The organism is Pseudomonas sp. C1C7, from assembly GCF_013359595.1.
Taxonomy (GTDB): Bacteria; Pseudomonadota; Gammaproteobacteria; order Pseudomonadales; family Pseudomonadaceae; genus Aquipseudomonas.
Window position 1 is genome coordinate 1 of sequence record NZ_JABFMP010000038.1, and the last position, 57,321, is coordinate 57,321.

The following is a 57,321-nucleotide window of genomic DNA, read 5'->3' on the forward strand; positions in this document are numbered from 1 at the left end:
GGCCTGCCAGACGGCAGGCCGTTACCGGCCCGCACACAAAAAATCTGACAGTCCCGCCGAAGGCTGCGATCTTTTGATCTTCACTCCAGCATCTTCCCCAGCAACCAACTCCCCGCCGGCCCCGGCGGATTGAGCCGCGACCACAGCGCATCCACATACACCGTCTTCGGCCACCCGCGCACCTCAAGCTCCTGCAACGTCCCCGGCCCAAACCGCTCCACCAGCCAGCGCGGCAGCGGCGCCCAGCCGAATCCGCCCTGAGCCATTTCCAGCAGCATCAGGTAACTCGGCGCCGACCAGACCCGGCCCCTGGCGCGGCTTTCATAGGGATTGACGATGGTCGCCAGGCGCAATTCCCGGTGCTGTTGCAACACGTCCTGATCGATATCGGCCGTCGCCGCCAACGGATGTGCAGGCGAGACGAACAGGGCGATTTCCGTGCGCTCGTCCACCGTCGAGTTCACCAGATCCGGCGGATAACTCTCCTGCATCTCGGCAAACGCCACATTCGCCCGACCGCTCTGCACCAATGCCACCAGGTCATCGCATTCAGCGATCAGGCACTCCAACTCCAGGTCCGGATAACGCTGCTCGAACGCACTGAGCGCCGCTTCGAAGCGGTCGGACTGATAGGTATCGGACAACGCCACCGTCAGCTTCGCCTCGACCCCTTGGGACAGCTGGCTGGCCGTCATTTCCAGACGACTGGTGGCGGCAAGGATCTCTTCGGCCCGTTGCAGCATCACGTGCCCGGCGGGGGTGAGGGTGGGTTTGCGGCTGCTGCGGTCGAACAGCGTCAGGTTCAGATCGATCTCAAGGCTCGCCACCGCCGCGCTGACGGTGGACTGACTGCGGCCCAATTTGCGCGCCGCCGCGGAAAACGAGCCCTGGGTCGCCGCTTGGACGAACGCCTGCAACACTTCCTGGGAAGCCATGAACTATCGCCTTGATCGATGGTTATTGGTTATGAAGTATCGGTGTGATGTCGGACCATGGCAACCATACCCACTTGAGGGAGTCGGTCATGACTGCCAACAAATCCATCACTGAACGTATTTTCCAGGCCATCGGTTTCGAACTGCTCGCGATCCTGATCTGTACCCCGTTGCTGGCGTGGATCATGGACAAGCCGATGCTCGACATGGGCGTGGTGACCATCGCCATGGCCGCGCTGGCGCTGGCGTGGAACGTCGTGTTCAACGGCTACTTCGACCGTGTGCTCAAGCGCTTTTCCATCACCCACAACGCCTGGACGCGGGTGGTGCATGCGCTGCTGTTCGAGGGAGGCTTGGTGGCGCTGGGCGTGCCGCTGATTGCTTGGTGGCTGAACATCAGCCTGTGGCAGGCGTTCTTGCTGGATATCGGCGTGTTGCTGTTTTTTCTGCCGTACACCTACATCTACCACTTGGCGTACGACGTGATGCGGGCTCGGATGGTGATGCGCAGCGCATAACCCCCTCTCTCTGCAGGAGCTGCCGCAGGCTGCGATCTTTTGATCTTAATAATCCTGCCACTTGCGAAACGCCCAACGCCCCGCCAGCACCGTAAAGGTCGCCACCAGCGCCACCAGAATCCAGAACCCTTCCGGATCCTGCGCCAGCGGCACGCCGCCCACGTTCATGCCGAAGAAGCCGGCAATGATGTTGATCGGCAGCGCCAGCACCGTGACCACCGTCAGGGTGAACAGGGTGCGGTTACTTTGCTCATTGACGTTGGCGGCGATTTCTTCCTGGAGCAATTTGATCCGCTCACCGAGGGCCGTCAGGTCGTTGATGATCAGCGCGAACTCTTCGGTGGATTTGCGCAACTCCTTGACGTCGTCCTTTTGCAGCCACGGTGGCGGCCGGTTGAGCAGGCGCAGCAGCGAACCCGGCTCCAGTGCCAGCAGGCGTTGCAGGCGCACCAACACCCGACGGTTGGCGCCCAGCTCGGCGCGGTTGGTCGACAGGCGCGAAGACAGCAATTCGTCCTCCACCTGATCGACGCTCAGGCTGGTCTTGCGCACGATCTGGGTCAGCACTTCGCCCTGGTCGCGTAGCAGGTGCACCAGCAATTCCAGCGGCGAGCGAAAGCGCTCGCCAGCCTTCACCGACGAACGCAACTTGTCCACCGAATGCAGCGGTTGCAGGCGCGCGCTGATGATCAGCTTGCTGCGCACGCACACCCACAGCGTCGAGACATCCGACGAGACCATGCTGCTGAGGTTGAACACCACGTCGTTGACCACCGCCAGCAGCGCCGAATCCACATGCTCGATCCGCGTCGAGCGCGAACCTTCGTGCAGGGCTTCGAAAAACTCGTCGGGCAATTCCAGATGGCTCTTCATCCAGCGCTCGCACGCAGCGTGGGCGAGGTTCAGGTGCAGCCAGAGAAAGTCTTCGCTTTCCTCAGGTTGTTGCAAGCACCGCAAGGCCTCGGCCGAATCGATTTCCCGCCCGCGCTCACCGGGGCGAAAACTGAAACCGTACAACAGGCCGAACAGATCCGGATCGCGATGAATTTGATCGAAGCTGTGGTTCATGAGGGCTCGCAAGGGAGGATGCCTGCCGCTGATTTTCGGGTTCACGTAAGCCAGATCATCGCAAGGCTTGATGACGGTTTTGTGACGAGAAAGTGAATGCAAACGATTGCCATACCGGTCGTCAGGATAGGCTCAAGAACCGCTCTGGCACGCCGATTACGCGAAGGTTACATTGCGCGCCCACGGCCTTTGGCCGACGTCGCAGACACGGATGTCCGGACACTTTTCACGCCTTCACCGGGCGTGTCTCATTCCCGCCATGAGTACATTCCGATGTTTTTGCAAAAGTCCTTGAGAGCGCAAATTCTCGCCCTGTTGAGCGGCAGCCTGATCGCGATGCTGTTGATCGCCCTGGCCTGTTTTCACTTTCTGTCCAACGGCGTGCAGAGCTACGCCAGGCTGATCGAAGGGCCGCTGCACACCTCACAATTGATCGATGAAGCCAACCTGCAATTCAAGGTGCAGGTGCAAGAGTGGAAAAACGTCCTGTTGCGCGGTAAGCAACCGGCGGACCTGGATAAGTACTGGAAGCAGTTCGAGGAGCGTCAGGCCGATGTGCAGCGCATCCTCGGTGAACTGGCGGGGCAGAAGGGGATCGAGCTGTCGCTCAAGACCCGCATCGAGCGCCTGCGTGACGAACATCGCCAGTTGGGCGACGCCTATCGCAGGGGTCGCGATGCCTACGTGGCCGCCGGTGGCGATCCGACGGCGGGCGACACGGCGGTCAAGGGCGTGGACCGCGCCGCCAGCGAGCAGATGAGCGAGCTGGTCAGCGAGTTGCGCAAGCAGGGCGCTGAACAATCGACGCTGATCAGCGCCAGTGCCGACCGCACCGTGCTGCTGGGGATCATCGTGATGCTGGTGTCGGGGCTGTTGATCGGCCTGTTGAGCCTGTGGCTGGTCAACCGCAACCTGGTCGAGCCGATCCGCCGTCTGATCGAATACGTGGCGCAGCTGAGCCAGGGCAAGTTTGCCGATCGCGTCAGCAGCAACCGTCAGGACGAACTGGGCAAACTGGCGATGGCCGCCAACACCTTGCGCGATTTCCTCGCCGAAACCTTCAATCGCCTGCAGCGCAGCGCGTCGAATCTGGACAGCGCCAGCGGCGAGTTGAACGCCATCGCCACGGTCATGGCCAACGGCACCAGCGAGCAGTTCAACCGCACCGATCAGGTGGCCACGGCGATGAACGAAATGTCCGCCACCGCGCAGGAAGTCGCCCGTCATGCCGCCGATGCCGCGCGTGCCGCCGACGATGCCGATCAGTCGGCGCAGCAGGGCGAAAAAGTCATGCAGGGCACCATCCACATCATCACCCGCATGAGCGGTGAAATCGCCAACACCGCCGCAGTGATTCGCCAGCTGGAAACCGACAGCGGGCGCATCGGCAAAGTGCTTGAAGTGATTCGTGGCATCGCCGAGCAGACCAACCTGCTGGCACTCAACGCCGCCATCGAAGCGGCCCGTGCCGGTGAAGCCGGGCGCGGTTTTGCGGTGGTGGCCGATGAAGTGCGCAGCCTGGCCCAGCGCACGGCGGCGTCGATCATCGAGATCAACCAGATCATCCAGACCGTGCAGACCGGCGCGGTGGACGCCGCCCAGGCGATCGAAAGCGGCCAGTCGCGCAGCGAGGAAAGCGTGCAGCAGGTGACCGAAGCCGGCGCCATGCTCGAGCGCATCACCCTGGCCGTCGAAGCCATCCGCGACATGAACCGCCAGATCGCTACCGCCGCCGAGGAGCAGACCTCGGTGGCCGAAGACATCTCGCGCAACCTCACCGAGATCACCAGCATCGCCAGCACCAACCTGGACAACGTGCAGCGCACGGAAGCGGCGAGCAACAACCTGCATGGCCTGTCAGGGGAACTGAACGAGGTGACGGCGCGCTTGAGCGCCTGATGAAAACCGCTGTGTACCGACTTGCTTACCGAGTCGGTACACAGTCGATCTCAAATGCGCGCCGCGCGTGTCGATGATCCGGTGAACCTGAACCCATAGCGGAGCACCACCATGGTCAGCATCACCAACATCAGCATCCCACAAACTACGTTGAGCACATCGACCAGCGTCGCCAGCAGCACCGACACCGAAGACACTACTGCAACGACTGCCGCCGCTGCTTCCGGTGCCTCCACCGACAGCACCAAGGCCGGCCCGGCAGGCGGTGCGCCGGCATCGGGTGACAGCAGCTCCAGCAGCGAAGAATCCGATGCGGTGAAAGAGCTGCGCAAGCAGATCGCCGAGCTGCAAAAGCAGATGCAGGAACAACAGCAGCAACTGCAAGCGGCCCAGGCCAAGCGCGAAGATGAGTCGGCCAAGACCGCTGAAGTCGCCGCGATACAGTCGCAGATCTCGGCCACTGCCGCGTCGTTGCAGAGCGCTGCGGCGGCGTTGTTGCAGGCGTTGCAGGACACCGGTTCCAGCACGTCGGGATCGATGGTCAGTACCACGGCCTGATTGGTTTTTCAGACGCGTAAAAAAGCCGCACGATTTCAAAGTCGTGCGGCTTTTTTACGCGTCGATGAACACGCTTTTTGTAGCAGCTGGCGAAGCCTGCGTCCGGCTGCGTAGCAGTCGTAAAGTCAGTGCGCGCGGTGTATCAGGTAGACACCGCATACCGGTTTTACGACTGCTTCGCAGCCGAACGCAGGCTTCGCCAGCTGCTACAAGGGATCGTGTCAGTCCTTTTTGTTTTTCAGGACTTCACCGGTGGCAGCGTTCAGTTCGACTTCCCATTTAACACCTTGGGCATCGGTGAGTTCGGTTTCGTACTCATAGCGATCGGTGTGCTTGTCCAGGTCGCTGTCGGTGATGGTCGAGTTCGGGTGCAGCTTCATAATGATCTGGTTCAACTCTTCCAGTGGCTTGATCGTGCCGGCCTTGACCAGTTGAGGGATCTGGTCGACAGGCACATCGGCGGCCTGGGCAAAACCGGCGCCGAGGGTCAGGGTTGCAGCGGCGAACAGGGCGGTCAAAGTCTTCATGAGCGTCTTTCCTTGGTGATTTGTTTAGGTGAGATCAGATTAGCTCGCGTAACTTAATCCACCCTTAAATCCGTCCTCTGTAGGCGCTGCCGCAGGCTGCGGTCTTTTGATCTTGATTTTTAAAATCAAAAGATCGCAGCCTCGTTTCACTCGACAGCTCCTACACAGAAGGGTGCGGTCATTGTGTGCGAGCCTGCTCGCGATGCAGTCACCGCGGTCCCGGATCAGTAACCGTTGTTCTGCAACACCTGCCCCACACTCGCCGCAGCCGGCCGCTTGTAGAACTTCAACAACTCCGCCGCGCGGTTGGTGAAGATCCCGTCGACCCCGGCGTCCATCACCTTCTGATAATCCACCGCATCATCCACGGTATAGACATGCACCAGCATCCCCTGGTCATGGGTGTACTGGTTCATCCACGGCTGCACCAGATCCGCATAGCTCTGATCGCCCCCCTTGGTCAGCGCCGCCGATGGCCCGGTACCGATCGCGCCCTGCGCCTTGGCGTAATCCACCCAACGATGGAATTCCGCCTTGTCCTTGGGCTGCTGTTTGGCGTAGTAAGCCGCCTTGTCCTTCTCGCCGGACTCGGCAAAGGCAACCTTCGACGCCGGCTCGATATTGCCTTCGCCAACCCACAGCAACAGGATCTTCGGCACCTTCGGCATTTCCTTTTGCAGCAGCTCCAGGCTGCTCTTCTCGAAGGTCTGCAACACCACCTTGCCTTTGCCTTGACCGACCGCCAGTTCGCTCTTGCCCAGCTTGGAACCTGCCGGGCTCAGCCAGCCACGGTCCTGGAGTTTCATCTTCAGATCATGCTCGATCCCGGGAAACTGCTTCGGCTCCTTGGTCTCGATGTACAGCCCCGGCTGGTGCAGCGGATTGCCCTGGGCGATGTCGATGATTTCATCGAGGGTCAGGATCTTCAGCCCCGCAAACGAAGGCCGCGCGCGATCGGGGTAGGCAGTGTTGAACCAGCTCCCGGCGTCCAGGGTTTTCAGCTCGGCCATGGTGAAGGCATTGGCCGGGCTGTCCTTGCGCTCGGGGAATTTGGTGGCGACGTCGGTGGTGCGTTGCAGGTTGTTGTCGTGCAGGGCGAAGAGCACGCCGTCCTTGCTGCGTTGCAGGTCGAGCTCCAGGTAATCGGCGCCCAGGTCGCGGGCGGTTTTGTAAGCGGCGGCGGTGGACTCCGGCGCATCGAAGGACGCGCCCCGGTGGGCGATCACCGCCGGGTTGGGAATGCCCAGGCGCGTGGCCAGAGCGGCGGGGCTGGGCGCGGTGGCGGCCTGGGCTTGAAACTGAGTCAGGCCGAGCAACAGGCTCAGCAGCAAAGTGCTTTTGGTGAAGGTTGCAGGCATGGTCGAGATCCTTTCGCGAAGCGTTCAAAGACGTCCCTTTTAACAACTGAGCGTGTCGGGCGCTATCGCGAAACCGACATAAAGCTGATGTTGATCACAGCTTTCGTGCGTTCGTTTGCCGTAATCTGGTCCCCGGACATTTCCCCGGCAGAGGGAAAAGCCGCTGACTTTGCGTGTTAACCGAAGATCACTTTTTCGGGAGGTTGACCATGCGCATCACTTCCCAACTCATCTGCCAGGCCGCCGACCAGCTCCAGGGTTTTGTGGGCCTTAATCGCAAGACCGGGCACTACATCGTGCGTTTCAGTGAGGATTCGTTCGGGATGGATGTGGCCGATGACGGCATCATTGCGGCCAGTGAATTTGTCTGGGGCGCCGGGCCCGATTCCACCATGACCCTCAAGCGGGCGTTGATTCAGTTGTTGCTGGATCAGAACATCGATGAGCGGATCAACATCACCGAGCCGTTGCGGGTGTACATGAATCGGCGGGAAGTGCCGGAGATTTCCGCGGTTCGTCAGCTAGTGCAAGGCTGAAAGTTTGCGGTGATGCTGCTGGCCTCTTCGCGAGCAGGCCCGCTCCACAGTTGACCGAGTTGTTCTGTCGAGCGCGGTCCACTGTGTGAGCGGGCTTGCTCGCGAAAACGGCCTCAAGACCACTAAAAAACCTACAGACTGAACTCGTAAGCCCGCTCAACCCGACACACCCGGGTATGACACCGCGCATACCAGGTCAACCGCCCGCGCTCGCGAATCGCACTGTGCTCCGGATGATGCTTCCACGCCAGAATCGCCGCCTCACTGTCCCAATACGACACCGTAATCCCCAACCCATCCTCCCCCCGCGCCGACTCCACCCCCAGAATCCCCGGCTGCTCTCGCGCCAGCTCCACCATCCTCGCGGCAGCTTCGGCATACCCCTGATCCCCCTCGGTGCGCAGCGAGGTAAAGATCACCGCGTAGTAAGGCGCTGGCGGCGTATTGGCCATCATGATCTGCGCTCCGCACAAGCCTCGACCAGCGCCCGAACCAACGGCGGCAGCGTACCCTCGAGCGCCGCACGCTCCGGCTGGAACAGCGTGGCAACAAAAAACGGATGCCCCTTGAGTTCCACCGCGCGCAACTCCTGCTCGGAATCGTGCCCCACAGCCTGTAGGTCATCTCCCAGCAACGCCTGCTCAAACGCCGGATTCACGCCGTATCGACAGCGATATCCTTCACGAATCTCGGACGTTTCATACGCCCTCTGGATCAACGAACCTTCCCGTAACCGAATGCCATCCACCGCTTCCACCAACGAACAGGTGAGCGGCGCAATCACCACCCGTTCGGCATCGGGCGTCGTCTCGCCATGCTCGGCATCCGCCCAGCCCAACACATTGCGCGCATATTCCAACACCGCATGCTGAAACCCACCGCAGGTCCCCAGAAAAGGCCGCCTCTGTTCACGGGCAAAGCGAATCGCCCGTAACGCGCCGTCCATGCTGCGATAGGGGCTGGCCGGCACGCACCAGAATCCATCGTATTCATCGAGCGCGGTGTCTGCATGAATGCTGTCGGTGCCCAGCCACTCTCCCTGCACTTTGCGGCCACTGTGTTCAGCGGCCAGGCCGAGGGCCACGGGGATAGCCTGGTGGGCGGTGACTTGCGGATCGTAGTCGCCGATCAGCGCGATACGAATGACGCGATTTTCCATGAGAGACCTCTGCGCTTGTTGATTGCCGAGGCCCACTATAAATTGGCGTTGACGCACTCAATATGGGCGATTTCCCAAGTGATCAATGCACCGACGCACTATCGGCTGGACTACCCCGACCTCGCCCTGATCCTCGCGCTTGTGCGTGGCGGGTCTCTGGCCCGGGCCTCACAGCTGATGAAAGTGGATGTGTCGACGGTCTTTCGCGCCGTGCGCCGGCTGGAAGGCGCCCTGGGCCAGCAACTGTTCGAAAAGAGCCGTGCCGGTTACCTGCCGACCACCTTGGCGCAGGCCTTGGCCGAGCAGGCGGAGCGGGCCGAACAGGCACTGGAAGCGGCGCGCATTGGTGTGGAGCAGGGCGGTGAAGTCATCAGCGGCACCGTGCGCCTGACCTGTACCGATTCGGTCCTGCAAGGCTTGCTGTTGCCGGCGCTGGCGCAGTTCATGCCCAACTATCCGGCGCTGACCATCGAACTCAGCACGTCCAACGATTTCGCCAACCTCAGCCGCCGCGATGCCGACATCGCCCTGCGTCTGACCCGCACGCCGCCGGAACATCTGGTGGGGCGGCGTCTGGCGGACATTTCCTATCGGGTGTGTGCCAGCAAGGGTTATCTGCAATCGGTCGACGCCACGGACCTGGCCGCATTGACCTGGATCGCCCCGGATGACTTTCTTCCTGATCATCCGACCGTGGCCTGGCGTCGTCAGGCGTTGCCGGGCGTGATGCCGGGTTATCGCTGCAACAGCATGCTCTCGGTGACTGAACTGGTGCGGGCGGGATTGGGCGTGGCGGCGCTGCCGGACTTCCTGATCGGCGAGGATTTGCAGGCGCTCAGCGATCCGCTGGACGGGTACGACACCGCGCTGTGGCTGCTGACCCGCCCGGATTGCCGCGCCTTGCGTTCGGTGGTGACGCTGTTCGACGAACTGGGGCGGGCGTTGAAGTTGCCCTGAGGCTATTTGAGCTCATCCTTGCGCACGAAATGCTGATGCATCTCCGAGGTCAGGCTTTCGATGCGCTCGGTCAGTTCCTTGGTCATTTGCGTCAGGAGGGTGTTCTGCTCAAGCAGTTGCAGCAACTGCGCGGTGTTCTGCGCCGCTTGCACCTGACGCTGACTGTTGATGACCGCCAACTCTTCGCGGTGTTTCGCATCGGCTTCCGACTGGGCCTTGTCCCGCGCCGCCTGACGGGTCTGGGCCAGCAAGATCAGCGGCGCGGCATAGGCCGATTGCAGGCTGAATGCCAGATTCAGGAGGATGAACGGATAGACGTCGAAGTGAGTGACGCCGAACAGGTTCAGGCACACCCACACCACCACGACAATGGTCTGCGCGCCGAGGAAGGTCGGGGTGCCGAAGAACCGGGCGAAGGCTTCGGCCCGCAGGGCAAATTTGTCGGTGCCGAAGGTGGGGCCCAGGTGGGCATGGGGATGAAGGAAACGCAGGTGATCGACAGGGGCGTTGTCGTTGGGTTCGTGGCTCATGATGATCTCTGAAGGTCGCGGGGGACTGAGATTCACTATAGTCCGACGCCAGTTTCATCCTGAAACACATTGGCCGCGCTGGATTTTCAGTGACCCGCGCGGCCAATCATCTTCGAAACCATGTCATTTATTGCACTTGATAACAGGCCAGGAACATATCCAGCGCCGACTCCACCACCGTCTCCCGCTCCGGCGCCGACAACCCTGGCATGCCCATGGAAATCTGCGGCCAGAAGGCGAAGGACTTGAGCAGGCCGTGGATCTGCTGGGCGGCGAAATCGGGGGCGACCGGCTTGAGCCTTCCATCGGCCTGGGCGGCGCGAATCCATGCGGTCAGGCTTTCTTCGTGCTCACCCATGCGCGCCACCATGCTCTGCGCTCGCTCGGGGGAGTGAATGGCCGCGCCGATGGCCACCCGCGCCAGGTTCAGGAAGTTTTCATCGCCCAGCATCTGCAGTTTGGCCAGCAACAGCGGACGCATCTGTTTACGTAGCGGCTGATCGGGGTGGTAGGGCGGTTCCTGTTCAGCTTTGATGCGAGCCCATAACTGATTGAGGATCTCGGCGAACAACTCTTCCTTGCTGGGGAAATGGTTGTACACCGTGCGCTTCGACACGCCGGCGGTGGCGGCGATCCTGTCCATGCTGGTGATGTCGAAACCGTTGGTACGGAATTCGGCGATCGCGGCCTGAATGATCGCTTCGCGTTTACGGTCGGTGAGGCGCTGTGGAGCTGTCATAAATACGCTTCGGCAGGGTTTTTCGGAAAATTACACTCAGCAGTTTACTTGTCGGCGGCTTTGATGCAACCTTGAAAGTACACTGTGTAGTGTAATGTTTTGTTAATCCTGCACAGAAAAAATAGAGCGTTCGGCTGATGCGTGCGTGCCTTGGCCATTTACAGTCCCTAACGGAAAGTCGCCAGACTTGCGGCTTTTCTGGAGTCATTCAGTCATGGCCCATCCCAATTCCCCAGCGGACATCGCTGCCACACCTGAAGCTTCCCGTCACACAGAAGGGCAATACCGCAACCACGCGCCGGTCAAGCGCGAAGGCTTTCGCAAAACCCTGCGCATCATGTGGAACGTGATTTTCCACAAACCCAGCGACACCCGTCCCAGCGCGCCGGTGCCGGTGCAGCCCCTGACCCAGGCCGCGCTGATCGCCGCGCCGAACCACAGCGTCTATCGCCTCGGTCATTCCACGGTGCTGCTCAAACTGCGCGACAAGTTCTGGATCACCGACCCGGTGTTCGCCGAGCGCGCCTCGCCCGTGCAATGGGCCGGTCCCAAGCGCTTTCACCAGCCGCCCATCAGCCTTGAGCAATTGCCGCCTATCGAAGCGGTGATCCTTTCCCACGATCACTACGACCACCTGGACCATCAGGCGGTGCTGCGACTTGCCGACAAGACTAAATACTTCCTGACGCCGCTGGGTGTGGGCGACACCCTGATCAAATGGGGAATCGACGCCAGCAAGGTGCGGCAACTGGATTGGTGGCAGGGCACCGACGTCGATGGCCTGCGTTTTGTCGCCACGCCGTCGCAACACTTTTCCGGCCGTGGCCTGTTCGATGGCAACAGCACCCTCTGGGCTTCGTGGGTGATGATCGACGGCGACACGCGGATCTTCTTCAGCGGCGACAGCGGCTACTTCGACGGCTTCAAGCGCATCGGCGAACAGTACGGCCCGTTCGACCTGACCCTGATGGAAACCGGCGCCTACAACGTCGATTGGCCACACGTGCACATGCAGCCTGAGCAAACCCTGCAGGCTCACATCGACCTCAAAGGCCGCTGGCTCTTGCCGATCCACAACGGCACGTTCGATCTGTCGATGCATGCCTGGTACGAGCCTTTCGACCGCATCCTCGCCCTGGCCTGGGAGCGCAGCGTGTCGATCACCACGCCGCAAATGGGCGAGGCTTTCAACCTGATGCACCCACGGCGGGGCGAGGCCTGGTGGCTGGCGGTTGAGCAGCATGTTTATGAGGATCAACAGAGCGTCGGCTAAGGCGACTACAGACTGGGCTGAGCATTCGTACGAGCGGTTGCGGGCGGGGATGACGGACAATTCCCGCCGCTTCGGTAGGCTGAAAACCGGGTGAAATCACTCGCCCGTTATCAGTCATCAAGGATGTTCACATGGACGTAAAGTTGAATGGCCGCATGAAGCGGCTGACCGGAGTTGCGCTGCTGTCGATGCTCATGAATACAGCGACCGCCGCCCCTGAAACCAGGCTCGAGTATTTGAGCGTCGATGAAATCAATCAGTGGATGGATCGCGGTCAACTGACCTCCGCCACACTGGTGCAGCACCTGCTTGAGCGCGTGGAAAAACTGGACAGGAACGGTCCGAAGATCAACGCGGTGATCGAACTCAATCCCGATGCCCTGGCCATGGCCGAGGCAATGGACCAGGAGCGAAAGGGCGGTTACATCCGTGGACCGCTGCATGGCATCCCGGTATTGCTCAAGGACAACATCGACACCTCCGATGAGATGCAGACCAGCGCCGGTTCACTGGCCATGGTCGGGCAACCCGCCGCGCAGGACGCCTTCATCGTGCAACGCCTCAGGGCGGCCGGCGCGGTGATTCTCGGTAAAACCAATCTCAGCGAGTGGGCCAATTTTCGTGACCCGGCCATTCCCAGCGGTTGGAGCGGGCGCGGTGGGCAAACCAAAAATCCGCATCTGTTGAGCGGTGATCCCTGCGGTTCCAGTTCGGGCTCAGCTGCGGCAGTCGCAGCAGGTTTTGCGCCTTTGACCGTCGGCACCGAAACCGCCGGCTCGATCATCTGCCCGGCGTCTTTCAACGGCGTGGTGGGCATCAAACCCACGGTCGGCCTGTTGAGCCGCAGCGGCATCATCCCTGTCACCCAGAAGCTCGACACACCCGGCCCCATGGCACGCACCGTGCGCGACGCAGCCTTGTTGTTGAATGCCATGGCGGTAGACGATCCCGCCGACCCGATACAAAAGCCCCGTGAACTCAAAGGCGTGGATTACACCGCCCTGTTGCGCCCAGGCTCACTGGTTGGCAAACGCATCGGCTACCCCGCCAAATTCGACCGCGGCAACCTGCCGCTGCTGATCGACCCTCAATTCTCCAAAGCCCTGGAACTCATGCAGTCCGCCGGCGCGACCTTGATCCCCGTGGACCTGACCGACCCACGCTCCGAGCGCGTAGACGAGGCGTTCTTCATGGGCATCAAACGCGACCTGCCTCGTTACCTCGCGACTCGAATGTGTATACCTGCCCAGACGATGGAAGACCTTTTGCTGTTCAACGCCGCCAACACCGAAGGCCGTGGGCAAAGCACATTGCTCGCCGCGAAGGAGGTCGTATTTGACGAGAAAACCTACAACCAGCTTTGGCGGAAAATCCAGGGTGAAAATGCGGCGGCCATCGATGAATTGCTGACCACCCATCAACTGGACGCCCTCGTCTCCGACGTCGGTTCCGCTGCCATGAACGTCGTGCCGCTGGCAGGCTACCCCGGCATCATGGTGCCTTCGGGAATCGACGAAGAAGGCGTGCCCACCTCGATCTTCTTCTTCGGTCCTAGGTGGAGTGAGGCCCGGTTGCTGGCATTGGCGTATGGGTATGAACAGCTGGCCAATGCGCGACGGACACCTGCCTTCAAACCCTGACTTCTCAACTGAACACCACCTCAATCCGGCCCCCTTTTCTTGATCGGGGGGCCGACTTGACGACGATCTGCGTCAATCGATGAACCACCTCACTCAACCATCGCAAAATCCGCCCGCGCCATCGGATTCGGCGTCGAGCCCTTCACATTCATCCCACGTCCCGGCGCAAACCCGGGGAAGAACACCAACCCTTCCGCCTCAAACCGATACGCCAACGTCAGCCGCGTAACATCCAGCACTTCACGCTTGGCCTCGAACCGCTCGATGGCCTCCACCGAAACCCCGGCTTCCCGGGACAGCTCTTCCACACTCCAGCCCAGCATCGCTCGGGCTTGGGCGCAGTGGGTGGGGGTGAATTGGAAAAGGGCGATACGTTCCAGGGTGATTTTCATCGCTTGAGAGGCCATGGTGTTCTCCGGGCTCGGGGGTGTCGGAAAAAATATACTGTGTTTTTGTACAGTTGTTTTGAGTCCGGAGCAAATTGATTTTTCAGATCACGCCCTCTCACCAGACGGACGGTAAGCGCCCGCAGCCACCGAAAAAAGTCATTCACACCTGTCACAAATGACAGTAGACGCTGTCTTGCGGATGAGGGACGCTGAACAGGCAGGCCCCTCGGGACGGAAGACGATGCGCAAAACTGCCTGGCTGATCCTCATGACGCTCCTGGCGAGCGAGCTGGTTCTGGCGCAAGGAAACGCAGAGCAGACGTCGGCGTCCGCCAAAGTCCACTTCATCGAAAACCTGCTCAAGCAAATGACGCCGGAAGAAAAAATCGGCCAGTTGCGGCTGAACTGCATCGGGGTGCAATCCCCGCGCGAACAACTGCTGCAAGAGGCGGCCAAATCCCAAGTCGGTGGCATCTTCTACGCGGTGGGTCGCGCGGACTTGCGCGAATTTCAGGACGCCGCCATGCGCAGCCGCCTGAAGATCCCGCTGTTTTTTGCCTACGACGTTATCCACGGCCACCGTACGATTTTTCCGATCGGCATCGGCCTGGCTTCCACCTGGGACACCGACGCCATCGCCCTCGCTGGCCGCACCGCCGCGCAAGAGGCCAGCGACGACGGCCTGGACATGGTGTTTTCGCCCATGGTCGACATTACCCGTGACCCGCGCTGGGGTCGGGCATCCGAAGGCTGGGGCGAAGACGCCTGGCTCTCCGGGCGCTACACCGCAACCATGGTCGAGGCGTTGCAGGGCAGCAACCTGAGTGTGGCCGGCAACGTCATGGCCAGCGCCAAACACTTCGCGCTGTACGGCGCCGCCGAGGGCGGGCGGGACTACAACTCGGTCGATATGAGCCTGCCGCGCATGTATCAGGACTACCTGCCGCCGTATCGCGCGGCGGTGCGGGCCGGCGTCGGCGCCATGATGCTGACCTACATCGCCATCAACGGCATCCCGGCCACCTCTAACACCTGGCTGATCCGCGATCTGCTGCGCCAGCAATGGCGCTTCAAAGGCTTGATCATCAGCGACTTCAACGCCGTGGCCGATCTGGTCAGCCATGGCGTGGCCAGCACCGGGCGCGAGGCGGCGATGCTGGCGATCAAGGCCGGGCTCAACATGAGTATGTCCGACACACTGTTCCGCGACGAACTGCCCGGCCTGTTGCAATCCGGCGCGGTCTCGCAGGAAGAGGTCGACTCTGCTGTCAGAGAAGTCCTCGGCGCCAAGTACGACATGGGCCTGTTCGCCGATCCCTACCTGCGCATCGGCACGGCCAGCGGCGACCCCGAAGACATCCTCGCCGAAAGCCGACTGCACCGCGCCGAAGCCCGGGACGTCGCGCGAAAAAGCCTCGTGCTACTGAAAAACCAGTGCAACGTCCTGCCCCTCGACAAATCCACGACGATCGCCGTCGTCGGGCCGCTGGCCAAAAGCCGGCTCGACATGCTGGGCAACTGGAGTTCCATCGCGACCTCGTCGCAGGCGGTGTCGGTGTACGACGGCATCGCCAACGCCCTCGGCGGCCCCGACCACCTGCTGTACGCACGAGGCGCGGACGTCACCGACGACCCACGAATCCTCGGCTACCTCAACGCCCCCGGCGCCAACCCCGCCGACGTGGAAGTCGACCCGCGCTCACCCACCAGCATGCTGCAGGAAGCCGTGGACATCGCACGCCGGGCCGACGTGGTCGTGGCCGTCGTGGGCGAGTCGCGCGGCATGTCCTACGAAGGCGCCAGTCGCTCAAGCCTCGGCCTGCCGGGTTACCAGGCGCGATTGGTCCAGGCGCTCAAGGCCACCGGTAAACCGTTAGTACTGGTCTTGATGAACGGCCGCCCGCTGTCCATCGGCAAGGAACACGACATGGCCGACGCTGTGCTCGAAACCTGGTACAGCGGCACCGAAGGCGGCAACGCCATCGCCGACGTCCTGTTCGGCGACTACAACCCGTCCGGCAAGCTGCCCATCACTTTCCCACGCTCGGTGGGGCAGGTTCCTACGTACTACAACCACCTGAACACCAACCGCCCCATCCGACTCGATGAACCACGAGCGCAAGACTCACGCTATTTCGATGAAGAAAACGGCCCGCTCTATCCATTCGGCTTCGGCCTGAGCTACACCCAATTCAGCGTCTCGCCCATCACCCTGACCCGACGCAGCCTCAAGCGCGGCGAAGTCCTGGGCGCCAGCGTCGCGGTGAAAAACACCGGCCCCCGCGCCGGCGCCACCGTGGTCCAGCTCTACATCCGCGACATCAGCGCCACCATCAGCCGCCCCGTCAAAGAGCTCAAGCGCTATCGAAAAATCATGCTGCAACCGGGGGAAGAAAAGACCGTGTACTTCAACCTGAGCGAACAGGACCTCAAGTTCTACAACGCAAAACTGGAATACGCGGCGGAGGCGGGAGCGTTCAGCGTGATGATCGGCCTGGACTCGCGGGACGTGAGAGAAGAACGGTTCGAATTTTTCTAAAAGCCACTACCGTCCCTGTAGCAGCTGGCGAAGCCTGCGTCCGGCTGCGAAGCAGTCGCAAAACCTGATGACGAGGTTCACCTGACACACCGCACCAACCGACTTCACGACTGCTTCGCAGCCGGGCGCAGGCTTCGCCAGCTGCTACAGGGACCTGCTCAGTCGACGAACCCGGTTACCCCTCCAACCCCGGCGCCTCCCGCACAATAAAGTGATCCAGGTTCTCAATATCGGCACTGAACACCCCGAACGTCTGCTCTGGGTTTTTCTTGCTCGGCACCTGCTTCAACGCCGGCGTCACGCCATAAAAGAAGCAATACAACTCGGCCTCACTCTCGATGGCATGCTTGATCTCCTCCAGAAACGCCTTGCGCTTGCGGTAGCCCTCGATCAGCTTCTTGCTCAGGTAAACATTGACCGAATACGGCTTCTTCTCGAACCACGCTTTCCTCTCGAAATCGATGCGAAAGCTCTGGGTGTAATCCTTGATCTCCTTGATCCGGCCCCAGTAAACCAACCCCTTGTTGTCCTGCAGATACTCGATCTTCTTGAAGAACGAGGCGTAACTGGCCGTGTGCTCACCGATCTTCAACGGCATGCGCTTGAGCAGCTCCTTGTCCTCGAAATTGGAAACAAAACACTCCACAGGATGGGCAAACACACTGGTCTTGTCCGGCGCCGATTCGCGGCTCGGGTGCTCCGTGTTGTCAGCCACAGAAGCAGCCTTCGGTGCCTCTGAAACATCCTGCGCCACCCCCGCAGGGCTCGGCGGCTTGCGCACATACTGACGCCGAGTCAGCAACAACTCCGACGGAAAATGCTCCTCACGCCCGTCATCCGTTTCCCCCTCCACCCCCGACGCCGGTGCCTTGAGACTGACATAAGGACAATCCGCCACATGCCGCGTACTGGGCGTGTTCTTGAAGTGCGGGGTGCGAACGTAATTCACGTTCTTGGCGTTAAACGTCGTCAGCACATTCGCCACATCGAACGCCGAACGACAGGCGTCGTTGGGGCACTGGAAGTGTTCCTTGGTGGAATCGAAGGCGATGGTCTCGTCGAAATTGAGATCGCGTACGTCGTAGATCGACAGTTTGGTGTCGAGGCTTTGGCAGTAGGCGAGGTCGAATTTCATGGGGCTCGGTCCGTGAGGAGGGAAGGGTATTAATAGCCGTCGGTGACGTTGACTGCACTCACTGTTTCAATAAATTTCGAAAACGAAGACACATCACCGGTCCTACCCACCTGTAGGATCGAGCTTGCTCGCGAAAAATTAAGGACACCGCTAGGCATCTGACATTTATCATTTTCGCTCGCTTGCCGAACTTGACGAACCATTGCTGGTGGCGGGGTTGTGACCTAAGTAAACGCTATTTAGCGATAGCGCTAAGAAATAGTGGCTTTTCGCCGTGTTACGTATTGAAACCCTTTTGAACTTTGGCTCAGGATAGGAAAATTCCTACAGCCATTGACGATAAAGGGCAGCTCCCGTGGTGATGATCAAAGCGGTTTCGAAGGAACGAATAGACAAAGCCTTGCAGGAGTTTGATCGTAAATTTCGGATTAGGAGTGAGTGGCAAGGCTGGGAAGCTAACCTAGCTCACCGTTACGCTGTCCATGAGGGCGGTCAGATCTACCCGGCAAAGAAAATCGTCTCTTTGGCTACCGGCATTGCCGTAGGAAAATTTTCAGGAGGCCATCCGACCAACAGTTACTTAAAAAAGCGAGGCTTCACAATTGTGGAGTTGCCGCGAGGGGAGGGTGAGCCTGTATTGCAGTTCACGCCGGGCGCTGTTTACGACCGAAAAACTGAGATCAATGGGCCATTCGGAGGCAGCTTGCAAAGCGGCATCGCAGCGTCCGCATCCTACCCTGCGATATTTTTGTTCACTGGCGATAGTGGTGAGCAGTACGGGTATGCCGACGATTGGGATAACGGCGCTTATCTGTATACCGGTGAAGGACAACTCGGGCCTATGACATTGATCCGAGGCAACCGGGCCATCGCTGAACATGCCGTAGATGGCCGAGCGCTGCACTTGTTTAGATCCCTCGGTAAAGGCAAGGGCAACGAATACATGGGTGAGTTTTCTTGCGCCGACATGTTTGAACGGACGCAGCCGGATCTGAAGGGCCAGGATCGGACGGCGATTGTTTTTCGGTTAGTCCCTGTCGGAGTTCCTGCTGAAGAAATTCAGCCTGAAGAACCGGATGAGGAAGAGGCTGACCTTTCCGATTCTCTAGTTACCGCACGTTCGGCAGCTCTGGCTGCTTGTAAACCAAGCAACGATGATTTAGGTAAGTCTGCTCCGCGCAAGATCTATCAGCGCAGCCGAAAGGTTTCGCACTATGTGTTGATGCGTGCCAAGGGGCAGTGCGAAAGCTGTGAAAAGCCGGCTCCTTTTACCAAAAAAGATGGGACCCCGTACCTAGAGCCGCATCACGTAAATCGCCTCTCAGATGGTGGTTTAGACCACCCTCGTTATGTGGGGGCTATCTGCCCAAGTTGCCATCGTGAAATCCATTCTGGAGTGCACGGAGCGTTGCTGAATGAGAGTCTGAAACAACGGTTATTAGCAATTGAGCCTGATTGAGCTGCGTGCTGTAGCAGGTCGGCTAAACCCGTTTGATCTCAGAAGTGCTAATCGGTTGCTGCTCATAAGATCGCCGAGGGTCGGACCCTCGGACGATACAGAGTGGTTTTCACAGAATTAGCGAGTTGGATTGGGATCGTCCCTATATTTACATTCAACCCATCAAATGATTCGACGACCGAAACACCTGAGCTACTTTCCGCCACCAAGGCTTAGCCACAGTTGCCTGTCGCTGCGTCTGATCGTTCAACCAATACGGCATGTCTCGCAACCTAATCCAGCCCTCATCCTGCCAATGCAACAGGGGCAGCGACATCTCCGGCCAACCCAACATACTTAACTTCGGTCGATCCGAGTCTTCCGAGGATTTTGCATCACGCAAGGCCGGCACCACCTGATGGGTCAACCACTCACGCAATAAGCGATTCCCCGGCACGTAGTGATAGACCAGCAACGCGTACACCCCAGACTCGCTAAGCATCAACTGATTTTCTGGCTTGCGAAAATACTCGATGCACAAAATACGACGCTGATCCTTATCCAGCTTGCTGACCATGCGATCACTCAGATGAACGCCCATCAACCGACCGATATCGCGGGCACAAAACCATGGTTGGTTTTCAAGAAGGAGGGCATGGAGGGGGAGGTTATGGCGGGTGAATACTGTCGAGCGGTATGGCTCAGGCAAGACCGAAGGTTGTGGTGTTTTTGCAGGCATATCCATTACCTCTACGTGCAAAGTTGAAAAGGGCCGGAACCCGACGTAGAGGATGTAAGAAATCCCAACAAACCATCCCTTCTACACATAGCGCATTCATGGCTGATACCAGCATGCGCTCGATGTGATGAAGTCAGTTTCTACGTTGGGCGTTTCTTAGGCACCTGCACAGAGATTAGAGCTACCTGAGTTGGCTCTCAATACGGACCGTGCTGGAGTTTCTGTAGGAGATTTGGCTAATGGCGCGTTTGTGGGTAGGAAATTTCTTACGCAATAAAAAAGCCCCGATCAGATCGGGGCTTTTGAAGGCTTGATTTGGCGATTTAAGTCGCCAAATCGCAGTGAACTCAGGAATCAATCCCAGCTCAACGCCCCACCAGTCTGATACTCAATCACCCTCGTCTCAAAGAAATTCTTCTCTTTCTTCAAGTCCATAATCTCGCTCATCCAAGGGAACGGGTTAGTAGTCCCTGGATACTCTTCCTTCAAACCAATCTGCGACAACCGACGGTTAGCGATGAACTTCAGGTAGTCCTCCATCATCGCCGCGTTCATGCCCAGCACACCGCGAGGCATGGTGTCACGCGCGTATTCGATCTCCAGCTGAGTACCCTGCAGAATCATCTGCGAGGCTTCTTCCTTCATTTCGGCATCCCACAGGTGCGGGTTTTCGATTTTGATCTGGTTGATCACGTCGATACCGAAGTTCAGGTGCATGGATTCGTCGCGCAGGATGTATTGGAACTGCTCGGCGACGCCGGTCATTTTGTTGCGGCGGCCCATGGAGAGGATTTGGGTGAAGCCGCAGTAGAAGAAGATGCCTTCCAGAACGCAGTAGTAGGCGATCAGGTTGCGCAGCAGCTCTTTGTCGGTTTCGACGGTGCCGGTGTTGAACTGCGGGTCGGAGATCGAGCGGGTGTACTTGAGGCCCCAGGTGGCTTTTTTCGCGACCGATGGGATCTCGTGGTACATGTTGAAGATCTCGCCTTCATCCATGGCCAGCGATTCGATGCAGTACTGGTAGGCGTGGGTGTGGATCGCCTCTTCGAACGCCTGGCGCAGGATGTACTGGCGGCATTCCGGGTTGGTGATCAGGCGGTACACGGCCAGGGCCAGGTTGTTGGCCACCAGGGAGTCGGCGGTGGAGAAGAAGCCGAGGTTGCGCATCACGATGCGGCGCTCGTCGTCGGTCAGGCCTTCCGGGTTTTTCCAGAGGGCGATGTCGGCGGTCATGTTGACTTCTTGCGGCATCCAGTGGTTTGCGCAGCCGTCCAGGTACTTCTGCCAGGCCCAGTCGTACTTGAAGGGTACGAGTTGGTTGAGGTCGGCGCGGCAGTTGATCATGCGCTTTTCGTCGACGGCAACACGGGCGGAGGCGCCTTCGAGTTCAGCGAGGCCTTCGGCGACGTCGAGGGAGTCCAGGGCGGCTTTGGCGCGGGCGACGGCGGCGGAGTCAGCGGCGGTCACGGCACGGGCTTCCAGGGCCGCGGCACCGCCAGCGCTGTCGAGACGGTCCATGGTGGCTTCGGCGGCTTGGCCTGCGTTGGTGCTCTTGGCCGCTACTTCCGTGTCTTCTTTGTCGAATTCGTCCCAGCTCAGCATGACGTGTCGTCTCCTGCGTGAGGGCCAGTTGCCCGTGTGAATTGGATGGTCTGTTTTTCACACGCCGTACTGGCCGCGTTGGATAGCGTTCTTTGTCGCGTTGTGCGCGAGCAAACAAACATGATTTCGTCCGGGTTCCGAGAGCCTCTGAGGGGCGCTGAAGTCGATGAAGGCTTCGGCGTGGGCTTCAGACTGGCTGCCGTCCCTGTAAGGGAATATTGCAGACCCGTATAGGGCGGCATTATAGGGAAATTTTTTCGGCCGTGGTGGGGCGAATCCGCGCATGGAGCGGCCGAGAGGGCAGGTTTTTCGGCCAGAGCGAGGGTTTATGGGGCTTTGCCGGGAGAAGAATTTTTTTCGGAAAAATCGCTTGACTCAGGTTTTGCTTAAAAAATGAGCAGAAAAAGCAGTTTTTTACTACATGTTGTGTTTTTTCTTGGCTTTTCACCGCTCCAGACACTACTGCGTTCGACTGAAAATGCGTGAATTCGACCCTCTTGAAGGCTACGCGCGACCCTGTAGCAGCTGGCGAAGCCTGCGTCCGGCTGCGAAGCAGTCGCAAAGTCGGCAAATGCGGTTTTCAGGTAGACCGCGTGCGCAGGTTTTGCGACTGCTGCGCAGCCGGACGCAGGCTTCGCCAGCTGCTGCATAAAAGCGGGTTTGGTGTGGGGGCAAAGTGCAGTTGGATCAGCCGCCGGAGCAGCCGTTACCCATGACGCTGTAACGCAGAATATGGCGTTGGCCCTTGGAGTCGTCATATTCCATTTTGGCCGGGATAACTTCACAAACATTGGGCACTTCGCTCATGGAGATAACTTTGGCGATGTCCAGGTTCATGGAGTAAGTGTATTGCTCGATGGCCGGTTGTTGCTGCGCGACATCAGTCTGGATCTCGTCTGCCATGGCGGTTGCGCACAGGCTTGAGAGGGCCAGAACCAATAAAGCTTTCATCTGATTTTTACCTTTTTGAGGGCGAAAGGGGTCACGCAACCTTTTTGGGGTTGCGTGTGTAACTGCACTACTTGGGTTTGGGTTAACTGCCTTCGTGGGGGCTGTAACGTGTTAACTCGGTTGCCGGGTTGGCGAGGTGAATTTTAGGGATGGGGGTGGGATTCATATAGGTGGGGTTTTGATAAACACCTTTGATGGATTTTGTAACAATCCTTCGCGGGGTGGGGTGTAGGAGCTGCCGGAGGCCGCGATCTTTTGATTTTGATTTGGGGGGTAGAGGGAAGAGCAAGATCAAAAGATCGCAGCCTTCGGCAGCTCCTACAGGTGGTGGAGGCTGGGGTGTATAGCCCATTTGGGGTACGACGCGGGGGCTCTGGTGTGGGAAGGTGGGGGCTATTCAGGACATTTTGTATGGGCTTGTTACTACCATCGTCGAATGGTTCTATAGGCCCCGCCCGGATAAAACGGGTGCCATACAAAAACAACTATTCCACCGAGGTAAGAAAGATGAGTGCGGCTTCTCTGTATCCCGTTCGTCCCGAGGTTCTGGCCAATACGCTGACTGACGAGGCGACCTACAAGGCCATGTACCAGCAGTCGGTCGTCAACCCGGACGGTTTCTGGCGCGAGCAAGCCAAGCGTCTCGACTGGATCAAGCCTTTCACCACGGTCAAGCAAACCTCTTTCGACGATCACCATGTCGATATCAAGTGGTTCGCCGATGGCACCCTGAACGTTTCCTACAACTGCCTGGACCGTCACCTGGCCGAGCGTGGCGATCAGGTCGCCATCATCTGGGAAGGCGATGACCCTTCCGAAAGCCGCAACATCACCTACCGCGAACTGCACGAACAAGTCTGCAAGTTCGCCAACGCCCTGCGTGGCCAGGACGTGCACCGCGGCGACGTGGTGACTATCTATATGCCGATGATCCCTGAAGCTGTGGTCGCCATGCTGGCCTGTACCCGGATCGGCGCGATTCACTCGGTAGTCTTCGGCGGCTTCTCGCCGGAAGCCCTGGCCGGTCGCATCATCGACTGCCGCTCGAAAGTGGTGATCACTGCCGACGAAGGCATTCGTGCCGGCAAGAAGATCTCGCTCAAGGCCAACGTCGACGACGCCCTGACCAACCCGGAAACCAACAGCATCCAGAAGGTCATCGTGTGCAAGCGCACCGGTGGCGACATCAAGTGGAACCAGCATCGCGACATCTGGTTCGAAGACCTGATGAAAGTGGCCGGCACCGTTTGCGCGCCGAAAGAGATGGGCGCCGAAGAAGCGCTGTTCATCCTCTACACCTCCGGTTCCACCGGCAAACCGAAGGGTGTGCAGCACACCACCGGCGGCTATCTGTTGTACGCGGCCATGACCCATGAGCGCGTGTTCGACTACCGTCCGGGCGAAATCTACTGGTGCACCGCTGACGTGGGTTGGGTCACCGGCCACAGCTACATCGTCTACGGCCCGCTGGCCAACGGCGCGACCACGCTGCTGTTCGAAGGCGTGCCGAACTATCCGGACATCACCCGGGTGGCGAAGATCGTCGACAAGCACAAGGTCAACATCCTCTACACCGCACCGACCGCGATCCGCGCGATGATGGCCGCCGGCACCGCCGCCGTCGAAGGCGCCGATGGCAGCAGCCTGCGTCTGCTGGGTTCGGTGGGCGAGCCGATCAACCCTGAGGCCTGGGACTGGTACTACAAGAACGTCGGCAAGTCCCGTTGCCCGATCGTCGATACCTGGTGGCAGACCGAAACCGGCGGCAACATGATGAGCCCGCTGCCGGGTGCCCATGCGATGAAGCCGGGTTCCGCGGCGCGTCCGTTCTTTGGCGTGGTGCCGGCGCTGGTGGACAACCTGGGCAACATCATCGAAGGCGAGGCCGAGGGCAACCTGGTGATTCTCGATTCGTGGCCAGGCCAGGCGCGTACCCTGTACGGCGATCACGATCGTTTCGTCGATACCTACTTCAAGACCTTCCGCGGCATGTACTTCACCGGTGACGGTGCCCGTCGTGATGCCGATGGTTACTACTGGATCACCGGGCGTGTGGACGACGTGCTGAACGTGTCCGGCCACCGTATGGGGACGGCCGAGATTGAATCGGCGATGGTCGCTCACCCGAAAGTCGCCGAGGCGGCGGTGGTGGGTGTACCGCATGACATCAAGGGGCAGGGGATTTATGTCTATGTGACCTTGAATGCCGGTGAAGATCCGAGCGAGCAGCTGCGCCTGGAGCTGAAGAACTGGGTGCGCAAGGAGATCGGGCCGATCGCTTCGCCGGATGTGATCCAGTGGGCACCGGGACTGCCGAAGACCCGTTCGGGCAAGATCATGCGCCGGATTCTGCGCAAGATTGCGACGGCGGAGTATGAGGGGTTGGGGGATATCTCGACCCTGGCGGATCCGGGTGTGGTGCAGCATTTGATTGATACGCACCGGACTATGAATGTTGCTTAAGTAGGGTTTGGTGTTATTGAAGCCCCGCCCGGCTTGGTGCCTGGTGGGGCTTTTTTGTGGGCAAATCTAAATCCCGTCAGTGAAGGCGCCGCAGGGATCCGGTTTCGCCTTAACTGATCGGCACGAGGGCAAGCCCCGTCGCTACAGGTATGGGCGCCACATAACCAACAGCCAATAATTATCGAGAGCCTTGTGGGACCTTTCCTACTGTTACCCGTGATTTTTCGTTTTATTGAATGTGTAACCGCTCCACACCCGCCCGGGGCATAGGGAAACGCGATAAGGCACCAGTGGGCCACAAAAGCGCCCCAAAAAAATAACACCCCACGCCAAGCTTGCCGGATTAGAAGGGTTTGCCAATAATAGGCCCGCTATTTGCTACATAGATCGGTTTACCCTCTTTTGCCTTTGCATGATTTTGCAGGGCTGTCAACGCGCTCAAGCGGCTTTCTCGATGCTTCTGTAACTAGTTGTCGCATTGAAGAAATATCGGCCTCGGGCCTGTCGTTAGAATGCCGATCACTCGCTCGTCGTTGTCTGTGTTTAAAAAACGCACAGGCTTCCCAGGACGGAGCAACCAATTTCCGGTTCCACTCATTCGCATATTGGGCTCTCGCTCACTCTGCCGTTTTAGCCCATTACCGATGGAGTCCCAAGATGAAGAAACTCGTGCTGCTTGGCGCCCTGGCACTGTCCGTGCTGTCGCTGCCAACCTTCGCTGATGAAAAACCTCTGAAAATCGGTATCGAAGCGGCCTACCCTCCATTCGCCTCCAAGGCACCGGACGGCAGCATCGTCGGTTTCGACTACGACATCGGCAACGCCCTGTGCGAAGAGATGAAGGTCAAGTGCGTGTGGGTCGAGCAAGAGTTCGACGGCCTGATCCCGGCACTGAAGGTGCGCAAGATCGACGCGATCCTGTCGTCCATGTCGATCACTGAAGATCGCAAGAAGTCCGTGGACTTCACCAACAAGTACTACAACACCCCGGCCCGCCTGGTCATGAAGCAGGGCACTCAGGTCAGCGAAGGCCTGACTGAGCTCAAGGGCAAGAACATCGGCGTGCAGCGTGGTTCGATCCACGAGCGTTTCGCCCGCGAAGTCCTGGCTCCACTGGGCGCCGAGATCAAGCCATACGGCTCGCAGAACGAAATTTACCTGGACGTGGCCGCTGGCCGCCTCGATGGCACCGTGGCAGACGCTACGCTGCTGGAAGACGGCTTCCTGAAAACCGACGCCGGCAAAGGCTTCGCGTTCGTGGGCCCGGCCTTCACCGACGTCAAATACTTCGGCGACGGCGTAGGTATCGCCGTGCGTAAAGGCGACAAGGCCGAGCTGGACAAGCTCAACGCTGCCATCGCGGCCATCCGCGAAAACGGCAAGTACAAGCAAATCCAGGACAAGTACTTCGCCTTCGATATCTACGGCAAGTAACACGCTCCGGCGACAAGTCCGAAATGGCGCAAGCAGCAGGATCACTGAGGTTTGCGCCATTTTTTCATCCCAACTTTCGAGGACCTGAATCATGTTGAAAGGCTACGGGGCTGTCATCCTCGATGGCGTTTGGCTGACGCTTCAGCTCGCCTTGTCGTCCATGGCCCTGGCCATCGTGCTGGGCCTGATCGGCGTGGCACTGCGTCTGTCGCCGGTTCGCTGGCTGGCCTGGCTGGGCGATCTGTATTCCACCGTGATTCGCGGTATTCCCGACCTGGTGCTGATCCTGCTGATCTTCTACGGCGGTCAGGACCTGCTCAACCGTGTCGCGCCGATGCTCGGCTATGACGAATACATCGACTTGAACCCGCTGGCCGCCGGCATCGGCACCCTGGGCTTCATCTTCGGTGCGTACCTGTCGGAAACCTTCCGCGGCGCGTTCATGGCGATTCCCAAGGGCCAGGCCGAAGCGGGCATGGCGTACGGCATGAGCCGGTTCCAGGTGTTCTTCCGGGTAATGGTTCCGCAGATGATCCGTCTGGCGATCCCGGGTTTCACCAACAACTGGCTGGTACTGACCAAGGCCACCGCGCTGATTTCGGTGGTGGGTCTGCAAGACATGATGTTCAAGGCCAAGCAGGCGGCCGACGCCACCCGCGAGCCATTCACCTTCTTCCTCGCAGTGGCGGCGCTGTACCTGGTGATCACCAGTGTTTCGTTGCTGGCATTGCGTCAACTCGAGAAGCGCTACTCGGTAGGCGTAAGGGCGGCTGAGCTATGATCTTCGACTACAACGTCATCTGGGAGGCCTTGCCGCTGTACCTCGGCGGCCTGGTCACCACCCTCAAACTGCTCGCGCTGTCGCTGTTCTTCGGCCTGCTGTGTGCGTTGCCGCTGGGCTTGATGCGCGTCTCGAAAAACGCTGTGGTCAACATGACCGCGTGGGTATACACCTACGTGATCCGCGGCACGCCGATGCTGGTGCAGCTGTTCTTGATCTACTACGGTCTGGCGCAATTCGAAACCGTACGCGAAAGCTTCCTCTGGCCGTGGCTGTCCAGCGCGACCTTCTGCGCGTGCCTGGCCTTTGCGATCAACACCAGCGCCTACACCGCCGAAATCATCGCCGGCAGCCTGCGTGCCACGCCCAACGGCGAGATCGAAGCGGCCAAGGCCATGGGTATGTCGCGCTTCAAGATGTACAAGCGCATCCTGCTGCCGTCGGCCCTGCGTCGGGCGCTGCCGCAGTACAGCAACGAAGTGATCATGATGCTGCAGACCACCAGTCTTGCGTCCATCGTGACCCTGATCGACATCACCGGCGCCGCGCGCACGGTCAACGCCCAGTTCTACCTGCCGTTCGAGGCGTACATCACCGCCGGCGTGTTCTACCTGTGCCTGACCTTCATTCTGGTGAAGCTGTTCAAGCTGGCCGAGCGCCGCTGGCTGGGCTACCTGGCCCCGCGGAAGCACTGATATGGAACGTATCGATCACGCATTGCCGTGGAGCCATCTGGGCAGCGAACGCCATATTTCGGTGTTCCGCTTTGGTAGTGGCGAGCGCAAGGCCTATATCCAGGCCAGCCTGCACGCCGATGAACTGCCGGGCATGCGCACCGCCTGGGCGCTGAAACAGCGTCTGGCCGAACTCGAAGCCCAGGGCTTGCTCAACGGCGTGATTGAACTGGTGCCGGTGGCCAATCCACTGGGGCTGGGTCAATTGCTGCAGGGCAATCATCAAGGGCGTTTCGAGGCGGGCAGCGGCAAGAACTTCAACCGTGATTTCGTTGAACTGAGCGCCCCGGTGGCCGCGCAGCTCGACGGGCATCTGGGTGACGATCCGCACGCCAACATCCGCTTGATCCGCCAGGCCATGAGCGAGCATCTGGCTGCACTGCCACCGGCCAGCAGTCAGCTGCAGGGCATGCAGCGCATCCTGCTGAGCCACGCCTGCACCGCCGACGTGGTGCTCGACCTGCATTGCGATGCCGAAGCGGCGCTGCACATGTACGCGCTGCCGCAGCACTGGCCGCAGTGGCGTTCGCTGGCTGCGCACCTGGACGTGAAAGTGGGCTTGCTGGCGGAAGATTCCGGCGGCAGCTCCTTCGACGAAGCCTGCTCGCTGCCGTGGCTGCGCCTGTCGCGTCTGTTCCCGGATGCGCAGATTCCACTGGCGTGTCTGGCCACCACCCTTGAGTTGGGCGGTCAGGCCGATACCGGTCGTAACGAGACCGAAGCTTATGCCGAAGGCATCCTGGCGTTCCTGGCCGAGCAAGGATTGATCAGCGGCGAGTGGCCAAAACCTGCGCAAGAAGCTTGCGAAGGCATGCCGTTCGAAGGCACCGAATTGCTGTTCGCGCCGCACCCGGGCGTGATCAGTTACCTGCGTCAGCCCGGCGAGTGGATCGAGGCAGGCGATGAGATTTTTGAAGTGATCGATCCGCTGGCGGATCGGGTCAGCACGGTGTGTGCTGGTACGTCCGGGGTGCTGTTTGCCATTGAACGGCTGCGTTACGCCCAACCCGGTTTCTGGCTGGCCAAGGTGGCGGGGCGCGAAGCGCTGCGTCACGGGCGCTTGCTCAACGACTGACTGACTGCTTTTTGTGAGAACCGACCGCATGTACAAACTTGAAGTCCAAGACCTGCATAAACGCTATGGCAGTCACGAAGTGCTCAAGGGCGTGTCCCTGAAAGCGGCAGCTGGCGATGTGATCAGCATCATCGGCTCCAGTGGCTCCGGCAAAAGTACCTTCCTGCGCTGCATCAACCTGCTGGAGCAGCCGCACGCGGGCAAGATCCTGCTCAACAACGAAGAGCTGAAACTGGTGGCGAACAAGGACGGCGGGCTCAAGGCCGCCGACCCGAAACAGCTGCAACGCATGCGTTCGCGCCTGTCGATGGTGTTCCAGCATTTCAATCTGTGGTCGCACATGACCGCGATGGAAAACATCATGGAAGCGCCGGTTCACGTGCTGGGCGTGTCCAAGGCTGAAGCCCGCGAGAAGGCTGAGCTGTACCTGAACAAGGTCGGTGTGGCCCATCGCAAGGACGCTTACCCTGGGCACATGTCCGGTGGTGAGCAGCAGCGCGTGGCGATTGCCCGTGCCCTGGCCATGGAGCCGGAGGTGATGCTGTTCGACGAACCGACCTCGGCGCTGGACCCGGAGCTGGTGGGCGACGTGCTCAAAGTGATGCAGGCCCTGGCTCAGGAAGGCCGGACCATGGTGGTGGTGACCCACGAAATGGGCTTCGCCCGTGAAGTGTCGAACCAGCTGGTGTTCCTGCACAAAGGCGTGGTCGAAGAAAGCGGCAACCCGCGCGAAGTGCTGGTCAACCCGCAATCGGAGCGTCTGCAGCAATTCCTTTCGGGTAGCCTCAAGTAATCAGGGCTGCTTTGTGCACCCAGATGGTGCATGCTTCGCGATCTCAAGGCCGGCCCCCTGTAGGAGCTGCCGAAGGCTGCGATCTTTTGATCTTGCTTGTAAAAGTCAAAAGATCGCAGCCTCGTTTCACTCGACAGCTCCTACAGTAGATCTGCGCCAGTTTTGAGATTTGCGTTCATTTACGGGCTAGCATTGGCCCATCGCCTTCACCACTGTTCATCGTTTCGGATTGCCCGCCATGACTGCCCATCGAATTGGTTTCCTGATTTGGCCCAGCACTAAAGCCCTGACGCTTGCGCTGGCTGAGGAGGCCTTGCGTGTTGCCCAGCGTGTGCATCCGGAAGTGGTTTACGAACTGTCCTTCCTGCAAGCCGAGGCTCCGGTCGACGGCGCCTGGCAACTGCCGGGCGAGGCCTGGACCGGCAAGCTCGAGAATTTCCAGAAACTGTTCCTGCTCGCCGACGAGCCGCCGACCACCATGACGCCGGCGCTCAGCAGTGCGCTCAAGCAACTGGTGCGTGCCGGTTGTGTGATCGGCGGGTTGTCTGCCGGCGTCTATCCGCTGGCACAACTGGGCTTGCTCGACGGTTATCGCGCCGCGGTGCATTGGCGCTGGCAGGACGATTTCGCCGAGCGTTTTCCCAAGGTCATCGCCACCAGCCATCTGTTCGACTGGGACCGCGATCGCCTGACCGCTTGTGGCGGCATGTCGGTGCTGGATCTGCTGCTGGCGGTATTGGCCCGCGATCACGGCGCGGAACTGGCCGGTGCGGTGTCGGAAGAATTGGTGGTCGAGCGTATTCGTGAAGGTGGCGAGCGTCAGCGCATTCCGTTGCAGAATCGCCTGGGCTCCAGTCATCCGAAGCTGACTCAAGCCGTGCTGTTGATGGAGGCCAACATCGAAGAGCCGCTGACCACCGACGAAATCGCCCAGCATGTGTGCGTGTCCCGTCGCCAGTTGGAGCGGATCTTCAAGCAATACCTCAATCGTGTGCCGAGCCAGTACTACCTGGAGTTGCGCCTGAACAAGGCCCGGCAGATGCTGATGCAGACCAGCAAGTCGATCATCCAGATCGGCCTGTCTTGTGGCTTCTCTTCGGGGCCGCACTTCTCCAGCGCCTACCGCAACTTCTTCGGCGCCACGCCGCGGGAAGATCGCAACCAGCGGCGTAGCAGCAGCCCGTTCGAATTGTCTTCGGTGCCGTCCGAACGCGGTTGATTGCAATGAAAAAGGCCATGGAATCGCTTCCATGGCCTTGTACGTTCAAGCGCTCTGTCAGCTCTCCATCTCTACGTCAGGCGGCAGGTTGCCAGGCCTCGGCATGCCTGCCACAGCGTCGATACCCAACGTATTTCCCGTTTCATGAAAATAAGCGGCAATACGCTGCAGGCTCTGTGCGGTAAACGGGTTACCGCTGAAGTCGTAGTCCATGGTGAGGTCGGGATTGGCTTCCATCAGTTCGGACGGCATCTCGGTGATGGCGTTACCGGAAAGATCGACCTGTGTCAGGTTGGGAATATCGAACAATCCCTTGGGCACATCCCTGATCCCGGTGTTGCTCAGGTTCAACATGCTCAATTGCTGCAAGTTGCGCAGCTCAGGCGTGCGGCGCAGCGGGTTGCCGCTGAGGTCGAGGGTGTCGAGATTGCTCATGCCGGCCAGCGCATCGCGACTGTTGCGCGACAGCGTGATGCGGCATTCCGGCAGGCTCAACGCGGTCAAGCTGTTCATCTTGAAGACCGCCTGGGGAATGTCGTCAAGTTGGTAACCCCGCATACCCAGGCTGGTCAGGTTGGGGAAGTACTCCAGAAATGTGCTCGCACTTGGCGCAATGTCCCCGGTGGTCGTCAGGAAAAGCTCCAGGACATGCCCGAAATCGGCTGTCAGCACGGGCAGATCACCCGTGATTGAAAGGTTGGATGTGAAAGAGAAATCACGGGTTGAGGCGTTTTCTGTGGGTGCCCGGCGCCAGCAAAGCTCGAGGTTTTCCTTGAAGGTTCTTCTTTTGAGTTGCTCCTGCAGCAACTCTTCGCCGCTCAAGGGTTGGCCGGTGATGGGGTGGTCGGGAATATTCGTCGTCCATACCTCCAGGTCACTGATCAAGTCGGTGAGTTCGGCTTTCTTGCGCGCCAGTTCAGTGCGGCCATCGGCCAGAGTGCCTGGCAGGCGATAGATGAATTTGCTCGCCTGCTCTACGTCCAGTTCAGGATAGAGCTCAATGGTTTGATCGATGTCAGCCAGGGGCGCCTGAACGCCAAATTCATCGTCCGTCTGGCGGAAGTAGATTTTTATCCGCTCGCGGGTCGGCGTGGACAGTGGGTTGTGGCTGAAGTCAAAACCGTCGCTGGCCTCGGCGGGCAGGTTGAAAAGTTCTTCGGGCAGTTCAGTGATCTGGTTATGACTCAGTATGGCGGTTTCAAGGAGTGGATGGTTGAGCAAGCCCGGGGGGACGCGATCAATGCCCGTACTGGAAAGATCAATGAACCTCAGTGTCGGAAGGCTGGCCAGATCCGGGACACGCTGCAGTGGATTGTCAAACAGATCCAGCTGGCTCAGATGGGGGCTTGAAGCAAGCGCTGCCTGCCCCTCGGCGTCCAGCACTACGCCGCATCGGCTCAATACCAGTCTTTGCAGCGAAGGCATACGAGAGATCGCCTGCGGTACGCGACCCAGGTTGATGTCGCGCATTTCCAGATGCTGCAGGCCGGTAAAACACTCAAGAAAGCTGGCAGAGGTTCCCAAGGCACTGTTGCCATTAAGGGACAGTTCACTGACATGGCTGAAGTCTGCGGTCAGTTCGGGCATTTCACCGATAAAGCTCAGGTCCGCTGTGAACGTCTGCGCTCTCTGTTCCGGTTTCTCGATTTCCCTCTCTCGCCAGAATTGCACGAGGTTGTCGGCAAACGTATTTCTGGCGTTACGTTCAGCTGTCAGCTCCATGTCGCTCAGCGGTTGGGCGGTCGTGGGGTGTTGCGCTGGAACGTCATCGGCCCAGGCACTGAGATCGTGAGTCAAACGGGCAACTTCCCCCTCCCATTGCGTCAATTGAGTGCGACCGTCTTCCAGCGACCCTGGCAGTTTGTAGATGACGTGACTGGCATCTTCAGTGTCAAGTTGTGGAAACAAGGCTTGTAACCGATTGATATCGTTCTGATCGGCGAGTACGAGGAAGTCGGAGTTGCTCTCGGAATAGTGGGTTTTGATCTTGTTACGGCTGGATTCGGACAACGGGTTGTTGGCTAGATCGAGTTGCTCGATGAAGTCCGCGTCAAGACTGAAGAGCGTGTCGGGGAGATGGGAAATCAGGTTTCCGTCCAGCAAGGCGCAACTCAAATGTTCAAGCGTGGTGAATCCATGCGGCAGGCTGGCAATGCCGGTATTGGACAATCGCAGATCGTTCAATAAACGCAGGGCGCTCAGGTCAGGCAAGCTCCCCAGCGGATTGCCGCTCAGATCCAGCGACTCGAGGTTGCCGAGCGACGAAAGCATCGCCTGGCCCTCAGTCGTGAGAGGCATCTGGCAGCTGCGCAGCGTCAATGCCTTGAGCCCCGGCATGCGGGTGATGGCTGCAGGTACTTGATTGAGTGAGAAGTTGTACAGCTGGAGGGTGTGCACATTCGGGAACAGCTCAAGGAATGAGTGGGGGTCACCGATCGTGGCATTGCCGTTCAAGGTCACGCTGGAAACATGGCGAAAATCCGTTGTAAGCCGGGGCATATCCCCCGAGAAGGTCAGGTTCGCCTCCAATACCGTTTCGCGTGCGCGAGTTGAATCTGAGCGGCGACGCCAGAAGCGCTCCAGCGCTTGTTGGAACTCGGTCCTGGAGACGTAGTCGGCATACATTTGGTTGGCATCGCGCGGTTGTCCGGTGAGCGGATCATACGGCGACACATCGCGTGCCCAGGCGGTGAGATCGTTATGCAATTGAGTGAACTCGGCTTTCCAATGCCTGAGCTGGATCCGCCCATCTTCCAGTGTGCCGGGCAAGTCATAAATCATATCGCTGGCGTCTTGTGCGTCCAGGGCAGGGAACAACTCTCGCGCCAGATCGATATCGGCCTTGTCAGCCCATACGCACAAGTCCTGTCCGGTCCAACGGAAGAGGTTTTTGATCCGTTCCCGGCTTGCCAGCGAAAGCGGGTTGTCGGAGAAATCAAAGCCATCGAGGTGATTGGGTGGAAGATTGAACAGCGTTTGCGGCAATTCCGACAGCAGGTTGTTATTGAAAATAGCGGACTGCGGGGGATGTTCGGCCAGCCCGACGGGAATGTCGCTAATGCCGGTATGGGACAGGTCCAGATGCGTCAGTTGTTTGGGTAGTGTTGTCAGATCGGGGGGCGTTCCCAACGGGTTATGAGACAGGTCCAGTACTTCCAGTTTTTGCAGGGAGGCCAATGCTGCCTGGCTCTCGGCATTCAGTACTACGCCGCAGTTTTCCAGAGTCAGGGTCTCAAGCTCCGGCATCCGCGTGATCGCCTGGGGTATCTGTTCCAGGGAAAAATTTTTCATATTCAGACTGCGCAGGCCGGAAAAACTCTGCAGCAATGGTGTGGTTGCGCTGACATTGGTGTTGCCTGTCAGGGTCAAGCTTTGGACGTGGCTGAAGTCAGCCGTGAGTACCGGCATGTCGCCCATGAAATTCAGATTCGATTTAAAGCGGTCCGGATGGTTGACCAGTCTGTTGCGCCAGAACTGTTGCAGTTGTTGGCTGAAGGTTTCTCTGGCGATCTGCTCGGAAATGGTTTCATTAAGGTTAAGCGGGTTACCGGTGCCAGGGTGGCGCTGCGGAACATCGGCACTCCAGCGCGAAAGGTCGCTAGTCAAACGGGTGATTTCGGCCTCCCATTCGGTGAGTCGTGCTCGACCCTGAGCCAGGGTGCCGGGCATGCGATAGAGCAAATCAGTCGCATGGCCGATATCACGATCCGGAAACAGGGCGATCACTCGATCTATGTCCGCCTGTTCGGGAAGAATCCCGAAATGTTTTGCGGTGCGGGCGTAGTAAATCTTCACGCGCTCACGCATGGCGGAAGTGAGCGGGTTGTTCCCGAAGTCAAACCCGTCGGCGAGGTCCGAATCAAGGGTGAAGAGTTCAGGGGGGAGCTCGCTAATCTGGTTGTCAGTAAACAAGCCCCTGGTGAGCTGAGGGTGATCCATCAGCCTGGCGGGAGGCGCGGTAATGCCTGTGTGGCTCAGGTCCAAATAGCGCAACGAGGGCAGGGTGTGGATATTGGGAGTCAACGCCAGCGGATTGCCCTGTAGATCCAGCAGCGAAAGTTCACGCAAGGCCGCCAGCGTTTGCTGATCAGTGGCGGAGAGCGTGATGCCGCTATTGCGTACGATCAATTGGCGCAGTGTCGGCATCGATCGGATCGCGCTTGGCAGGTTCGGCAGGGGGAAGTGCTCGATACGCAGATGCTGCAACCGAGGGAAACTCTGCAGAAACGACTCCAGGGTTGCAGGGCTGGACCCACCGGCTACCGACAGCGTGGAAACGTGGCTGAGGTCGGCATTCAATACCGGGAAGTCACCGAACAGCGGCCCCTCGACTTGCAATACATGGCCAGTCGGTGTGCGGGTTTCCTTGCGCCAGCATCGCTCAATGGCGTCCTTGAAATTCGCGCGATTGCGCAGGACGATCTGGCGTTGGGCTGGTGTCAACGCAAGTCCGGTGATGGGGTCATTGTCCGGTATGTCGTTGGCCCAACGGTGCAAATCGTAGGCGAGTCGGGTGTATTCGCTATTGAGGCGCGAAAGTTCTGCGCGAACACCGGCAGGGTGGTTCTGCAGTTCTGCAATCAGTGTCTGGATTTCTTCGGGGGAATGCCCCGGATATATCTCTCTTGCGCGCTCTTGCAAGGTGAGACCTGGTGAATTGACGATCCTTGGATATCCATCCGTACCCACCAGACGCAGGGTGTCCACGACCGGGACGGGTATGGGCCGGGGCGATATCGCCACGCGAAGTTCGCTGCGCTCCATGGGTCGCGCGCGAATGGCGTCTTTGAGCCTGGTGCCTTGACCCACATGAATGTCCAGCGCGCGACGCTCTGAATCGGGCAGGGCTTGCAGGATGCTGGTGTAAAAATCGGCGGATGAACTTAAGGCCTCACCTCGATCGTTGTAGGGTTGCCATTTTCCATTGGGCTGTCGAACCAGCACTTTCTGTTCGGGAGCGTCTGCCCGGCCGGTGCTATCGAGCATCTGTCCCTCGTAATCACCGTCGCGAAGCTCGATGCGTACCTCGCCGCTCCAGCCGGGCAGACGTTGAAGACTATGCAAGGCGAGGGTGTCGGTATCCGGGTTATTGAGGGAGTCCAACTCAAGCCCTTCAAAGGCGCGGGTGACGCGCACTTCCTGGTTCGCCAGTTGCATCAGCGTTTGCTGGCGTTCGGGCAGCACGCCTTCGTTGATCTGCAGAAGTTCTGTAGTCGAGGCGGTGTTGATCAGCTCCCGGGTGAGGCTGGCAGGCAGTTGGGGATCGTGTTGCGCCAGTTTATGTGCCAGAGGGTCGTCGGTTGACTCCAGCGCTGCGTAGCGGGATTCGAACATTGACGTTCGTCGTTGTCGCGCAACGTTCACCAATTGTTTGCGCAGCGCTCGTGCTCGCACTTCCAGCGCGAGCTCAGGGCCGTTGGGCTCTTCTCCCAAGAGGCTTTTGACGTCACCTTCGTCAAAGGATTGCAGCAACGTTTTTAGCGGGTCGCCTTTTAACAATTTGTCCTGGCGAAGGACTGTCAGGGGCAGGGTTTCATCGTTCGAAGACGTCCAGGCAATGTCACCGTTTTCATCCACCCAACGCAGCCTTTTTCGGGGCGGCCAGCGGTCATGCTCTGCCAGAAGTTGCAGTTGAGTCAGGGGATCGGCCTTGAGGTACTGTTCCGGCACCTCGCTGTCCAATTGTTCGATGAATTGCTCCAAGTCCTGATCGATCCGAAAGCGCTTGATGCTATCGGCCAGCAGTGGAGGAAGAGGCTCCTGGTTGACGTGCATTTTGCGCAGTGCATCTTCGGTGCAGCCGCTGACATTGAGGATCTGCTCGCGCCGGGCGGGAGAAAACCCGTCGACAGCCGGGCCTATGCGTCGCAAGGCGGTGGCGGTGTCCCATTCCAGCGGTTGCTCAAGTTCAGTGTGCCATGCGCCTTCGCCGTTATGCCGCAACACCGGTTTATAGGCGTCGGCCCGGCTCGGATGGTCGATGCGATATTGGCCGGCGACAGGGCCTTCGCTTACGGCGTAGTGCGCCCCTTCGACAGGCAGCAATTGTTTTTGCTGATGCGGGTACAGTCCCAGTTTGTCAGGCAGTGCATCCGGTGCGGGAAGGGTTTTTTGTTCGTAGTTCGCAAGGTCGGGTTTCCAATAGCGGTTTTTCCCGTCGGGGCGTTCGACCAATTTGAACCGATCGATGAATGCCACCACCTCTTTGGGAAGGACTTTGCGCAACTCGCCCGCGCCAATGGCGCCACCTGCCGCAAAGATGCCCAGCTCAACCAACGATTCCAAGACATTCATAAAGTGTTCAAAGGCTTCGCTGGTCAGGCCCTCTGCCCAATCGATGATCCACTCGAAGGTCTCGTCGAGTAATTGATAGGCCATGTAGGCCATCATCGCCTCACCCAGAACCGGCACAAACGGCGCCACGATGAGCGCGACGGTCTGGAGAATGCCGGACGCGATGGCGACGAATGAATCCCACAGCGCCCAACGCGATTTCTGATCGGCGCTTGCTGTCGAGACTGCAATGACCCGGCCGTCGTTGAGGATCTTGTTCAGTTTTGATTGATAGAGGTGTTGCCAGAGTGTCGTGTCGATCGGCGTGATCGCAAACTGCAGGTTCGGAATGTCGATGGGCGTTTCCTGCCAGGCGGGCAGGCCGCTACCTGGAATGGGCTCATGCCAGGCTATTTTGCTCAGGCGATGATTCAGGTTGGCGAAGAAAATACCGCGTTTCTCGTGGTCGACGAAGCGGCTGAAAAACGTTTGGTAGTCCTTCGAGCGCAACTGGCGGATCAGCTCGACGATCATCTCTTTCGACGAGGCGTATTCCTTGAACGGGTGCTCGGGGTCATCCGGCACATACACCACCACACGAGTTGTCTGCCGACTCTGTTCAAGGTCGGGGGCAAATACCATGATGCCGGTGAGGCTGGCGGACAGCATCCTCAGTTCCTGGCACAGCAATGCCTGCCCATCGATGCGCATACCTTGCAATTCATCGAGCTGCCCGCCAATCAGGCGCAAACACTCTTCGCTGATATCACCGTTCATTCGCGCCCATTGCAGGGCTGCCTTCATTGCGGCTTTTTGACTCTCGGTGACTTTGAGTTGCAAGACCGCGGCGGCGACCGGTTCGCCGATGCCCAGATTTTCGTTGAGATGGCTTGCGTATTGGGCGCCGATGTCCAGCTCCCTGCACAGTCGGATGAACGTCGGGATGCTGATTTTTTGCTTGATGGCGGGCAGGGTGTCGAACTGGCATGTTTCGGTGGGGGCGGTAATAAAGGTCGAGTGGGCTTCATAGGCGTCATCTTCGGCTTCGTGCGCTTCGAAGTTATGCAGCGCAGCGTCCAGCAACGACACCGTCCAGGCACGGGCACCGGTCTTGATTGGAAACCAGGGGACGGTCGCGGGTACGTAAAGTTGAATAAAGGTGGTTCTGACGTCCAGGTCCAGACCGAAGCGGCTTTTTAACGCCGCTTTGAGCAACGGTTCGGCGAAGGCGTTGGCGTCTTGCAAGTGCGCCAGTTGTTGGTCGACCTCATTTTGTGCGCTCCAGTGTGCAGCATTGAGCGCCTTCATTTGCTGGTGATGTTCGGCTGGCACGGCCTTGAGCCGATCGGTGAGCAGAGGTTGAGCGCTCTTCAAGGCTTGGTGGCGGGCCGGTGAGGCCTGGCCTAGCCAATCGGGGATCGCGTTTTTCAGGTGTTGATAGTGGCTATCGGGATGTTGCGGGGCCGCGGAGTGTGAAGCTTGCTTTCGTTTCATCGTGCCATTCCTTGGGCGTTATAGAGCGCTCAAGCAGATCAGCAGGTAGCAATAGAGATGCGGTGCATAGTTAGTAGAGCGCCGCAGAACACGCTCCATGTAGCAGCTGGCGAAGCCTGCGTCCGGCTGCGCAGCAGTCGTAAAACCTGAATACGAGATCTTCCTGAAGGACCGCGCCTTCTGATTTCGCGACTGCTTTGCAGCCGGACGCAGGCTTCGCCAGCTGCTACAGGGATTGTGTTGAGGTTTTGCGCAAATCAAATCCCGGCGGCCCTGCCGCTATCTGCATGGGGCAGTTAAACTGCGCCTTTGCGACCCTATATGTCGCATTGCCGTAAACCCGGGAAAAACCGGGGTTTGCGCTATAAGAAGTTGTCGCTTGGCGACAAGGCCGGGCTGAAAACTGTCCTTACAATCCCCCCATCGCTCGCCAGTTTCAGGCGGGTGTTTTCTCTTCAGGAGACTCCGATGTCCGTTGAGCACGCTGCGGTAGAACGCGCCGATTTCGACCAGGTAATGGTTCCCAACTACGCGCCTGCCGCTTTCATTCCGGTACGTGGCGAAGGTTCCCGCGTCTGGGACCAGTCCGGCCGCGAGCTGATCGACTTCGCCGGCGGGATTGCCGTAAACGTACTGGGCCATGCACATCCGGCGCTGGTCGGTGCCTTGACCGAGCAGGCCAACAAGCTGTGGCACGTGTCCAACGTGTTCACCAACGAGCCGGCCCTGCGCCTGGCCCACAAGCTGGTTGATGCCACCTTTGCCGAGCGTGCCTTCTTCTGCAACTCCGGCGCCGAAGCCAATGAGGCTGCCTTCAAGCTGGCCCGTCGTGTCGGGTTCGACCGTTTCGGCAGCGAGAAGTACGAAATCATCGCCGCGCTCAACAGCTTCCACGGCCGTACCCTGTTCACCGTGAACGTCGGTGGCCAGTCGAAGTACTCCGACGGCTTCGGCCCGAAAATCACCGGCATCACCCACGTGCCGTACAACGATCTGGCCGCGCTCAAAGCCGCCATTTCCGACAAGACCTGCGCGGTGGTGCTGGAGCCGATCCAGGGCGAAAGCGGTGTGATCCCGGCTGAACTCGAGTACCTGCAAGGCGCCCGTGATCTGTGCACCGCGCACAACGCGCTGCTGATCTTCGACGAAGTGCAAACCGGCATGGGCCGTACCGGCAAACTGTTCGCCTACCAGCACTACGGCGTGATCCCGGACATCCTGACCAGTGCCAAGAGCCTGGGCGGCGGTTTCCCGATCGCGGCCATGCTGACCACCGAAGACCTGGCCAAGCACCTGGTCGTCGGCACCCACGGCACCACCTACGGCGGCAACCCGCTGGCGTGCGCTGTAGCTGGCGCGGTCATGGACGTGATCAACACCCCTGAAGTGCTGGCGGGCGTGAATGCCAAGCACGACAAGTTCAAGGCGCGCCTGGAGCAGATCGGCGAGAAGTACGGCCTGTTCACCCAGGTGCGTGGTCTTGGCCTGTTGATCGGTTGCGTGCTCAGCGATGCCTGGAAAGGCAAGGCCAAGGACATCTTCAACGCCGCTGAGAAAGAAGGCTTGATGGTGTTGCAGGCCGGTCCCGACGTGGTGCGTTTTGCGCCAAGCCTGGTGGTCGAAGACGCCGATATCGATGCCGGCCTCGATCGTTTCGAGCGCGCCGCGGCAAAACTGACGCAAGCCTGATAGACCCTTCGGCGTCTGAGGATTCAGGCGTCGAACCCAATTTTTATGCCGGACCGAGAATCCCATGTGGGAGCGGGCTTGCCCGCGATGGCGATGGCACATCCGACATTGATGTGACTGTTACACCGCTATCGCGGGGCAAGCCCGCTCCCACAGTGGGGCGCAAGGGCCGGCTTATTTTCCTGAAAGAGTTTTGAAAAGGAGTGACACCATGCTGGTGATGCGCCCCGCGCAAATGGCTGATCTGGGCGAGGTACAGCGTCTGGCTGCGGACAGTCCGATTGGTGTCACTTCCTTGCCGGATGACGTTGAACGCCTGAGCGACAAGATCGCCGCGAGCGAAGCCTCGTTCGCCGCCGAAGTCAGCTTCAACGGTGAAGAAAGCTATTTCTTCGTCCTCGAAGACACCGACACCGGCAAACTCGTCGGTTGCTCGGCCATCGTGGCGTCGGCCGGTTATTCCGAGCCGTTCTACAGCTTTCGTAACGAAACCTTCGTGCACGCCTCCCGCGAGCTGAAGATTCACAACAAGATTCACGTGCTCTCCCAGTGCCACGACCTGACTGGCAACAGCTTGTTGACCAGTTTCTACGTGCAGCGCGAGCTGGTGGGTTCGCCATGGTCCGAGCTCAATTCCCGTGGACGCCTGCTGTTCGTGGCCAGCCATCCGGAGCGCTTCGCCGATGCCGTGGTCACTGAGATCGTCGGTTATAGCGATGAAAACGGCGACTCGCCATTCTGGGATGCCATCGGCCGCAACTTCTTCGACCTCAACTACGCTGAAGCCGAGCGTCTGTGCGGTCTGAAGAGCCGCACGTTCCTGGCCGAGTTGATGCCGCACTACCCGATCTACGTGCCACTGCTGCCGGACTCCGCTCAGGAAGCCATGGGCCAGGTGCACCCGCGGGCGCAGATCACCTTCGACATCCTGATGCGCGAAGGCTTCGAGACCGATCATTACATCGACATCTTCGACGGCGGTCCGACCCTGCACGCTCGCGTTTCGGGGATCCGTTCGATCGCCCAGAGCCGCGTGGTGCCGGTGAAGATCGGCGAGCCGGCCAAAGGTGTCGGTCGTCAGTACCTGGTGGCCAATGCCCAGTTGCAGGATTACCGCGCCGTGTTGCTCGAACTCGACTACGCGCCGGGCAAACCCGTGACCCTGGACCTGGAAGCTGCCGAGGCTCTGGGTGTCGGCGAAGGTGCCAGCGTGCGCCTGGTGGCGGTCTAAGGCCGGTCTGAAAGCATTCTGCAAAGCAGCGAAGTTTCGCGGGTGGCGTTGGCGGCCCGTTTGAGGAGATAGCATGATCGTTCGTCCCGTACGCAGCAGCGATTTACCCGCTCTGATCGACCTGGCCCGCAGCACCGGCACTGGCCTGACCACCTTGCCGGCCAACGAAGAGCGTCTGACTCATCGCGTCGGCTGGGCCGAGAAGACCTTTCGCGGCGAAGCCGGACGGGGCGATGCGGACTACCTGTTCGTACTCGAAGACGACAACGGCCGTGTAGTGGGCATTTCCGCGATCGCCGGTGCCGTCGGCCTGCGTGAGCCCTGGTACAACTTCCGGGTCGGCCTGACTGTCAGCGCCTCCCAGGAACTGAACATCTACCGTGAAATCCCGACGCTGTTTTTGGCCAATGACCTGACCGGCAATTCCGAGTTGTGCTCATTGTTCCTGCACGCCGACTACCGCACCGGCCTGAACGGTCGCATGCTGTCCAAGGCGCGGATGCTGTTCATCGCCGAATTCCCGCAACTGTTCGGCAACAAGATCATCGCCGAGATGCGCGGCGTCTCCGACGAAGCCGGGCGCTCGCCGTTCTGGGAAAGCCTGGGCCGACACTTCTTCAAGATGGAATTCAGCCAGGCCGACTACCTGACCGGCGTGGGCAACAAGGCGTTCATCGCCGAACTGATGCCGAAATTCCCGCTGTACACCTGCTTCCTCTCGCCGGATGCGCGCAACGTGATCGGTCAGGTCCACCCGGACACCGAGCCGGCGTTGTCGATGCTCAAGAGCGAAGGGTTCAGCTACCAGGGTTACGTCGACATTTTCGACGCAGGCCCAGCCATCGAGTGCGAAACCACCAAGATCCGTGCCGTGCGCGACAGCCAGGCGCTGGTACTGGCCATCGGTACGCCGGGCGACGACGCCACGCCTTTCATTATTCATAACCGCAAGCGCGAAGACTGCCGCATCACTGCCGCACCCGCACGCTTCGCCGCGGGCACGCTGGTGGTCGATCCGCTGACCGCCAAACGTCTTCAACTCAACGCCGGCGATCAGGTGCGCGCCGTTCCGTTGTCCGCTCGGGAGTCGAAATAATGAAGTCGCTTTACATCGCAGGTGAATGGCTGGAAGGCCAGGGCGAAGCCTTTGAGTCGCTGAACCCGGTGACCCAGCAAGCGCTGTGGTCCGGCAACGGCGCCACCGCCGCTCAGGTTGAATCGGCCGTGCAGGCCGCACGCCAGGCGTTTGCGGGCTGGGCCCGTCGCACCCTGGAAGAGCGTATCTCGGTGCTGGAAGCCTTTGCCGCGACCCTGAAAAGTCACGCGGACGAACTGGCCCGCGCCATCGGTGAGGAAACCGGCAAACCCCTGTGGGAAGCGGCGACCGAAGTCACCAGCATGGTCAACAAGATTGCGATTTCGGTGCAGAGCTACCGCGAACGCACCGGCGAGAAGAGCGGCCCGCTGGGTGACGCCACTGCCGTGTTGCGCCACAAGCCTCACGGCGTGGTGGCCGTGTTCGGCCCTTACAACTTCCCGGGGCACTTACCCAACGGTCATATCGTCCCGGCGCTGCTGGCGGGCAACAGCGTGCTGTTCAAGCCAAGCGAACTGACGCCGAAAGTCGCCGAGCTGACGGTCAAGTGCTGGATTGAAGCCGGCTTGCCGGCAGGCGTGCTGAACCTGCTGCAAGGCGCTCGCGAAACCGGTATCGCCCTGGCGGCCAACCCTGGTATCGACGGCCTGTTCTTCACCGGCTCCAGCCGCACCGGTAATCACCTGCACAACCAATTCGCCGGTCGTCCGGACAAGATCCTCGCGCTGGAGATGGGCGGCAACAACCCGCTGGTGGTCGATCAGGTCGCCGACGTGGATGCCGCTGTCTACACCATCATCCAGTCGGCATTCATTTCCGCCGGTCAGCGCTGCACCTGCGCACGCCGCTTGCTGGTGCCGCAAGGCGCCTGGGGCGATGCGTTGCTGGCGCGACTGGTGGCGGTCAGCGCGACCATCGACGTCGGTGCGTTCGATCAACAGCCTGCGCCATTCATGGGGTCGGTGATTTCCCTTGGCGCGGCCAAGGCACTGATGGACGCCCAGGAGCATCTGCTGGCCAACGGCGCGGTGGCGCTGTTGGAAATGACTCAGCCCCAGGCTCAGGCCGCGTTGCTGACCCCGGGCATTATCGATGTGACCGCCGTGGCCGAGCGCCCGGACGAAGAGCTGTTCGGGCCGCTGCTGCAAGTGATCCGCTACGCTGATTTCGAAGCGGCGATCGCCGAGGCCAACGACACCGCCTACGGCCTGGCCGCCGGCCTGCTGTCGGACTCCGAAGCGCGTTACCAGCAATTCTGGCTGGAAAGCCGCGCCGGTATCGTCAACTGGAACAAGCAACTGACCGGCGCCGCCAGCAGCGCGCCGTTCGGCGGGGTCGGCGCCTCGGGCAACCATCGCGCCAGCGCTTACTACGCGGCCGATTACTGCGCGTATCCGGTGGCCTCGCTGGAAACGCCGAGCCTGGTGTTGCCGGCTGCCCTTACGCCGGGCGTGAAGATGGCGTGATGCCCGATCGCGGGCAAGCCCGCTCCCACAGGATTTGAGTCGTACACAAAATGTGTGGACACCACTAAACCTGTGGGAGCTGGCTTGCCAGCGATGGTCGCGCCGCGGTCGCACTGAACAGTTACTCGATGCCTATAACAAACAGATTCTCGTGGAGCCTCGCTAATGAAATCCTATGAAGTCAATTTCGACGGTCTGGTGGGGCCGACCCATAACTACGGCGGTTTGTCCTACGGCAACGTCGCGTCCCAGAGCAACAGCCAGCAGGCGTCCAACCCCAAGGAGGCGGCGCTGCAAGGCCTGTCCAAGATGAAGGCGCTGATGGACATGGGCTTTCAGCAGGGCGTGCTGGCGCCGCAAGAGCGCCCGGATGTGGCCGCACTGCGCCGCCTGGGCTTCGCCGGCACCGACGCACAAGTGATCGAGCAGGCCGCCAAAGACGCGATGCCGCTACTGGTCGCCAACTGCTCGGCATCAAGCATGTGGGTCGCCAACGCCGCCACCGTCAGCCCGAGCGCCGACACCGTGGACGGCCGCGTGCACTTCACCGCCGCCAACCTCAACTGCAAATACCACCGCAGCATCGAGCACCCGACCACCAGCCGCGTGCTGGGGGCGATGTTTGCCGACCAGAAACACTTCGCCCATCACGCCGCCTTGCCGGCCGTGGCGCAGTTCGGTGACGAAGGCGCGGCCAACCACACCCGTTTCTGCCGCGAGTACGGCGAAGCCGGCGTCGAGTTCTTCGTATTCGGTCGCAGCGCGTTCGACACCCGTTACCCGGCGCCGCAGAAGTACCCGGCCCGCCAGACCCTCGAAGCGTCCCAGGCGGTAGCCCGTCTGCACGGCCTGAAGGAAGACGGCGTGGTCTACGCTCAGCAGAACCCGTCAGTGATCGATCAGGGCGTGTTCCACAACGACGTGATCGCCGTGGGTAATGGCGAAGTACTGTTCTATCACGAGGACGCGTTCCTCGAGACCGACAAGATGCTGGCTGAACTGGCGAGCAAGCTGGGCAAGGTCGGCGGCAACTTCCAGTCGGTGTGCGTGCCACGTTCGGCGGTCAGCGTCGAAGATGCGGTCCGCTCCTACCTGTTCAACAGCCAATTGCTGTCGCGTCCTGACGGCTCCATGCTGTTGATCGTGCCGGAAGAGTGCCGCGCCAACGAGCGCGTCTGGCAATACCTGCAGGGCCTGACCGGCTCCGGCGGTCTGATCCGCGAGGTGAAGGTATTCGATCTCAAGCAGAGCATGCAGAACGGCGGTGGCCCGGCTTGCCTGCGCCTGCGTGTGGCGCTCAATGAAACTGAACTGGCGGCGGTCAACCCAGGCGTTATCATGACCGCACCGTTGTACGGCACCCTGACCGAATGGGTTAACAAGCACTATCGCGACCGCATGACCGAAAGCGATCTGGCGGACCCGCAATTGCTGCTTGAGTGCCGGACGGCACTGGATGAACTGACGCAAATCCTTAAACTGGGCGCGGTTTATCCATTCCAGATCAATTGATCGACGGCGCGCGCCCGGGCCCGGGCGCGCACCGGTTCAACTCCAATGAGAGCGTAAAGATATGAGCGATTCCCTGCAGCTGATCCTTGAAGACACCGACGGCACGCAACTGCAAACTTCCTGCACCCGCGTCGCGGTCATGTGGCAAGGCAAAGAGCTGTGGATCCAACAGGACGGCCGCGGCCAACTGTTGATCGGCGTGGACGTCGAAGAAGACGACGAAGAATACGCCAACCTGCTGTTGCGCCCATTGGCGACTAATCTGGTAAGTCTGCAGCTGGAGATGGAACCGGCTGACCTCGGCGACGACGATGGTCACGTTCACGGCCCGGATTGCAATCACGACCACTAAGGAAACCGCTCTATGCTCGCCCTCGGCAAACTGCTTGAACTGACCCTCGCCGGCCGTGAACCGGCGGAGAAGACTCAACTGACTGTCGAAGGCGTGCGCATGCGCTGGTTGAGCGAGGGTGCGCTGGAAGTCCGGCCACCCGAAGCCCGTGACATTGGCCTGGATCTTCTGCTGTCGGCGGGGATCCACGGCAACGAAACAGCTCCGATCGAGTTGCTCGACCGGCTGTTGCACGACATCGCTCGCGGCGATCTCAAGCCGCGTGCACGCATTCTGTTCCTGTTCGGTAACCCCGACGCCATTCGTCGCGGCGAGCGTTTCGTCGAGCAGGACGTCAATCGGCTATTCAATGGCCGTCACGAACAAAGCAGCGGCAGCGAAGCTCTGCGCGCCTGTGAGCTGGAGCGCCTGGCCGCCAGTTTCTTCAGCCTGCCGGATCGCCAGCGTCTGCACTACGACCTGCACACGGCGATCCGTGGTTCGAAAATCGAGCAGTTCGCCTTGTACCCCTGGAAAGAGGGGCGCCACCATTCACGCCAGGAACTGGCCCGCCTGCGCGCCGCTGGCATGGAGGCGGTTCTGCTGCAGAACAAGCCGTCCATCGTGTTCAGCTCTTACACCTACGACAAGCTGGGTGCCGAGTCCTTCACCCTCGAACTGGGCAAGGCGCGGCCGTTCGGACAGAACGACGGGGTCAACGTCTCGCTGCTGGAAAACCGCCTGAAGCAGATCATCGAAGGCACCGAGCCGGACATGGCCGAAGCGGGGCTGGACGGTTTGCAGCTGTTCAGCGTGGCGCGGGAAATCATCAAGCACAGCGACAGCTTCCGCCTGAACCTGCCGGCCGATATCGAGAACTTTTCGGAACTGGACGTGGGTTACCTGCTGGCCGAAGACATTGCCAACACCCGCTGGATCATCGAAGAAGAGGGCGCCCGGATCATCTTCCCGAACCCCAAAGTGAAGAATGGCCTGCGCGCGGGCATCCTGGTCGTGCCGACCGACGGCGAAAACCTGGCTTAAGAACAACACAGAACAAATGTGGGAGCGGGCTTGCTCCCACAATGGGATTGAGTGAAATCAGGCAGATCACCCAATCCACAGGTTTTGTGTTTTAGACGGCTACTGCGCGCGGCTCAGTGCGCTGCAACGCCCGCACCTTCTTCAGCGTATCGGCACAGGTCTTCGCCGCTTCCTGACCTTTGTGCAGGAAATGCTCGAAGAAGAACTTGTGGTGTTCTTCGCCGGCATGGAAGTGGTGCGGGGTCAGGGACACCGAGAACACCGGTACTTCGGTTTCCAGCTGAACCTGCATCAGGCCGCTGACCACTGACTGCGCGACGAACTCGTGACGGTAGATCCCGCCGTCCACCACCAGAGCTGCCGCGACGATGCCAGCATAACGACCGGTCTTGGCCAGCAATTTGGCGTGCAGAGGCATTTCAAATGCACCACCGACCTCGAAGAAGTCGATGTCGGATTCCTGATAACCCTGGGCAATCATTTCGGCGACGAAGCCTTTACGGCTCTGATCGACAATATCCTTGTGCCAGCAGGCCTGAATGAACGCGACGCGCTCGCCCTGATGGTGTTTGCTTTTGCTGTCGATTGCGGTGGGTTGCATGTTCTGACTCCTGTTTGTGTGAAAAACAGGGCGTTATGAATCGAAGGGGATTTCAGGGTACGCACGCTCGCAGCAATGCTGCGCACGGCCCATCGGCAACAATCCCGTTCTCTCTTCATCCGGACTATGACCGTCGGCCCCGGAATCACACCGGGTCTGCTGACCTTGCTGCCAAGCACCGAAAGCGGTGCCGTCACCAAGCGCTCGCGGGCTATGCGCCTTGCGCGCAATTACCGCCGGTGGGGAGTTGCACCCCGCCCTGAGAACGTTTTTGCCGCCAGACTGTTTGGCGGCGCAGAGTTTGTAACACATATTTCCGACAGGCGCATTGATGCTTTCTGATGATTGCCATCGACTTTTTCGCTGCATTAATCCGCCTTTTCCTCGCCCAAGGGTTGATTAATCAACGGCATGACCGCAGTAATTCCCGTCTGAAAGGGATTTCCCCTGCTTACCGAGGCCAGACTCATGAGTGTTATCGATCTTCGCAGCGACACCGTCACCCAACCGTCCGCCGGCATGCTCGACGCGATGGCCACCGCGGCCACCGGCGATGATGTCTATGGCGAAGATCCGACGGTCAATCGACTGGAAGCCGAGCTGGCCAAGCGCCTGGGGTTTGCCGCCGCGCTGTTTGTTCCCAGCGGCACCATGAGCAACCTGCTCGGCTTGATGGCCCATTGCGAGCGCGGCGACGAATACATCGTCGGCCAGCAGGCGCATACCTATAAATATGAAGGCGGTGGCGCGGCGGTGCTCGGTTCCATCCAGCCGCAACCGCTGGAAGTGCAGGCCGATGGTTCGCTGGACCTTGCGCACGTTGCCGCGGCGATCAAGCCCGACGACTTCCACTTCGCCCGCACCCGCCTGCTGGCGCTGGAAAACACCATGCAGGGCAAGGTGTTGCCCCTGGAGTATCTGGCGCAGGCACGCCGCTTTACCCGCGAACACGGGCTGCAACTTCACCTGGATGGCGCGCGGCTGTATAACGCGGCGGTCAAACTGGGTGTCGATGCCCGGGAGATCACCCAACACTTCGACTCGGTCTCGGTGTGCCTGTCCAAGGGCCTCGGCGCGCCGGTCGGCTCGGTGCTGTGCGGTTCGCCAGCGTTGATCGCCAAGGCGCGGCGCCTGCGCAAGATGGTCGGTGGCGGCATGCGCCAGGCCGGGATTCTCGCGGCGGCAGGCCTGTATGCCTTGGATCACAACGTACAGCGCCTGGCCGACGACCACGCCAATGCCCAGCGCCTGGCCGAAGGCCTGCGCGCGGCGGGTTATGAAGTCGAGCCGGTGCAGACCAACATGGTGTACGTGAACATCGGCGACAAGGCCCAGGCGCTCAAGGCGTTTGCCGCCGAGCGTGGCATCACCCTCAGCGCTGCCGCCCGTCTGCGGATGGTGACGCACATGGACGTCAGCCGTGATCAAATCGAGCAGGTCGTCGCGACATTCGTCGACTTTTCGCGTAAGTGATAGCGTTAGCACGCCAATTGACCGTTTCTATCGTATAAACACGCTGTACCCCGCGCGCAGGGCCGATATAATGCGGCCCTTTGCCGTCGTTTCGTCTGGTGACGTTTCGAACAGGCCTTTGGCCGCAGCCTCCGTGGAAGAACCTAATGAAAAGCGCAGAAATCCGTGAAGCCTTCCTTCGCTTCTTCGAAGAGCAAGGCCACACCCGTGTAGCCTCCAGCTCTTTGATTCCGGGCAACGACCCAACCCTGCTGTTCACCAACGCGGGGATGAACCAGTTCAAGGACTGCTTCCTGGGCCAGGAAAAACGCGCGTACACCCGCGCCGTCAGCAGCCAGAAATGCGTGCGCGCAGGCGGCAAGCACAACGACCTGGAAAACGTCGGCTATACCGCTCGTCACCACACTTTCTTCGAAATGCTGGGTAACTTCAGCTTCGGCGATTACTTCAAGCGTGATGCCATCACCTACGCCTGGACCTTCCTGACCTCCGACAAGTGGCTGAACCTGCCGAAGGAAAAGCTGTGGGTCACCGTCTACGCCAGCGATGACGAGGCGTACGACATCTGGACCAAGGACATCGGCGTTCCGGCCGAGCGCATGGTCCGTATCGGCGACAACAAGGGCGCACCGTACGCTTCCGACAACTTCTGGACCATGGGCGATACCGGCCCGTGCGGTCCTTGCACCGAGATTTTCTACGATCACGGCGCCGACATCTGGGGTGGCCCACCGGGCTCGCCGGAAGAAGACGGCGACCGCTACATCGAAATCTGGAACAACGTGTTCATGCAGTTCAACCGCACCGCCGATGGCGTGTTGCACCCGCTGCCAGCGCCGTCGGTGGACACCGGCATGGGCCTGGAGCGGATCAGTGCCGTGCTGCAGCACGTTCACTCGAACTATGAAATCGACCTGTTCCAGAGCCTGCTGAACGCATCGGCCAAGGCCATCGGTTGCACCAACGACGCCCAGGCTTCGCTGAAAGTCGTGGCCGACCACATCCGTTCCTGCGGTTTCCTGATCGCCGACGGCGTCCTGCCGTCCAACGAAGGCCGTGGCTACGTGCTGCGCCGCATCATTCGTCGCGCCTGCCGTCACGGCAACAAGCTGGGCGCCAAGGGCAGCTTCTTCTACCAGATCGTCGCGGCCCTGGTCGCCGAGATGGGCGAAGCCTTCCCTGAGCTGAAATCCCAGCAGGCGCACATCGAGCGCGTGCTCAAAGCCGAAGAAGAGCAGTTCGCCAAGACCCTGGAGCAGGGCCTGAAGATCCTCGAGCAGGATCTGGCCGAGCTCAAGGGCGACGTGGTCCCGGGCGACGTCGTGTTCAAACTCTACGACACCTACGGTTTCCCGATGGACCTGACCGGCGACATCGCTCGCGAACGCAGCCTGACCATCGACGAAGAAGGTTTCGAGCGTGAAATGGAAGCCCAGCGCGTCCGTGCCCGTTCGGCCAGCTCCTTCGGCATGGACTACAACAGCCTGGTCAAGGTGGACGTCGACACCGAGTTCACCGGTTACCACGCCACCAGCGGTTCGGCGAAAGTTGTGGCTATCTATAAAGATGGTCAGTCGGTCGACGTATTGAATGAAGGCGAAGAGGGCGTCGTGGTGCTGAACCAGACGCCGTTCTACGCCGAATCCGGCGGCCAGGTCGGCGACTGCGGTTATCTGCAGGCCGGTGCTGCGCGCTTTGACGTTCGCGACACCACCAAGACCGGCGGCGCGTTCTTGCACCACGGTGTGCTGGCGTCGGGCAGCCTGTTGATCGGCTCGCCAGTGGAAACCCACGTCGAAGCCGACGTGCGTCACGCCACTTCGCTGAACCACTCGGCCACCCACTTGCTGCACGCGGCATTGCGCAAGGTGCTGGGCGATCACGTGCAGCAGAAGGGCTCTCTGGTGGACAGTCAGCGCCTGCGCTTCGACTTCAGCCACTTCGAGGCGATCAAGCCTGAGCAGATCAAGGCGCTGGAAGACATCGTCAACGCCGAAATCCGCAAGAACTCCGCCGTTGAAACCGAAGAAACCGACATCGATACCGCCAAGAAGAAAGGCGCGATGGCGCTGTTCGGCGAGAAGTACGGCGACAGCGTGCGTGTGCTGAGCATGGGCGGCGATTTCTCCGTCGAGCTGTGCGGCGGTATCCACGCCAAGCGCACCGGCGACATCGGCCTGCTGAAAATCATCAGCGAAGGCGGTGTGGCTGCCGGCGTACGTCGTATCGAGGCAGTCACCGGTGCCGCGGCACTGGCCTACTTGAACGGCGCGGAAGAACAACTCAAGGAAGCGGCCAGCCTGGTCAAGGGCAGCCGCGACAACCTGATCGACAAGCTGTCGGCTGTGCTGGAGCGCAACCGTCTGCTGGAGAAGCAACTCGAGCAGTTGCAAGCCAAGGCGGCCAGCGCGGCGGGCGACGATCTGTCGGCTTCCGCTCTGGACGTCAAAGGCGCCAAAGTGCTGGCTGCACGCCTCGATGGCCAGGATGGCAAGGCGCTGCTGGCGCTGGTCGATCAGCTGAAAAACAAACTCGGTCGCGCAGTGATCCTGCTCGGCAGTGTCCATGAGGATAAGGTCGTTCTGGTTGCAGGCGTAACCAAGGACCTGACTGGCCAACTCAAAGCCGGTGATTTGATGAAACAGGCTGCTGCGGCAGTGGGCGGGAAGGGCGGTGGTCGTCCGGACATGGCGCAAGGCGGCGGTACCGACGCTGGCGCTCTGGACGCGGCGCTGGCGCTGACCGTTCCATTTGTAGAGCAGGGTTTATAAGGCAGCGCCTGCGGTCCGCAGTCTAGTGGCGGGCCGCAACGCTGTTTGAGTGATTATTTGGGCGCCCTTCATGGGCAGAGGCGGCTTTGAAATGGCTTTGATCGTACAGAAATTTGGAGGCACCTCGGTCGGCACTGTCGAGAGAATCGAGCAGGTCGCCGACAAGGTTAAGAAATTCCGCGATGCTGGCGATGACCTGGTGGTTGTGCTGTCTGCAATGAGCGGCGAAACCAACCGTCTGATCGATCTGGCCAAGCAAATCAGTGGCGACGGCCAACCGGTTCCGCGCGAGCTGGATGTGATCGTGTCCACCGGTGAGCAGGTGACGATTGCCCTGTTGGCCATGGCGCTGATGAAGCGCGGTGTGCCAGCGGTGTCCTACACCGGCAACCAGGTACGGATTCTGACGGACAGTGCGCACAATAAAGCGCGTATCTTGCAGATTGATGACCAGAAGATTCGCGGCGACCTGAAGGCCGGTCGCGTCGTAGTCGTCGCCGGTTTCCAGGGTGTCGACGAACACGGCAACATCACCACTCTCGGTCGTGGCGGTTCCGACACCACCGGTGTGGCGCTGGCGGCAGCCCTGAAGGCTGACGAGTGCCAGATCTACACCGACGTCGACGGCGTCTACACCACCGACCCGCGTGTGGTGTCCGTGGCTCAGCGCCTGGACAAGATCACCTTCGAAGAGATGCTGGAAATGGCCAGCCTCGGTTCCAAGGTGCTGCAGATCCGCGCGGTGGAGTTCGCCGGCAAGTACAACGTCCCGCTGCGCGTACTGCACAGCTTCAAGGAGGGTCCGGGCACCCTCATTACTATCGATGAAGAGGAAACCATGGAACAGCCGATCATTTCCGGCATCGCCTTCAACCGCGATGAAGCCAAGCTGACCATCCGTGGCGTGCCAGACACCCCGGGCGTTGCATTCAAGATTCTCGGCCCTATCAGCGCCGCGAACATCGAAGTCGACATGATCGTGCAGAACGTTTCGCACGATAACACCACCGACTTCACCTTCACCGTGCACCGCAACGACTACCAGGCCGCTCAGGGCGTCCTGGAAAACACCGCTCGCGAGATCGGTGCCCGTGAAGTCGTTGGCGACACCAAGATCGCCAAGGTATCGATCGTCGGCGTTGGCATGCGCTCTCACGCAGGCGTCGCCAGCCGCATGTTCGAAGCCCTGGCCAAGGAAAGCATCAACATCCAGATGATCTCGACTTCGGAAATCAAAGTCTCCGTAGTGATCGAAGAGAAGTACCTGGAACTGGCCGTGCGCGCCCTGCACACGGCTTTCGATCTGGACGCACCGGCCCGCCAGGGCGAGTGATGCGTTTGCCAAAAGGCGCGGTCTGACCGCGCCTTTTGTTTTTTTGAATGGCGGGATCCTCCCAAGCTGTTCTTTTGCTCGCGTTAGTCAATACTCTGGCATGTAGGCCTCAGCCGAATTGGCTGTAGGCTTTTGCCTTCTTTTTTGCAGACTGCTGTCCCTGAAATGAAATGCGTGAGGTGAAAGGTATGCTGATTCTGACTCGTCGCTGCGCAGAAAGCCTGATTATTGGTGATGGCGAAATCACCGTAACCGTGCTCGGCGTCAAAGGAAATCAAGTGCGTATAGGGGTCAACGCCCCGAAAGAGGTAGCTGTCCATCGTGAGGAAATCTACCAGCGCATCAAGAAAGAGAAGGACGAAGAACCAAGCCATTAATTTTTATCGATTTTTATGTTTGCAAACGGGGAAGAAGCTGGTTAATATACGCCCCGTGTTGCGGAGAGCTGGCCGAGTGGCCGAAGGCGCTCCCCTGCTAAGGGAGTACACCTCAAAAGGGTGTCGGGGGTTCGAATCCCCCGTTCTCCGCCATTATTTTCGTAGTACGTTGTAATCTGGCTTCTTCGGTAAGTTGTTGAAATTACTAGAAAAAAGCGCTTTACAAACAGATTTAACGGCCTATAATGCGCGGCAACAAATGCACTCGTAGCTCAGCTGGATAGAGTACTCGGCTACGAACCGAGCGGTCACAGGTTCGAATCCTGTCGAGTGCACCATTTAAGAGTTGTTTGTAGCAATATGAATAACTCGGCTTCAACCAGTTGTGGTCTGGTCTAAAAACACAAAATGCACTCGTAGCTCAGCTGGATAGAGTACTCGGCTACGAACCGAGCGGTCACAGGTTCGAATCCTGTCGAGTGCACCATACAACAGAAAGCCCGCATTTATGCGGGCTTTTTGCCGTCTGGGATTTGGCTTTTTCTTTCGTGCATCCTCTCTCTTCGAATTCAGTCTGCGCGTTGCGATAAGGCCTGTCTTCGATCTGGCCGGTGACAATCGGCTCATGTCCTTTGGTGGATTCTTCTCAAGCGTCGCTGACGTATTTTCGCCGTCGCTGTGCTTTCCTTTCAGAATGAGTCGTCGCAGTTTCAAGGATCAGGACGATGCTCAGGTTTGTCCTGCAAGCGCTTGTTTCATCCGCGATTTTTTAACATTTAAAACCGTCAGGCGGTGTATCATTGCGCCCGTCAGCCCCGCCGGGGCTTGTGGAATACCTCCATGGACTTACCCAGTAGTTACTCAGTAAACAGTTTTACCAATCACGAATTGACTGATTGATCCTTCCGGCGTGCTCCTCTGCTGGGAGTGGAGTTCGCCTATGTCTGAAATCGAAGTAAAAAAAACGCAGGAAAGCTTGCAGGACCGCCTGGCTCAAGTCATTGAGCTGTTGCAGCGTCAGCGAGTTGTCGAAGACCTGACTCACCGCCAGGAAGGCCCGAATCTCGATCGGGTCGAGAACCTGGTTCACCGGCAGAACCTCGTCGAGTTGCAACGCAAGCTCGATGATCTGCACTCCGCCGACGTCGCCTACATCCTTGAAGCCTTGCCGCTGGACGATCGTCTGACGCTCTGGCAATTGGTCAAGGCCGATCGCGACGGCGACATTCTTCTCGAAGTATCCGACGCGGTCCGTGAAACCCTGATCGCCGACATGGACGATCACGAGCTCCTGGCTGCGGCCAAGGACATGGATGCCGACGAACTCGCTGACCTGGCTTCCGAGCTGCCGCGAGACGTCGTCCACGAGTTGATGGAAACGCTGGACCAGCAGCAACGTGAGCGTGTGCGTTCGGCGCTGTCCTATGACGAGGAGCAGGTCGGTGCGCTGATGGACTTCGAGATGGTGACAATCCGTGAGGATGTCAGTCTCGAAGTGGTGCTGCGTTATTTGCGTCGCCTCAAGGAGCTTCCTGGTCACACCGACAAATTGTTCGTGGTCGATTACGACGGCGTCCTCAAGGGCGTGTTGCCGATCAAGCGTTTGCTGGTCAACGATCCGGATAAACAGGTTTCTGAAGTCATGGCCAGCGATCCGGTGAGCTTTCACCCGGACGAAGAGGCCTATGACGCTGCCCAGGCGTTCGAGCGTTACGACCTGATTTCCGCCCCCGTGGTGGACAAGAACGGCAAACTGATTGGCCGTCTGACCATCGACGAGATGGTCGACCTGATTCGTGAAGAGAGCGAAAGCGAAGTTCTCAACATGGCGGGTCTGCGTGAAGAGGAAGACATCTTTGCGTCGGTCTGGAAATCGCTGCGTAACCGTTGGGCGTGGCTGGCGATCAACCTGATCACCGCTTTCGTTGCATCCCGGGTGATCGGTCTGTTTGAAGGCTCCATCGAAAAGCTGGTGGCGCTTGCGGCACTGATGCCGATCGTGGCGGGTATCGGGGGTAACTCGGGTAACCAGACGATCACCATGATCGTTCGTGCCATGGCCCTGGACCAGGTGAGTACCGGCAATACCTCGCGGCTCATGCGCAAGGAATTGGCGGTAGCGCTGATCAATGGCGTGATCTGGGGTGGGGTGATCGGTGTGGTTGCCTATCTGTTGTATGGCAGCTGGTCTTTGGGCGTGGTGATGACGGCAGCCATGACACTCAACTTGTTGCTTGCAGCGTTGATGGGAGTCTTGATTCCAATGACGCTTGCGCGACTGGGGCGTGACCCGGCGATGGGGGCGAGTGTCATGATCACGGCCATGACCGATAGCGGTGGCTTCTTTATCTTCCTCGGGCTGGCGACGATCTTCCTGCTCTAGGTCTCCTGCTTGAAAAACCCGCCAATCGGCGGGTTTTTTATGCCCGAATTTCAGGCAAAAAAAAGCCAGCGATTAGGCTGGCTTGAGCTTTCGGTACGAATCAGGACGCGTCAGCGGCCATTTCAGCATCATGAGCAATGAGCGAAACGAGAGCGTTTTGCTGGCGGTGAGAGAGTTGACGGAAGCGTTGCAACAATTCGCGTTCGTGCAGTGAAAGCTCTGGGCTGTCCAGGCGCATGCTTAGTTCTTCGCCTAGCGCACCTTCCTGAATGAGGCTCTGCTCCAGGCGCGCGATGATTTCGGAGTTCATGCTGCGGTGATGATTACGAGCCACCTCGGCAATGCGCTCACGCATTCCGTCTGGCAGCCGTACGACAAACTTGTCAGCCGTTCGGCTGGAATAAACTGCCTGTTTCATTGGGCGCATATATTTAACCGGTTAGTTCAGGGAAGCGGTTCTCGGGATTGGCCGCAGGATGTCTGGTAGGACAAGCGCTATGGCCAAATGTTCAACCTGAATTGATCAAGGCCCGCATCATGCCTCAAAGTAGCCAGATCATTGGCGTCAATTCTGTGACAAATATTGAACTGGATAAAGGCGTTCTGCCAGCACCAATTATCAGAAATGCGGACTGGTTTGGAAAGCGGGTCCAGTTTCGTGTCACTGATCGCCCTTTGCTTGGCAGGCGTCTCGGTATCCGAGGTGCGCCAAGCTTGGATCAATCGGTGTTCCTTACCTTTATAGGATAGTGGCAATTTGCCGATTTGCTAGAGGAGGGGTGTTGAGAGGGGGATTTAAGATGGGTGGCTTCCGCGTTGGGGTAGAGGCGCTCATGTGATCTCGTTGATGTTGGCGTAATTGGCAGGGATGTCACACCTCGCGATCGTGTCGACATTTCCTACACTTAAAAAGCCTACGGACGACATGACAAAGGCGGGGTTGCCCGTTAACATGCTCGCCGTCTCGCTCTGCATGCCTTGCAGGCAATCAGTGTCTCAGTAGCTCAATTGGATAGAGCATCCCCCTCCTAAGGGGAAGGTTGGCAGTTCGAACCTGCCCTGGGACACCATCTCCTTCGCGGTCTCCGATTTCCCTCTCTTGCATCCCTTGTTGCTCAGGCGCCTCCATTTGCCTGTTATGGCCTTCTCTATATAAGAGGAAAGGGGCTGTTTTCGGTATTTCGGGAATTCTTTATAGAAATATCAAATCAGTGCTTGACGGCAGATTTCAGATCTCTATAATTCGCCCCACTTCCGG

General features: G+C 59.5%; 44 protein-coding genes, 4 tRNA genes and 1 riboswitch. Of the genes, 32 read left to right on the top strand and 16 right to left on the bottom strand.

All coding sequences use genetic code 11. From position 1 onward, the window contains the following. Positions 1–80: 80 nt before the first annotated feature. Positions 81–935: a LysR family transcriptional regulator gene (locus tag HNO86_RS24680; protein WP_175379536.1), complete on the bottom strand. Its 855-nt coding sequence runs from the start codon at positions 933–935 to the stop codon at positions 81–83. Between the two features lie 89 nt (positions 936–1,024). Between HNO86_RS24680 and HNO86_RS24685 the strand changes: the two genes are divergently transcribed. Next, positions 1,025–1,453 (top strand): multidrug/biocide efflux PACE transporter, encoded by a 429-nt coding sequence (locus tag HNO86_RS24685; RefSeq protein WP_175379537.1) that lies wholly within the window; start codon positions 1,025–1,027, stop codon positions 1,451–1,453. A gap of 45 nt (positions 1,454–1,498) precedes the next feature. On the opposite strand, the gene HNO86_RS24690 is transcribed toward HNO86_RS24685, so the two are convergent. Then, positions 1,499–2,521, bottom strand: coding sequence for a transporter (locus HNO86_RS24690; protein ID WP_175379538.1), 1,023 nt, complete (start codon positions 2,519–2,521; stop codon positions 1,499–1,501). Positions 2,522–2,794: 273 nt separating this feature from the next. Here HNO86_RS24690 and HNO86_RS24695 point away from each other — a divergent pair, with 273 nt between their 5' ends. Both HNO86_RS24695 and HNO86_RS24700 read left to right on the top strand, forming a co-directional pair. Continuing rightward, positions 2,795–4,420, top strand: a complete 1,626-nt coding sequence (locus tag HNO86_RS24695) for a methyl-accepting chemotaxis protein (protein WP_175379539.1) — start codon at positions 2,795–2,797, stop codon at positions 4,418–4,420. 111 nt (positions 4,421–4,531) lie between these two features. Next, positions 4,532–4,978 carry a hypothetical protein gene (locus HNO86_RS24700; RefSeq protein WP_175379540.1) on the top strand — a complete coding sequence of 149 codons (447 nt, stop codon included), beginning with the start codon at positions 4,532–4,534 and terminating at the stop codon, positions 4,976–4,978. Positions 4,979–5,199: 221 nt separating this feature from the next. On the opposite strand, the gene HNO86_RS24705 is transcribed toward HNO86_RS24700, so the two are convergent. Both HNO86_RS24705 and HNO86_RS24710 read right to left on the bottom strand, forming a co-directional pair. Next, a complete protein-coding gene (locus tag HNO86_RS24705) occupies positions 5,200–5,505 on the bottom strand; it encodes a PepSY domain-containing protein (protein ID WP_175379541.1) in 306 nt (101 codons plus the stop codon). 224 nt (positions 5,506–5,729) lie between these two features. Next, positions 5,730–6,863 (bottom strand): glycerophosphodiester phosphodiesterase, encoded by a 1,134-nt coding sequence (locus HNO86_RS24710; protein ID WP_175379542.1) that lies wholly within the window; start codon positions 6,861–6,863, stop codon positions 5,730–5,732. Positions 6,864–7,072: 209 nt separating this feature from the next. Between HNO86_RS24710 and HNO86_RS24715 the strand changes: the two genes are divergently transcribed. Further along, positions 7,073–7,399, top strand: coding sequence for a DUF2025 family protein (locus HNO86_RS24715; RefSeq protein WP_175379543.1), 327 nt, complete (start codon positions 7,073–7,075; stop codon positions 7,397–7,399). Between the two features lie 131 nt (positions 7,400–7,530). On the opposite strand, the gene HNO86_RS24720 is transcribed toward HNO86_RS24715, so the two are convergent. Beyond that, positions 7,531–7,854: an antibiotic biosynthesis monooxygenase gene (locus HNO86_RS24720; RefSeq protein ID WP_175379544.1), complete on the bottom strand. Its 324-nt coding sequence runs from the start codon at positions 7,852–7,854 to the stop codon at positions 7,531–7,533. Further along, positions 7,851–8,558 (bottom strand): CTP synthase, encoded by a 708-nt coding sequence (locus tag HNO86_RS24725; protein WP_175379545.1) that lies wholly within the window; start codon positions 8,556–8,558, stop codon positions 7,851–7,853. Before HNO86_RS24725 ends, HNO86_RS24720 begins: the two co-directional genes overlap by 4 nt. 15 nt (positions 8,559–8,573) lie before the next feature. Here HNO86_RS24725 and HNO86_RS24730 point away from each other — a divergent pair, with 15 nt between their 5' ends. Continuing rightward, complete coding sequence (locus HNO86_RS24730; RefSeq protein ID WP_175379546.1) at positions 8,574–9,515, top strand: LysR family transcriptional regulator; 942 nt, start codon at positions 8,574–8,576, stop codon at positions 9,513–9,515. 2 nt (positions 9,516–9,517) lie between these two features. Here the strand turns inward: HNO86_RS24730 and HNO86_RS24735 are convergent, their stop codons facing one another. Together HNO86_RS24735 and HNO86_RS24740 are read right to left on the bottom strand one after the other, a co-directional pair. Beyond that, the gene (locus HNO86_RS24735; protein ID WP_175379547.1) at positions 9,518–10,045 is read right to left on the bottom strand and encodes a DUF1003 domain-containing protein; all 528 of its coding nucleotides are present in this window, start codon (positions 10,043–10,045) and stop codon (positions 9,518–9,520) included. A 127-nt stretch (positions 10,046–10,172) separates the two neighbouring features. Then, a complete protein-coding gene (locus tag HNO86_RS24740) occupies positions 10,173–10,784 on the bottom strand; it encodes a TetR/AcrR family transcriptional regulator (RefSeq protein WP_175379548.1) in 612 nt (203 codons plus the stop codon). Between the two features lie 214 nt (positions 10,785–10,998). On the opposite strand from HNO86_RS24740, the gene HNO86_RS24745 reads away from it, so the two are divergent. Further along, positions 10,999–12,057 carry an MBL fold metallo-hydrolase gene (locus tag HNO86_RS24745; RefSeq protein WP_175379549.1) on the top strand — a complete coding sequence of 353 codons (1,059 nt, stop codon included), beginning with the start codon at positions 10,999–11,001 and terminating at the stop codon, positions 12,055–12,057. Positions 12,058–12,188: 131 nt separating this feature from the next. Beyond that, positions 12,189–13,697 carry an amidase family protein gene (locus HNO86_RS24750; RefSeq protein WP_175379550.1) on the top strand — a complete coding sequence of 503 codons (1,509 nt, stop codon included), beginning with the start codon at positions 12,189–12,191 and terminating at the stop codon, positions 13,695–13,697. An 89-nt stretch (positions 13,698–13,786) separates the two neighbouring features. Here the strand turns inward: HNO86_RS24750 and HNO86_RS24755 are convergent, their stop codons facing one another. Then, the gene (locus HNO86_RS24755) at positions 13,787–14,104 is read right to left on the bottom strand and encodes a helix-turn-helix transcriptional regulator (protein WP_175379551.1); all 318 of its coding nucleotides are present in this window, start codon (positions 14,102–14,104) and stop codon (positions 13,787–13,789) included. A gap of 223 nt (positions 14,105–14,327) precedes the next feature. On the opposite strand from HNO86_RS24755, the gene bglX reads away from it, so the two are divergent. Continuing rightward, the gene (gene bglX / locus HNO86_RS24760; RefSeq protein WP_175379552.1) at positions 14,328–16,625 is read left to right on the top strand and encodes a beta-glucosidase BglX; all 2,298 of its coding nucleotides are present in this window, start codon (positions 14,328–14,330) and stop codon (positions 16,623–16,625) included. Between the two features lie 175 nt (positions 16,626–16,800). On the opposite strand, the gene HNO86_RS24765 is transcribed toward bglX, so the two are convergent. Continuing rightward, complete coding sequence (locus HNO86_RS24765; RefSeq protein WP_175379553.1) at positions 16,801–17,760, bottom strand: hypothetical protein; 960 nt, start codon at positions 17,758–17,760, stop codon at positions 16,801–16,803. Between the two features lie 361 nt (positions 17,761–18,121). On the opposite strand from HNO86_RS24765, the gene HNO86_RS24770 reads away from it, so the two are divergent. Further along, positions 18,122–19,219 carry an HNH endonuclease signature motif containing protein gene (locus HNO86_RS24770; RefSeq protein WP_178131331.1) on the top strand — a complete coding sequence of 366 codons (1,098 nt, stop codon included), beginning with the start codon at positions 18,122–18,124 and terminating at the stop codon, positions 19,217–19,219. Positions 19,220–19,373: 154 nt separating this feature from the next. On the opposite strand, the gene HNO86_RS24775 is transcribed toward HNO86_RS24770, so the two are convergent. From HNO86_RS24775 to HNO86_RS24785, 3 genes are all read right to left on the bottom strand, one after another. Further along, the gene (locus tag HNO86_RS24775; protein WP_175379577.1) at positions 19,374–19,937 is read right to left on the bottom strand and encodes a Bro-N domain-containing protein; all 564 of its coding nucleotides are present in this window, start codon (positions 19,935–19,937) and stop codon (positions 19,374–19,376) included. A 354-nt stretch (positions 19,938–20,291) separates the two neighbouring features. Further along, a complete protein-coding gene (locus HNO86_RS24780) occupies positions 20,292–21,539 on the bottom strand; it encodes a ribonucleotide-diphosphate reductase subunit beta (RefSeq protein WP_175379554.1) in 1,248 nt (415 codons plus the stop codon). A 687-nt stretch (positions 21,540–22,226) separates the two neighbouring features. After that, a complete protein-coding gene (locus tag HNO86_RS24785; protein WP_175379555.1) occupies positions 22,227–22,490 on the bottom strand; it encodes a DUF2790 domain-containing protein in 264 nt (87 codons plus the stop codon). Between the two features lie 507 nt (positions 22,491–22,997). On the opposite strand from HNO86_RS24785, the gene acs reads away from it, so the two are divergent. The 7 genes from acs to argR all read left to right on the top strand — a co-directional run bounded on the left by acs (position 22,998) and on the right by argR (position 30,989). Continuing rightward, complete coding sequence (gene acs / locus HNO86_RS24790; RefSeq protein ID WP_175379556.1) at positions 22,998–24,953, top strand: acetate--CoA ligase; 1,956 nt, start codon at positions 22,998–23,000, stop codon at positions 24,951–24,953. 657 nt (positions 24,954–25,610) lie between these two features. Continuing rightward, positions 25,611–26,387 (top strand): ABC transporter substrate-binding protein, encoded by a 777-nt coding sequence (locus tag HNO86_RS24795; RefSeq protein WP_175379557.1) that lies wholly within the window; start codon positions 25,611–25,613, stop codon positions 26,385–26,387. 91 nt (positions 26,388–26,478) lie between these two features. Continuing rightward, positions 26,479–27,168 (top strand): ABC transporter permease, encoded by a 690-nt coding sequence (locus HNO86_RS24800; protein ID WP_175379558.1) that lies wholly within the window; start codon positions 26,479–26,481, stop codon positions 27,166–27,168. Then, the gene (locus HNO86_RS24805; RefSeq protein WP_175379559.1) at positions 27,165–27,863 is read left to right on the top strand and encodes an ABC transporter permease; all 699 of its coding nucleotides are present in this window, start codon (positions 27,165–27,167) and stop codon (positions 27,861–27,863) included. Before HNO86_RS24800 ends, HNO86_RS24805 begins: the two co-directional genes overlap by 4 nt. A gap of 1 nt (position 27,864) precedes the next feature. Then, positions 27,865–28,977: a M14 family metallopeptidase gene (locus HNO86_RS24810; RefSeq protein WP_175379560.1), complete on the top strand. Its 1,113-nt coding sequence runs from the start codon at positions 27,865–27,867 to the stop codon at positions 28,975–28,977. A 28-nt stretch (positions 28,978–29,005) separates the two neighbouring features. Beyond that, positions 29,006–29,770 (top strand): ABC transporter ATP-binding protein, encoded by a 765-nt coding sequence (locus tag HNO86_RS24815; RefSeq protein WP_175379561.1) that lies wholly within the window; start codon positions 29,006–29,008, stop codon positions 29,768–29,770. A 238-nt stretch (positions 29,771–30,008) separates the two neighbouring features. Continuing rightward, positions 30,009–30,989, top strand: a complete 981-nt coding sequence (gene argR / locus HNO86_RS24820; protein ID WP_175379562.1) for a transcriptional regulator ArgR — start codon at positions 30,009–30,011, stop codon at positions 30,987–30,989. A 57-nt stretch (positions 30,990–31,046) separates the two neighbouring features. Here the strand turns inward: argR and HNO86_RS24825 are convergent, their stop codons facing one another. Continuing rightward, positions 31,047–38,756 (bottom strand): dermonecrotic toxin domain-containing protein, encoded by a 7,710-nt coding sequence (locus tag HNO86_RS24825; RefSeq protein WP_175379563.1) that lies wholly within the window; start codon positions 38,754–38,756, stop codon positions 31,047–31,049. A 468-nt stretch (positions 38,757–39,224) separates the two neighbouring features. Between HNO86_RS24825 and HNO86_RS24830 the strand changes: the two genes are divergently transcribed. The 7 genes from HNO86_RS24830 (at position 39,225) to astE (ending at position 47,125) form a co-directional block, all read left to right on the top strand. Next, the gene (locus HNO86_RS24830; RefSeq protein WP_175379564.1) at positions 39,225–40,445 is read left to right on the top strand and encodes an aspartate aminotransferase family protein; all 1,221 of its coding nucleotides are present in this window, start codon (positions 39,225–39,227) and stop codon (positions 40,443–40,445) included. Positions 40,446–40,656: 211 nt separating this feature from the next. Continuing rightward, complete coding sequence (gene aruF, locus HNO86_RS24835; RefSeq protein ID WP_175379565.1) at positions 40,657–41,676, top strand: arginine/ornithine succinyltransferase subunit alpha; 1,020 nt, start codon at positions 40,657–40,659, stop codon at positions 41,674–41,676. 73 nt (positions 41,677–41,749) lie between these two features. After that, positions 41,750–42,772 carry an arginine N-succinyltransferase gene (gene astA, locus HNO86_RS24840; RefSeq protein ID WP_175379566.1) on the top strand — a complete coding sequence of 341 codons (1,023 nt, stop codon included), beginning with the start codon at positions 41,750–41,752 and terminating at the stop codon, positions 42,770–42,772. Further along, entirely contained in the window at positions 42,769–44,238 is a 1,470-nt protein-coding gene (gene astD, locus HNO86_RS24845) for a succinylglutamate-semialdehyde dehydrogenase (protein ID WP_175379578.1), read from the top strand. Before astA ends, astD begins: the two co-directional genes overlap by 4 nt. Before the next feature lie 165 nt (positions 44,239–44,403). Then, positions 44,404–45,750: an N-succinylarginine dihydrolase gene (gene astB / locus HNO86_RS24850; protein WP_175379567.1), complete on the top strand. Its 1,347-nt coding sequence runs from the start codon at positions 44,404–44,406 to the stop codon at positions 45,748–45,750. A gap of 61 nt (positions 45,751–45,811) precedes the next feature. Then, a complete protein-coding gene (locus HNO86_RS24855; protein WP_175379568.1) occupies positions 45,812–46,102 on the top strand; it encodes a topoisomerase II in 291 nt (96 codons plus the stop codon). Between the two features lie 12 nt (positions 46,103–46,114). After that, a complete protein-coding gene (astE, locus tag HNO86_RS24860) occupies positions 46,115–47,125 on the top strand; it encodes a succinylglutamate desuccinylase (protein WP_175379569.1) in 1,011 nt (336 codons plus the stop codon). Between the two features lie 91 nt (positions 47,126–47,216). Here the strand turns inward: astE and HNO86_RS24865 are convergent, their stop codons facing one another. After that, a complete protein-coding gene (locus tag HNO86_RS24865; RefSeq protein ID WP_175379570.1) occupies positions 47,217–47,726 on the bottom strand; it encodes a 6,7-dimethyl-8-ribityllumazine synthase in 510 nt (169 codons plus the stop codon). 102 nt (positions 47,727–47,828) lie between these two features. Continuing rightward, positions 47,829–47,997, bottom strand: a riboswitch (FMN riboswitch). 197 nt (positions 47,998–48,194) lie between these two features. On the opposite strand from HNO86_RS24865, the gene ltaE reads away from it, so the two are divergent. From ltaE to mgtE, 8 genes are all read left to right on the top strand, one after another. Further along, positions 48,195–49,199 (top strand): low-specificity L-threonine aldolase, encoded by a 1,005-nt coding sequence (gene ltaE, locus HNO86_RS24870; RefSeq protein ID WP_175379571.1) that lies wholly within the window; start codon positions 48,195–48,197, stop codon positions 49,197–49,199. Positions 49,200–49,345: 146 nt separating this feature from the next. Further along, positions 49,346–51,970: an alanine--tRNA ligase gene (gene alaS, locus HNO86_RS24875; RefSeq protein WP_175379572.1), complete on the top strand. Its 2,625-nt coding sequence runs from the start codon at positions 49,346–49,348 to the stop codon at positions 51,968–51,970. Positions 51,971–52,061: 91 nt separating this feature from the next. Beyond that, positions 52,062–53,303 (top strand): aspartate kinase, encoded by a 1,242-nt coding sequence (locus HNO86_RS24880; RefSeq protein WP_175379573.1) that lies wholly within the window; start codon positions 52,062–52,064, stop codon positions 53,301–53,303. Positions 53,304–53,491: 188 nt separating this feature from the next. Continuing rightward, complete coding sequence (gene csrA / locus HNO86_RS24885; protein ID WP_154745572.1) at positions 53,492–53,680, top strand: carbon storage regulator CsrA; 189 nt, start codon at positions 53,492–53,494, stop codon at positions 53,678–53,680. 62 nt (positions 53,681–53,742) lie between these two features. Continuing rightward, positions 53,743–53,833: transfer RNA gene (locus tag HNO86_RS24890), tRNA-Ser, on the top strand. Positions 53,834–53,941: 108 nt separating this feature from the next. Further along, positions 53,942–54,018, top strand: a tRNA-Arg gene (locus HNO86_RS24895). Positions 54,019–54,090: 72 nt separating this feature from the next. Then, positions 54,091–54,167, top strand: a tRNA-Arg gene (locus tag HNO86_RS24900). Positions 54,168–54,620: 453 nt separating this feature from the next. Then, entirely contained in the window at positions 54,621–56,063 is a 1,443-nt protein-coding gene (gene mgtE / locus HNO86_RS24905) for a magnesium transporter (protein ID WP_175379574.1), read from the top strand. A gap of 100 nt (positions 56,064–56,163) precedes the next feature. Here mgtE and HNO86_RS24910 read toward each other — a convergent pair whose 3' ends face one another. Beyond that, positions 56,164–56,490 (bottom strand): Arc family DNA-binding protein, encoded by a 327-nt coding sequence (locus tag HNO86_RS24910; protein WP_175379575.1) that lies wholly within the window; start codon positions 56,488–56,490, stop codon positions 56,164–56,166. Positions 56,491–57,056: 566 nt separating this feature from the next. Between HNO86_RS24910 and HNO86_RS24915 the strand changes: the two genes are divergently transcribed. Beyond that, a tRNA-Arg gene (locus tag HNO86_RS24915) sits at positions 57,057–57,133 on the top strand. Positions 57,134–57,321: the final 188 nt, after the last annotated feature.

Excerpts from the sequence above, each read along its gene's own strand:
- HNO86_RS24680 (WP_175379536.1), bottom strand. The coding sequence starts at position 935 with ATGGCTTCCCAGGAAGTGTTGCAGGCGTTCGTCCAAGCGGCGACCCAG.
- HNO86_RS24685 (WP_175379537.1), top strand. The coding sequence starts at position 1,025 with ATGACTGCCAACAAATCCATCACTGAACGTATTTTCCAGGCCATCGGT.
- HNO86_RS24690 (WP_175379538.1), bottom strand. The coding sequence starts at position 2,521 with ATGAACCACAGCTTCGATCAAATTCATCGCGATCCGGATCTGTTCGGC.
- HNO86_RS24695 (WP_175379539.1), top strand. The coding sequence starts at position 2,795 with ATGTTTTTGCAAAAGTCCTTGAGAGCGCAAATTCTCGCCCTGTTGAGC.
- HNO86_RS24700 (WP_175379540.1), top strand. The coding sequence starts at position 4,532 with ATGGTCAGCATCACCAACATCAGCATCCCACAAACTACGTTGAGCACA.
- HNO86_RS24705 (WP_175379541.1), bottom strand. The coding sequence starts at position 5,505 with ATGAAGACTTTGACCGCCCTGTTCGCCGCTGCAACCCTGACCCTCGGC.
- HNO86_RS24710 (WP_175379542.1), bottom strand. The coding sequence starts at position 6,863 with ATGCCTGCAACCTTCACCAAAAGCACTTTGCTGCTGAGCCTGTTGCTC.
- HNO86_RS24715 (WP_175379543.1), top strand. The coding sequence starts at position 7,073 with ATGCGCATCACTTCCCAACTCATCTGCCAGGCCGCCGACCAGCTCCAG.
- HNO86_RS24720 (WP_175379544.1), bottom strand. The coding sequence starts at position 7,854 with ATGATGGCCAATACGCCGCCAGCGCCTTACTACGCGGTGATCTTTACC.
- HNO86_RS24725 (WP_175379545.1), bottom strand. The coding sequence starts at position 8,558 with ATGGAAAATCGCGTCATTCGTATCGCGCTGATCGGCGACTACGATCCG.
- HNO86_RS24735 (WP_175379547.1), bottom strand. The coding sequence starts at position 10,045 with ATGAGCCACGAACCCAACGACAACGCCCCTGTCGATCACCTGCGTTTC.
- HNO86_RS24740 (WP_175379548.1), bottom strand. The coding sequence starts at position 10,784 with ATGACAGCTCCACAGCGCCTCACCGACCGTAAACGCGAAGCGATCATT.
- HNO86_RS24745 (WP_175379549.1), top strand. The coding sequence starts at position 10,999 with ATGGCCCATCCCAATTCCCCAGCGGACATCGCTGCCACACCTGAAGCT.
- HNO86_RS24750 (WP_175379550.1), top strand. The coding sequence starts at position 12,189 with ATGGACGTAAAGTTGAATGGCCGCATGAAGCGGCTGACCGGAGTTGCG.
- HNO86_RS24755 (WP_175379551.1), bottom strand. The coding sequence starts at position 14,104 with ATGGCCTCTCAAGCGATGAAAATCACCCTGGAACGTATCGCCCTTTTC.
- bglX (WP_175379552.1), top strand. The coding sequence starts at position 14,328 with ATGCGCAAAACTGCCTGGCTGATCCTCATGACGCTCCTGGCGAGCGAG.
- HNO86_RS24765 (WP_175379553.1), bottom strand. The coding sequence starts at position 17,760 with ATGAAATTCGACCTCGCCTACTGCCAAAGCCTCGACACCAAACTGTCG.
- HNO86_RS24770 (WP_178131331.1), top strand. The coding sequence starts at position 18,122 with ATGATCAAAGCGGTTTCGAAGGAACGAATAGACAAAGCCTTGCAGGAG.
- HNO86_RS24775 (WP_175379577.1), bottom strand. The coding sequence starts at position 19,937 with ATGCCTGCAAAAACACCACAACCTTCGGTCTTGCCTGAGCCATACCGC.
- HNO86_RS24780 (WP_175379554.1), bottom strand. The coding sequence starts at position 21,539 with ATGCTGAGCTGGGACGAATTCGACAAAGAAGACACGGAAGTAGCGGCC.
- HNO86_RS24785 (WP_175379555.1), bottom strand. The coding sequence starts at position 22,490 with ATGAAAGCTTTATTGGTTCTGGCCCTCTCAAGCCTGTGCGCAACCGCC.
- acs (WP_175379556.1), top strand. The coding sequence starts at position 22,998 with ATGAGTGCGGCTTCTCTGTATCCCGTTCGTCCCGAGGTTCTGGCCAAT.
- HNO86_RS24795 (WP_175379557.1), top strand. The coding sequence starts at position 25,611 with ATGAAGAAACTCGTGCTGCTTGGCGCCCTGGCACTGTCCGTGCTGTCG.
- HNO86_RS24800 (WP_175379558.1), top strand. The coding sequence starts at position 26,479 with ATGTTGAAAGGCTACGGGGCTGTCATCCTCGATGGCGTTTGGCTGACG.
- HNO86_RS24805 (WP_175379559.1), top strand. The coding sequence starts at position 27,165 with ATGATCTTCGACTACAACGTCATCTGGGAGGCCTTGCCGCTGTACCTC.
- HNO86_RS24810 (WP_175379560.1), top strand. The coding sequence starts at position 27,865 with ATGGAACGTATCGATCACGCATTGCCGTGGAGCCATCTGGGCAGCGAA.
- HNO86_RS24815 (WP_175379561.1), top strand. The coding sequence starts at position 29,006 with ATGTACAAACTTGAAGTCCAAGACCTGCATAAACGCTATGGCAGTCAC.
- argR (WP_175379562.1), top strand. The coding sequence starts at position 30,009 with ATGACTGCCCATCGAATTGGTTTCCTGATTTGGCCCAGCACTAAAGCC.
- HNO86_RS24825 (WP_175379563.1), bottom strand. The coding sequence starts at position 38,756 with ATGAAACGAAAGCAAGCTTCACACTCCGCGGCCCCGCAACATCCCGAT.
- HNO86_RS24830 (WP_175379564.1), top strand. The coding sequence starts at position 39,225 with ATGTCCGTTGAGCACGCTGCGGTAGAACGCGCCGATTTCGACCAGGTA.
- aruF (WP_175379565.1), top strand. The coding sequence starts at position 40,657 with ATGCTGGTGATGCGCCCCGCGCAAATGGCTGATCTGGGCGAGGTACAG.
- astA (WP_175379566.1), top strand. The coding sequence starts at position 41,750 with ATGATCGTTCGTCCCGTACGCAGCAGCGATTTACCCGCTCTGATCGAC.
- astB (WP_175379567.1), top strand. The coding sequence starts at position 44,404 with ATGAAATCCTATGAAGTCAATTTCGACGGTCTGGTGGGGCCGACCCAT.
- HNO86_RS24855 (WP_175379568.1), top strand. The coding sequence starts at position 45,812 with ATGAGCGATTCCCTGCAGCTGATCCTTGAAGACACCGACGGCACGCAA.
- astE (WP_175379569.1), top strand. The coding sequence starts at position 46,115 with ATGCTCGCCCTCGGCAAACTGCTTGAACTGACCCTCGCCGGCCGTGAA.
- HNO86_RS24865 (WP_175379570.1), bottom strand. The coding sequence starts at position 47,726 with ATGCAACCCACCGCAATCGACAGCAAAAGCAAACACCATCAGGGCGAG.
- ltaE (WP_175379571.1), top strand. The coding sequence starts at position 48,195 with ATGAGTGTTATCGATCTTCGCAGCGACACCGTCACCCAACCGTCCGCC.
- alaS (WP_175379572.1), top strand. The coding sequence starts at position 49,346 with ATGAAAAGCGCAGAAATCCGTGAAGCCTTCCTTCGCTTCTTCGAAGAG.
- HNO86_RS24880 (WP_175379573.1), top strand. The coding sequence starts at position 52,062 with ATGGCTTTGATCGTACAGAAATTTGGAGGCACCTCGGTCGGCACTGTC.
- csrA (WP_154745572.1), top strand. The coding sequence starts at position 53,492 with ATGCTGATTCTGACTCGTCGCTGCGCAGAAAGCCTGATTATTGGTGAT.
- mgtE (WP_175379574.1), top strand. The coding sequence starts at position 54,621 with ATGTCTGAAATCGAAGTAAAAAAAACGCAGGAAAGCTTGCAGGACCGC.
- HNO86_RS24910 (WP_175379575.1), bottom strand. The coding sequence starts at position 56,490 with ATGCGCCCAATGAAACAGGCAGTTTATTCCAGCCGAACGGCTGACAAG.